The sequence below is a fragment of the Variovorax sp. Root434 genome, from assembly GCF_001426595.1.
Lineage (GTDB): Bacteria > Pseudomonadota > Gammaproteobacteria > Burkholderiales > Burkholderiaceae_C > Variovorax.
On sequence record NZ_LMEK01000002.1, the window covers coordinates 167,535 to 224,468 of the forward strand.

At 68.1% G+C, this 56,934-nt stretch carries 49 protein-coding genes and 1 riboswitch (2 of these 50 running past the window's edge); of the genes, 6 read left to right on the top strand and 43 right to left on the bottom strand.

From position 1 onward, the window contains the following. The 23 genes from ASD05_RS04455 to ASD05_RS04565 all read right to left on the bottom strand — a co-directional run. Positions 1-1,361 carry the 5' portion of a type VI secretion system Vgr family protein gene (locus tag ASD05_RS04455; protein WP_235507846.1) on the bottom strand. Its footprint begins 1,009 nt before the window's first position, so only the first 1,361 of its 2,370 coding nucleotides appear in the window; its start codon is at positions 1,359-1,361; the stop codon falls past the left edge of the window. 20 nt (positions 1,362-1,381) lie between these two features. Next, positions 1,382-4,102 (bottom strand): type VI secretion system ATPase TssH, encoded by a 2,721-nt coding sequence (tssH, locus tag ASD05_RS04460; RefSeq protein WP_056588257.1) that lies wholly within the window; start codon positions 4,100-4,102, stop codon positions 1,382-1,384. Continuing rightward, the gene (gene tssG / locus ASD05_RS04465) at positions 4,099-5,271 is read right to left on the bottom strand and encodes a type VI secretion system baseplate subunit TssG (RefSeq protein ID WP_157609939.1); all 1,173 of its coding nucleotides are present in this window, start codon (positions 5,269-5,271) and stop codon (positions 4,099-4,101) included. The genes tssH and tssG overlap by 4 nt, the downstream gene beginning before the upstream one ends. Then, positions 5,268-7,139, bottom strand: a complete 1,872-nt coding sequence (gene tssF, locus ASD05_RS04470) for a type VI secretion system baseplate subunit TssF (protein ID WP_056588261.1) — start codon at positions 7,137-7,139, stop codon at positions 5,268-5,270. Before tssF ends, tssG begins: the two co-directional genes overlap by 4 nt. A gap of 156 nt (positions 7,140-7,295) precedes the next feature. Beyond that, positions 7,296-7,823 carry a type VI secretion system baseplate subunit TssE gene (gene tssE, locus ASD05_RS04475; protein WP_056588433.1) on the bottom strand — a complete coding sequence of 176 codons (528 nt, stop codon included), beginning with the start codon at positions 7,821-7,823 and terminating at the stop codon, positions 7,296-7,298. A gap of 8 nt (positions 7,824-7,831) precedes the next feature. Then, positions 7,832-8,695, bottom strand: a complete 864-nt coding sequence (locus tag ASD05_RS04480; protein ID WP_056588265.1) for a type VI secretion system accessory protein TagJ — start codon at positions 8,693-8,695, stop codon at positions 7,832-7,834. A gap of 126 nt (positions 8,696-8,821) precedes the next feature. Beyond that, positions 8,822-9,304 carry an Hcp family type VI secretion system effector gene (locus ASD05_RS04485; RefSeq protein WP_007831853.1) on the bottom strand — a complete coding sequence of 161 codons (483 nt, stop codon included), beginning with the start codon at positions 9,302-9,304 and terminating at the stop codon, positions 8,822-8,824. Positions 9,305-9,351: 47 nt separating this feature from the next. Then, the gene (gene tssC / locus ASD05_RS04490) at positions 9,352-10,860 is read right to left on the bottom strand and encodes a type VI secretion system contractile sheath large subunit (protein WP_007831855.1); all 1,509 of its coding nucleotides are present in this window, start codon (positions 10,858-10,860) and stop codon (positions 9,352-9,354) included. A gap of 24 nt (positions 10,861-10,884) precedes the next feature. Beyond that, entirely contained in the window at positions 10,885-11,454 is a 570-nt protein-coding gene (gene tssB / locus ASD05_RS04495; protein WP_007831857.1) for a type VI secretion system contractile sheath small subunit, read from the bottom strand. Between the two features lie 84 nt (positions 11,455-11,538). Beyond that, the gene (gene tssA / locus ASD05_RS04500; RefSeq protein WP_056588269.1) at positions 11,539-12,636 is read right to left on the bottom strand and encodes a type VI secretion system protein TssA; all 1,098 of its coding nucleotides are present in this window, start codon (positions 12,634-12,636) and stop codon (positions 11,539-11,541) included. Positions 12,637-12,775: 139 nt separating this feature from the next. Further along, entirely contained in the window at positions 12,776-13,969 is a 1,194-nt protein-coding gene (locus ASD05_RS04505) for a fumarylacetoacetate hydrolase family protein (protein ID WP_056588272.1), read from the bottom strand. Between the two features lie 86 nt (positions 13,970-14,055). Continuing rightward, positions 14,056-17,796, bottom strand: a complete 3,741-nt coding sequence (locus tag ASD05_RS04510) for a molybdopterin cofactor-binding domain-containing protein (RefSeq protein ID WP_056588275.1) — start codon at positions 17,794-17,796, stop codon at positions 14,056-14,058. Between the two features lie 136 nt (positions 17,797-17,932). Then, the gene (locus ASD05_RS04515; protein ID WP_056588284.1) at positions 17,933-18,433 is read right to left on the bottom strand and encodes a (2Fe-2S)-binding protein; all 501 of its coding nucleotides are present in this window, start codon (positions 18,431-18,433) and stop codon (positions 17,933-17,935) included. Next, positions 18,411-19,571, bottom strand: a complete 1,161-nt coding sequence (locus ASD05_RS04520) for an ABC transporter substrate-binding protein (protein ID WP_414930035.1) — start codon at positions 19,569-19,571, stop codon at positions 18,411-18,413. Before ASD05_RS04520 ends, ASD05_RS04515 begins: the two co-directional genes overlap by 23 nt. Positions 19,572-19,611: 40 nt before the next feature. Then, positions 19,612-20,337 (bottom strand): bifunctional nicotinamidase/pyrazinamidase, encoded by a 726-nt coding sequence (gene pncA / locus ASD05_RS04525; RefSeq protein ID WP_056588290.1) that lies wholly within the window; start codon positions 20,335-20,337, stop codon positions 19,612-19,614. A gap of 163 nt (positions 20,338-20,500) precedes the next feature. Next, positions 20,501-21,235: an ABC transporter ATP-binding protein gene (locus ASD05_RS04530; protein ID WP_056588293.1), complete on the bottom strand. Its 735-nt coding sequence runs from the start codon at positions 21,233-21,235 to the stop codon at positions 20,501-20,503. Continuing rightward, positions 21,232-22,038 carry an ABC transporter ATP-binding protein gene (locus ASD05_RS04535; protein ID WP_056588297.1) on the bottom strand — a complete coding sequence of 269 codons (807 nt, stop codon included), beginning with the start codon at positions 22,036-22,038 and terminating at the stop codon, positions 21,232-21,234. The genes ASD05_RS04530 and ASD05_RS04535 overlap by 4 nt, the downstream gene beginning before the upstream one ends. After that, entirely contained in the window at positions 22,035-23,966 is a 1,932-nt protein-coding gene (locus ASD05_RS04540; RefSeq protein ID WP_056588300.1) for an ABC transporter permease, read from the bottom strand. Before ASD05_RS04540 ends, ASD05_RS04535 begins: the two co-directional genes overlap by 4 nt. Before the next feature lie 25 nt (positions 23,967-23,991). Then, on the bottom strand, positions 23,992-25,197 hold the full coding sequence (locus ASD05_RS04545) for an ABC transporter substrate-binding protein (protein WP_056588303.1): 1,206 nt from the start codon (positions 25,195-25,197) through the stop codon (positions 23,992-23,994). 67 nt (positions 25,198-25,264) lie between these two features. Further along, positions 25,265-25,849: an amino acid synthesis family protein gene (locus ASD05_RS04550; protein ID WP_056588306.1), complete on the bottom strand. Its 585-nt coding sequence runs from the start codon at positions 25,847-25,849 to the stop codon at positions 25,265-25,267. Positions 25,850-25,880: 31 nt separating this feature from the next. Continuing rightward, positions 25,881-26,522, bottom strand: a complete 642-nt coding sequence (locus tag ASD05_RS04555) for an amino acid synthesis family protein (protein ID WP_007831883.1) — start codon at positions 26,520-26,522, stop codon at positions 25,881-25,883. Between the two features lie 22 nt (positions 26,523-26,544). Beyond that, on the bottom strand, positions 26,545-27,450 hold the full coding sequence (locus ASD05_RS04560) for a UPF0280 family protein (RefSeq protein ID WP_056588309.1): 906 nt from the start codon (positions 27,448-27,450) through the stop codon (positions 26,545-26,547). A gap of 155 nt (positions 27,451-27,605) precedes the next feature. Next, entirely contained in the window at positions 27,606-29,222 is a 1,617-nt protein-coding gene (locus tag ASD05_RS04565; RefSeq protein ID WP_056588312.1) for a hypothetical protein, read from the bottom strand. Between the two features lie 323 nt (positions 29,223-29,545). Here ASD05_RS04565 and ASD05_RS04570 point away from each other — a divergent pair, with 323 nt between their 5' ends. From ASD05_RS04570 to ASD05_RS04580, 3 genes are read left to right on the top strand one after another with little or no spacing between them, the layout of a single operon-like run. Continuing rightward, the gene (locus ASD05_RS04570; RefSeq protein ID WP_007831891.1) at positions 29,546-30,319 is read left to right on the top strand and encodes a ferredoxin--NADP reductase; all 774 of its coding nucleotides are present in this window, start codon (positions 29,546-29,548) and stop codon (positions 30,317-30,319) included. Positions 30,320-30,336: 17 nt separating this feature from the next. Next, entirely contained in the window at positions 30,337-31,095 is a 759-nt protein-coding gene (locus ASD05_RS04575; RefSeq protein ID WP_056588315.1) for a TetR family transcriptional regulator, read from the top strand. Beyond that, positions 31,041-32,240, top strand: a complete 1,200-nt coding sequence (locus ASD05_RS04580) for an amidohydrolase family protein (RefSeq protein WP_056588318.1) — start codon at positions 31,041-31,043, stop codon at positions 32,238-32,240. The genes ASD05_RS04575 and ASD05_RS04580 overlap by 55 nt, the downstream gene beginning before the upstream one ends. A 19-nt stretch (positions 32,241-32,259) precedes the next feature. Here the strand turns inward: ASD05_RS04580 and ASD05_RS04585 are convergent, their stop codons facing one another. The 4 genes from ASD05_RS04585 to metH are packed head-to-tail and all read right to left on the bottom strand — an operon-like array spanning position 32,260 to position 38,276. Further along, positions 32,260-32,661, bottom strand: a complete 402-nt coding sequence (locus ASD05_RS04585) for a GtrA family protein (RefSeq protein ID WP_056515750.1) — start codon at positions 32,659-32,661, stop codon at positions 32,260-32,262. Then, positions 32,658-33,653 (bottom strand): glycosyltransferase family 2 protein, encoded by a 996-nt coding sequence (locus ASD05_RS04590; protein ID WP_056588321.1) that lies wholly within the window; start codon positions 33,651-33,653, stop codon positions 32,658-32,660. The genes ASD05_RS04585 and ASD05_RS04590 overlap by 4 nt, the downstream gene beginning before the upstream one ends. Continuing rightward, positions 33,650-35,452, bottom strand: a complete 1,803-nt coding sequence (locus ASD05_RS04595) for an ArnT family glycosyltransferase (RefSeq protein ID WP_056588324.1) — start codon at positions 35,450-35,452, stop codon at positions 33,650-33,652. The genes ASD05_RS04590 and ASD05_RS04595 overlap by 4 nt, the downstream gene beginning before the upstream one ends. A 52-nt stretch (positions 35,453-35,504) precedes the next feature. Next, positions 35,505-38,276, bottom strand: a complete 2,772-nt coding sequence (gene metH / locus ASD05_RS04600; protein ID WP_082571950.1) for a methionine synthase — start codon at positions 38,274-38,276, stop codon at positions 35,505-35,507. Positions 38,277-38,298: 22 nt separating this feature from the next. Next, positions 38,299-38,374, bottom strand: a riboswitch (S-adenosyl-L-homocysteine riboswitch). A gap of 142 nt (positions 38,375-38,516) precedes the next feature. Between metH and ASD05_RS04605 the strand changes: the two genes are divergently transcribed. Continuing rightward, positions 38,517-39,530: an esterase/lipase family protein gene (locus ASD05_RS04605; RefSeq protein ID WP_082571951.1), complete on the top strand. Its 1,014-nt coding sequence runs from the start codon at positions 38,517-38,519 to the stop codon at positions 39,528-39,530. 11 nt (positions 39,531-39,541) lie between these two features. Next, entirely contained in the window at positions 39,542-40,459 is a 918-nt protein-coding gene (locus tag ASD05_RS04610; RefSeq protein WP_056588327.1) for a lipase secretion chaperone, read from the top strand. Between the two features lie 8 nt (positions 40,460-40,467). Here ASD05_RS04610 and ASD05_RS04615 read toward each other — a convergent pair whose 3' ends face one another. Further along, entirely contained in the window at positions 40,468-40,905 is a 438-nt protein-coding gene (locus tag ASD05_RS04615) for a PACE efflux transporter (RefSeq protein ID WP_056588332.1), read from the bottom strand. Between the two features lie 103 nt (positions 40,906-41,008). Here ASD05_RS04615 and ASD05_RS04620 point away from each other — a divergent pair, with 103 nt between their 5' ends. Continuing rightward, on the top strand, positions 41,009-41,935 hold the full coding sequence (locus ASD05_RS04620; RefSeq protein WP_056588334.1) for a LysR family transcriptional regulator: 927 nt from the start codon (positions 41,009-41,011) through the stop codon (positions 41,933-41,935). A 12-nt stretch (positions 41,936-41,947) separates the two neighbouring features. Here ASD05_RS04620 and ASD05_RS04625 read toward each other — a convergent pair whose 3' ends face one another. From ASD05_RS04625 to ASD05_RS04695, 15 genes are all read right to left on the bottom strand, one after another. Beyond that, on the bottom strand, positions 41,948-42,655 hold the full coding sequence (locus ASD05_RS04625; protein ID WP_056588337.1) for an SH3 domain-containing protein: 708 nt from the start codon (positions 42,653-42,655) through the stop codon (positions 41,948-41,950). Between the two features lie 72 nt (positions 42,656-42,727). Beyond that, on the bottom strand, positions 42,728-43,783 hold the full coding sequence (locus tag ASD05_RS04630; RefSeq protein WP_056588340.1) for a homocysteine S-methyltransferase family protein: 1,056 nt from the start codon (positions 43,781-43,783) through the stop codon (positions 42,728-42,730). A 53-nt stretch (positions 43,784-43,836) separates the two neighbouring features. Beyond that, positions 43,837-44,997: a histidinol-phosphate transaminase gene (locus ASD05_RS04635; RefSeq protein WP_056588343.1), complete on the bottom strand. Its 1,161-nt coding sequence runs from the start codon at positions 44,995-44,997 to the stop codon at positions 43,837-43,839. Next, positions 44,994-45,815, bottom strand: a complete 822-nt coding sequence (gene hutG / locus ASD05_RS04640) for an N-formylglutamate deformylase (protein ID WP_056588346.1) — start codon at positions 45,813-45,815, stop codon at positions 44,994-44,996. Before hutG ends, ASD05_RS04635 begins: the two co-directional genes overlap by 4 nt. A gap of 6 nt (positions 45,816-45,821) precedes the next feature. Continuing rightward, positions 45,822-47,204: a formimidoylglutamate deiminase gene (locus ASD05_RS04645; protein WP_056588349.1), complete on the bottom strand. Its 1,383-nt coding sequence runs from the start codon at positions 47,202-47,204 to the stop codon at positions 45,822-45,824. Then, on the bottom strand, positions 47,201-48,451 hold the full coding sequence (gene hutI, locus ASD05_RS04650) for an imidazolonepropionase (protein WP_056588438.1): 1,251 nt from the start codon (positions 48,449-48,451) through the stop codon (positions 47,201-47,203). Before hutI ends, ASD05_RS04645 begins: the two co-directional genes overlap by 4 nt. A gap of 24 nt (positions 48,452-48,475) precedes the next feature. Then, positions 48,476-49,048, bottom strand: a complete 573-nt coding sequence (locus ASD05_RS04655) for a HutD family protein (protein ID WP_056588352.1) — start codon at positions 49,046-49,048, stop codon at positions 48,476-48,478. A 148-nt stretch (positions 49,049-49,196) separates the two neighbouring features. Then, entirely contained in the window at positions 49,197-49,865 is a 669-nt protein-coding gene (locus ASD05_RS04660; protein WP_056588355.1) for an amino acid ABC transporter permease, read from the bottom strand. Between the two features lie 7 nt (positions 49,866-49,872). Beyond that, positions 49,873-50,619: a transporter substrate-binding domain-containing protein gene (locus ASD05_RS04665; RefSeq protein ID WP_056588358.1), complete on the bottom strand. Its 747-nt coding sequence runs from the start codon at positions 50,617-50,619 to the stop codon at positions 49,873-49,875. A 45-nt stretch (positions 50,620-50,664) separates the two neighbouring features. Continuing rightward, positions 50,665-51,399, bottom strand: coding sequence for an IclR family transcriptional regulator (locus ASD05_RS04670; RefSeq protein ID WP_056588361.1), 735 nt, complete (start codon positions 51,397-51,399; stop codon positions 50,665-50,667). A gap of 130 nt (positions 51,400-51,529) precedes the next feature. Beyond that, positions 51,530-52,381: a phytanoyl-CoA dioxygenase family protein gene (locus ASD05_RS04675; protein WP_056588364.1), complete on the bottom strand. Its 852-nt coding sequence runs from the start codon at positions 52,379-52,381 to the stop codon at positions 51,530-51,532. Further along, positions 52,381-54,108, bottom strand: a complete 1,728-nt coding sequence (gene hutU, locus ASD05_RS04680) for a urocanate hydratase (RefSeq protein ID WP_056588368.1) — start codon at positions 54,106-54,108, stop codon at positions 52,381-52,383. The genes ASD05_RS04675 and hutU overlap by 1 nt, the downstream gene beginning before the upstream one ends. 28 nt (positions 54,109-54,136) lie before the next feature. Beyond that, the gene (gene hutH / locus ASD05_RS04685) at positions 54,137-55,696 is read right to left on the bottom strand and encodes a histidine ammonia-lyase (protein ID WP_056588371.1); all 1,560 of its coding nucleotides are present in this window, start codon (positions 55,694-55,696) and stop codon (positions 54,137-54,139) included. A 59-nt stretch (positions 55,697-55,755) separates the two neighbouring features. Next, positions 55,756-56,493: a histidine utilization repressor gene (hutC, locus tag ASD05_RS04690; protein WP_056588374.1), complete on the bottom strand. Its 738-nt coding sequence runs from the start codon at positions 56,491-56,493 to the stop codon at positions 55,756-55,758. Positions 56,494-56,796: 303 nt separating this feature from the next. Next, a protein-coding gene (locus ASD05_RS04695) for an ABC transporter ATP-binding protein (protein WP_056588378.1) crosses the window boundary here: on the bottom strand, positions 56,797-56,934 show its end. The gene runs 642 nt beyond the window's last position; the window shows 138 of its 780 coding nt (coding positions 643-780); its start codon lies beyond the right edge, outside the window; the stop codon is at positions 56,797-56,799.

The window sequence follows — 56,934 nt, forward strand, 5'->3', positions numbered from 1 at the left end:
ATCTGGTCCGAGTTGTAGACGCGGCCGATGATGATCGGCCGGTCAGGGTGCCCGCCGATGAAATCGACGATCACTTCCTGGCCCTTGCGCGGATGATTCACCGCGCCGTAGTTCGAGCCGGCCCAGGCGCTGGAAACGCGCACCCAGCAGGAGCTGTTCTCGTCGCTCTTGCCGTAGCGGTCCCAGCGAAACTGCACCTTCACGCGGCCGTATTGGTCGACCCAATACTCCTGGCCGGCCTTGCCCACCACGGTGGCGGTCTGCGGTCCGTTGGTGCGGGTCATCGGCGTCACGCGCGGCGGGCGGAACGGGTACGAAGTCGGCTGCACCGCAAAGCTGAAGCTGTACTGGCTGTCGGCGGCGCCGCTCTCGTAGCCGCCTTCGCGCAGCGCATACGACACGGACACGATCAGGTATTCGCGGTTGTCGTCCTGCCGCGGGCAGTTCTGCATCGTGAAGCGGTAGCCCGGCGCCATTCCGCGCACGCTGCTGTGGCCGATGTCCCGCTCGGCCTGCGACTGTGCCTCTTCGAGCCTGATGCGCGAGTAGTGCTCGCCCTGCTCGGCCTCGCTGAAGCCGCCGAGCCATTCGTAGATCTCATAGGTATCGTGGGGATTGCCGCGCGGCTGGCTGCGCATGCCCATCAGGTCGGCCTTCGACTTCTTGAAGTCGTAGTCGTCCACCACGTAGGTGCCGGGGCGGATTTCCTCGGTCACCTGCCATTGGTCGATCACTTCCTGGAAGGGATCGGGGTTGCGGTCGGCCGCAAGATAGCTGATCCTGGGATAGCCCGGCAGGGTGTCGTGCGCGCCGATGTCGTCCGCGAGCACCAGCGTGTGCTGGTTCTTCTCGTGCCTGAAGTAGTAGTAGATGCCCTCATGCTCCATCAGCCGGCTCACGAAGGCGAAGTCGGTCTCCTGGTACTGCACGCAGTACTCCCACTGGCGGTAGGTTCCGCTGAGCTTCTTCTCGACCGCGAAGTTGTAGTCGGCAAACACTTCATCGAGGATGTCGACGACCGACTTGTTCTGGAAGATCTTGCAGTCGCTGGTGCGTGTCAGGTACCAGAGCCAGGGCCGCACGGTGGCGCGGTACACCACGTAGCGCGACGTGCTGCTCTCCCTGCCGATCATGGTGAACCGCACGATCTGCCCGTTGAGAAAGCGCGGTTCTCCGGCCGTGAGTATTTCAAGCGAGAGCGGCTTGCCCAGCACCGACTTCATGTCGAGCGACACGCTCGGGCTCAACAGGTCCACCTCGAACTCGAACAGCTGCGACAGCCCCTCGGCGCCATGCATCGAACGGAACATCAGCTGGTCTTCCGCCAGGGGCGTGTGGACTTTGACGATTCGATTGGCCATGGCTTGCTCCCTTTCTTCGCTCAGCGTTCAGAAAATTCGTAGTGAAAGTCGTCGTTCGCCGCGCTAAGCCGCACCTCTGCGAGCTTGCGTGCGCTGACCGTCGCACCAATGACCTCTTCGCTCAGCCGCGGAAGAATGGTGTGGGTCAGGATCGCATCGATCATTCGGCCGCCCGACTCGATGGCCGTGCAACGGCGCGCCACCAGTTCGACGGCGCTGTCGTCGTAATGCAGGGCAATGCCGTGGTTCGCTTCGAGGCGGGCGGCAATGCGGTCGAGCTGAAGGCGGATGATGCGATGCAATGCCTCGGCGTGCAACGGGTAATAAGGCACTACAACGAGGCGGCCGAGCAGCGCCGGCGCGAACACCTTGAGCAGCGGCTCGCGCAGCGCGGTGGCCAGCGGCTCGGGGTCGGGGCGCAGGGTGGGGTCTTCGCACAGCTGCATGACCAGGTCGGTGCCGACGTTGGAGGTCATGATGATCACGGTGTTGCGGAAGTCGATGTGGCGGCCTTCGCCGTCTTCCATCCAGCCCTTGTCGAAGACCTGGAAGAAGATCTCGTGCACGTCGGTGTGCGCCTTCTCGATCTCGTCGAGCAGCACCACGCTGTAGGGCCGGCGGCGCACGGCCTCGGTGAGCACGCCGCCTTCGCCATAGCCCACGTAGCCGGGCGGAGCGCCCTTCAGCGTGGAGACGGTGTGCGACTCCTGGAACTCGCTCATGTTGATGGTGACGAGGTTCTGCTCGCCGCCGTACAGCGCCTCCGACAGCGCCAGCGCGGTCTCGGTCTTGCCTACGCCCGAGGGGCCGCACAGCAGGAACACGCCGACGGGCTTGTTGGGGTTGTCGAGCCGTGCGCGCGCGGTGCGGATGCGGCGCGAAATCGTCTCCAGCGCATCGGGCTGCGCGACCACGCGGGCCGAGAGAATCTCGCCGAGCTTGAGCACCGACTGCGCGTCGTCGCGCACCATGCGGCCGATGGGAATGCCGGTCCAGTCGGCCACCACGGTGGCGATGGCCTGCGCATCGACGGCCGCGAGGATCAGCGGCGATTCGCCCTGCAGCTGCACAAGCTTGTCCTGTGCTTCGTTGAGCTCGGCGCGGATTTCCTGCGGGCTCCGCTCCGGCTCGGCGGGTGGCGTATCGACGGGTGGCTTGCCGTCTTCTTCCGCTTCGGCCTGCACTTGCGGCACTGCCGCCGGCGACAGCTGCTTGCGCAGCGCCACGATGCGCTCGACCAGCGCGCTTTCTTCCACGCGCCGCGTTTCCAACAGGTCGAGTTCGGCCTGTGCTGCAGCCACCTGGGCCGCGATGTCTTCCACGCGCTGGTGCTCACCGACACCGATGGCCGCCTCGCGCCCCGCGATGCCCGACTCGATGCCCAGCACCTCGATGCGGCGCTGCAGGTCTTCGATGGCAGCGGGCAGCGCATGCTGGCTCAGCGCCACGCGCGCGCAGGCCGTGTCGAGCAGGCTCACGGCCTTGTCGGGCAATTGCCGCGCGGGAATGTAGCGGTGCGACAGGCTCACGGCCGCCTCGAGCGCGGCGTCGAGGATGAGCACGCCGTGGTGCTTCTCCAGCTCGGCCGAGATGCCGCGCAGCATGATCACCGCCTTGGGCTCGGTGGGCTCGTGCACCTGGATGGTCTGGAAGCGCCGCGTGAGCGCCGGGTCTTTCTCGATGTACTTCTTGTACTCCGACCAGGTGGTCGCCCCGATGGTGCGCAGCCGGCCGCGCGCGAGCGCCGGCTTGAGCAGGTTGGCCGCGTCGCCGGTGCCGGCCGTGCCACCGGCGCCGACCAGCGTGTGGACTTCGTCGACGAACAGCACGATGGGCTTGGGACTCTTCTCGACTTCGTCGATCACCTGGCGCAGGCGCTGCTCGAACTCGCCCTTCACGCCCGCGCCGGCCTGCAGCAGCGTGGGGTCGAGCACCCACAGCGACACGTCCTTGAGCGAAGGCGGCACGTCGCCCGCGGCGAGGCGCGAGGCCAGGCCTTCGACCACGGCCGTCTTGCCCACGCCGGCCTCGCCGGTGAGCAGCGGGTTGTTCTGCCGGCGGCGCATCAGGATGTCGATGATCTGGCGGATCTCGTCGTCGCGGCCATAGACCGGATCGAGTTCACCCGCGCGGGCCTTGGCGGTGAGGTCGCTCGCATACTTGGCGAGGGCGGAGCCGCCTGCCGCGGGGCCATCGCCCTGGTGGTGCGCCACCGCGGGTGCGCCGCCTGCCGCGCCTGCGCTCGGTGCGGCGTCGAAGTCGTCTTCGGGCGAGCCTTCGGTCCACGCAGCGAGCTGCGCCACCAGCACGTCGGGCACGATCTTGTCGAACTCGCGCGAGATGCCCGAGAGCACCTGTCGCAACCCCGGCGTCTTGATGATGCCTGCGAGCAGGTACGCACCGCGGATGGAGGTGGCCTCGAAGCGCAGGCTCGCATAGACCCAGGCGCGCTCGACGGCGTTGTCGACGTGTTCGGAGATGTCGCTGATCGACGTGGCGCCATGCGGCAGCCGGTCGAGCGCGCGCACCAGGTCTTGTTCGATCGCATCGAGGTTCAGCCCCGCGCGCTTGACGATGCGCAGCATGTCGCTGTCCTGCAGCTGCAGGATCTGGTGCAGCCAGTGCACGAGTTCGACGTAGGCGTTGCCGCGCAGCTTGGCGAAGGCGGTGGCGGTCTCCAATGCCTTGTAGAGCATCGGGTTGAGCTTGGAGAAAAGAGAGACGCGGCGGATGTCGGTCATAAACCCATGGAAGAAGGAGCGGAACGGGAAAACAATGCTTCGGGCTGGAACACCATGTCGCCCGCGTCGGTGTCCGACATGCGCGTGCCGAGCCAGCTGCCCCAGCCGAGGCGCTGGTTGCTGTTGAGCCGCATGCCGTGCGCGTCCTGCTTCTTCAGGACGAGCCGCAGATCCCACGCGAACTCGATGCCGACGTACTGGCGCACCCAGTCGACCACCTGCTGCAGCCGCTTGCTGCCCGGCAGGAACTCGCGGAACTCTTCCTGCGAGAGCGGCCCGAGTTCGAGGCGAAACTTGCTCTGCGCGTCGCGCACGGCCAGGCCGATGGTGGCGCCGCCGCCGAGCCGCTGGTTGCGGCCGGAAAGGCCGATCCGGCTGACCTGGTGCTCGTCGAGCATCACCCAGTCGCTCACGAATTCCTCGACATGCACGGGCACGTCGAAGTAGAGCTTGAGGATCTGGATCAGGCCCTCGGGGTTGCGCGTCTGGCGCACGAGGTGCCCCGCCATGAAGGTGCGCGCATGGTCGGCGATGCGGTCGCGCTCCTTCAGGCCGGGCTGCCCCATGTTCATGAGGCTGGACACGTAGTCGACGAAGCGATGGCCGTCGGGGCGGTCCAGGCTGTTGACCGACTGCGCGTCGGCCCAGGCCCGGTAGAACAGCAGGATCAGCCGGTGATGGAACAGGTCGGCGAACGCGCTGAGGGTGTCGTCGGCGTGATGCCGCTTGCGCTCGCGCGCGTACTCGGTCAGGTGCAGCGGCAGCGGGCCGTTGGGACCGAACAGACCGAAGCCGTAGATCGAAATGCGCGGCGGCCCGTCGCTGTCGACATCGACGCCCGACACGTTCGACGGCGCGAACGCCATCGAGGGCTCCTGCCCCAGGCGCAGCGGCTCGTCGAGCGGACGCGATGCGCGGCCCAGCAGCGGATGGTCGCCCTGTGCATCGAGGCGGCGCAGCAGCATGAACAGGTCGTGCTCGAAGGGCTGCTCCAACAGCTTGGCCCAGAGCACCGGGTCGACCTCGGGAACGCCGCGCCGTGGCGCCGTGCCGGGCACGGGTGGCGCGACGTCGTGTTGCCGAATCTCGTCCGTATCGAGCACCACCTCGCCTTCACTGGCGGCCGGCGCGTCCTGCTGCATTCCTTCAGTGAAGCCGGTTTCGCTCATACGGCAGGCCGACGTCCCACGCGCGGAGTCCAGCGCGCGATCTCGCCGCGCTGCAGGCTGGACAGCGCGAACTCGGTGAAGGCATTGAGCGACACGTGCCGGCTGAAGAACTGCTCCAGCACGGCGCCGAAGAGATAAGGGCTCGCGCCGGAGAACGCGACCTCGTCGATCTTGAGTGCCACCTCCACGCCGCGCCCGAACACGATCGGGCCCGGCTCCGGCAGGCGGCGGAACACCGGCGCCAGCGCCATCGAGCGCACGCCCTGGATCTGGCGGCGCACGGAGGGGTCGGCGAGGTTGCCGTACAGGTCGAGCATCTCGCGCAGCGCGGCCGCGCCCTGCGTCGCATCGACGTCGGTGAGGCTCAGGTAGTTGAGGCCCAGGTGGCTGATGAGGCGCCAGGTCAGCGCGCCCTCGGCCAATGCAGGGTACGGGCGCGAGGGCCCGCGCAGGATGCGGATGGAGCGCACTGGCGCCGATACGCGCAGTGTGAAGTCCGATTCGAGCCCGGTCGGCAGCAGCAGCGGGAGGTCGCGGTTGGTGCACAGCGCGTCGAGCGTGATGTGGCGCAGGGTGTGCGGAAAGGGCGCGTCGTGCTGGTCGACCAGCGACACGTAGACCTCGCTGCCGGTGTAGCTGGTGCGCGTGCCCTGCGCGCGTGCGCGGTCGGACACCAGGCGCGGTTCGCGGCGCAGCGAGAAATAGGCGCCGAAGTCGCCGTCGTCGGCCGCGAACGAGCCGAGGAAGGGGCGGAACTCGCGCTCGTCGGAGCCGTTGGCCATGTGGCCGGTGACACGTTCGACGGTGAATATCTCGAAGTCGCGCGGGCGCGTGCGGTCGATCACCGCATGGTGCTCGTGCTGCCCCGGCCCCACCGGAATGCGGTCGCTGCGGCGCGGCACGAGGTTGATGATGGGCGTGCAGAACAGCGAGAAGTGCTTGGCGTCGACCAGCCGTTCGAGATCGGCGTCGGCGCGATCGAGCAGGATCACGATCTCCATCGTGGTGCCGCCCATGGCCGCGGCCGCCGCGCGCAGCTTGTTCACGCTGAAGAACAGGTAGCGGTCGGGAAACGCGAAGTACTCGTGCAGCAGCCGGTAGCCCTGGAACGAGCGCGCGTCGTAAGGCAGCAGCGCCTGGTCGGGGTCGAACCCCTCGTGCCGGATGGCCTCGTCGCCGAGCGGCACGATGCGCGCGGTGCTGCCCGACCCGCTGCGGCACACCACGCCGACACTGTGGTGCGCCACGAGTTCGAGCACGCGCAGCGCATGAAGCTCCGCGCCCGAGAGAAAGAACTCGAGCCGATCGAGCGGCATGTCGGCAAAGCGCGCGCCGCCCACGGCTTCGAGCTTGATGGTGATGGCGCTCTTCGCCTGCCGCGCAACCATCGGCATGGCATGCGCGATCTCCGCGGGCACGGGGCCGATGCCGGCCTCGGCGATCTTGATGGGCCACAGCGTGACGGCATGTCCGGTGCGGAACTCGCAGGCCGTCTGTTCGCCCTTGATCATGCGTCCGCGCAGGATGGTGTGGCGCGGCAGCTCGTAGCCGGCCTTCAGCGAACCTTCGTTGAGGTTGCCGTCGATCTGCACCACGGCCATCGCGGGCAGCGGCGCGAGGAAGTTGGGGTACACCACTTCGAGCAGCCGCTGTGAGAAGCGCGGAAATTCCGCGTCCATCTTGAGCTGGATGCGCGCCGTGAGAAAGCTGAAGCCCTCGAGCAGGCGCTCCACGTACGGGTCGCTGACCTCGATGCCGCGCATGCCGAGGCGGCCGGCGATCTTCGGGTAGCGCTGCGCGAACTCGGCCCCGAGCTCGTGCATGTAGGTGAGTTCGCGGTTGTAGTAGTCGAGAAGCCGTGCATCCATGTCAGCGGCTCCTGTCTTGTCCCCTCTCCCTGCGGGAGAGGGTCAGGGTGAGGGGTGCGGCCTGGCAAGTGCTGCCGGTTGTTCCAGCGCCGTCGGCCCTCACCCCAACCCTCTCCCGGAGGGAGAGGGAGTCATACAGGGGAAACCAGTCGCGCATCAAAGCCCCCCCGTTGGCCGCAGCACCATGTGCCCGCTTTCAAGGTCGAGCTCCGAGCGCAGGATGAACTCGATCGGGTACGGCACCGACCACAGCGTGCCGCGGATCTCCAGCGCGAGCAGGTTGTGGTGTTCGAGGTCGGTGGCATCGGTCACGCAGCGCACGTCGATGCTGTCCTTCATGATGCGCGGCTCGAAGTCGATGATGGCCGAGCGGATGGCCGCCTCGACGTCGGCGAAGTCGACCTCCGACATGCGCCCGCCGGCCCAGCCGCGCACGCCGAAGTTCAGCACCGAGCGGCGCGCGCGGGGCATGGTGTTGATGTTGTGGTCCGCGCCGAAGTTGGTGGTGTTGAGCAGCCACTGCAGGTCGCGCAGCACCGAGTCGCGCAGCAGCCTGCCGCTCATGAGGAAGGCGCCCGCGCGCTCCTGCCGGGCCTGCGGCGTCTTGTCGGTGAGGCGGTCGAGCAGCACCGGCTGCAGGCGGTCGCGTGCAACGCTTTCCTGCTGGTCGCCGTCGGTGTCCATCATGGCGCTCATGCGTCGATGGCCTCCCGTGCGAACTCGATGAGCCGCAGGTCGAGCAGCGAATGGTCGCCGGCTTCGCTGATCAGCGTGCGCTGCCCCAGGCCCGCGTACTGATCTTCGCCGGCCAGCGGCAGCCAGTCGGTGCGGCGGCCCAGCGTGGCCTCGTCGTCGAGCCCTTCGAGCGAGCCCGGGTAGCGCACCGGCACCAGGCCGTTGAGCGCGCGGCCGTCGTGCAGTTCGAGCTCGGCCGGGGCCCACAGCAGGTCGACCAGGTGCTGAGGGCGCGAGAACTTGATGCGGCGCACTTCGGGCAGCGGCAGCCATGCATAGCCCGAAGGCGTGAGCAGCTCCAGCACGGGGCCGATGCGCACGTCGCCGTCGCACAGCCATGCGAAGTCGCTGCGCTCCACCGGTTCGCCGTCGAACGCCTGCGCGGCGCGCGAATCGGAACGGTCGACGCTGGTGAGCGCGCCGTGCAATGCGGGCGCGGCCTGCCGCGCGGTCTCGCGCAGGGCAGCGGCTTCTTCGGCGCGGTCGGCCGGCAATGCGGCGGCGGCGATCAGCTGTTCGACCCAGTCCGCGTTGCCGCAGACGATGGCCGGTGCGCGCCCGCCGGACCAGAAGTCGCTGCGATGGCGCTCACCCGCGAGCGCCATCGAGCAGGTGACGCTGGCAGGCGTGAAAGTGGGATCGAGCTTGGTGGCGAGCTTGAGCTGGTCTTCGGCCCGTTGCCATTCACCGCGCAGGGCGAGAAAGTGGCACAAGGCAAGACGCAGGCTGGCGTTCTGGGGACTGGCGCGGATCTGCCGCTGTACCCATTCGGTGTGCTCGGCCACGGAGCGTTCGCCCAGCACTGCAAACCCATCGCCCATGAAGCTTCCTCGCTGACTGACTGGCACACGGCGCCAAAGGCCAGTGTGCAAAAGACGGCCGCGAAGGCCGTCGGGAAAACGTCGCGGCCGGCCCGTCGGGCCGGCCGCGCATCGGGAAAAGGGAGATCAGGATTCCCTGTTTTCCTTGATGTTCCAGCCCAGGACCGTCTCGGCGCCCTTGCCGCCCTTGTCGGTCTGTTCCCAGTACTGCTGCTTCACCTTGGCGGCCTGGAAGGCGTATTGCACGAACACGGCGTCGGAGCCCTGTTCGGCCGTGTACTGCACCGAGGTGACCAGCACTTCCTCGAGCGTGACGCGTGTGTATTCGATCTGCGAGCCCCCCGCCTTGCACACCGAAACCTCGACCTTGCTCAGGTGCTTGCCGCTGGCGCAGTTCTTCAGGACGGACGGTGCCGCCTTGTCGATGCGCGCGAGCACCTGCAGGTCATTGAAGCTGGCCTTGCCAACGCCACCGCCACCGCCGCTGACCATGTTTCCAGGCTGCGTCGCTCCCCAGGCAAACGACTTGATGTCCGTCCACTCCTTGTGGTTCGAGTCCTTCGATTCGCCGTTTGCGCCTTCGACGCGCATGAACATGTCTACTGCCATGATTAACCCCCAAAGTTATATGTGCCCGATTCCGGGACACCGTTGAATTAGCTGCTGTCCTTCTTGTTGGATGGCAGCTTCGAAACCAGCCGCAACGACACTGTCAGCCCTTCGAGCTGATAGTGCGGCCGGAGAAAAAACTTGGCGGCGTAGTAGCCCGGGTTGTCCTCGATGGCTTCCACCTGGACTTCCGCCGCCGCCAGCGGCTTCATTGCCTTCGTGTCCTGCGACGAGGTGCCGGGACTGCCGTCGACGTAGTTCATGATCCAGTCGTTGAGCCAGCGCTCCATGTCCTCGCGCTCGCGGAACGAACCGATCTTGTCGCGCACGATGCACTTCAGGTAGTGCGCGAAACGGCAGCAGGCGAACAGGTACGGCAGGCGTGCCGCGAGGTTCGCGTTGGCCGTGGCATCGGCGTCGTAGTACTCGGCCGGCAGCTGCAGCGACTGCGCGCCGATGAAGGCTGCGAAGTCGGAGTTCTTGCGGTGCACCAGCGGCATGAAGCCGTTCTTGGCGAGCTCGGCCTCGCGCCGGTCGCTGATGGCGATCTCGGTCGGGCACTTCATGTCCACGCCGCCATCATCGGTCGGGAAGGTGTGGGTGGGCAGGTTCTCCACCGCGCCGCCCGACTCCACGCCGCGAATGGACGTGCACCAGCCGTACTGCTTGAACGAGCGGTTGATGTTCACACCCATCGCATAGGCCGAGTTGGCCCAGGTGTAGCGGTTGTGCGCGGCCGAGTCGGTCTCTTCCTCGAACTCGAACTCGTCGACTGGGTTGGTGCGCGCGCCGTACGGCAGGCGCGCCAGGAAGCGCGGCATGGCCAGGCCGATGTAGCGCGCGTCTTCCGAATCGCGCAGCGAGCGCCATGCGGTGTGCTCGGTGTTCTGGAAGATCTTGGTCAGGTCGCGCGGGTTCGACAGCTCCTGCCACGAGTCCATCTGCATCACCGTGGGCGAGGCGCCCGCGATGAACGGGCAATGCGCGGCGGCCGCGATCTTGGCCATTTCGCTGAGCATCTCGACGTCGGGCGGGCTGTGGTCGAAGTGGAAGTCGCCGATCAGCGCGCCGAAGGGCTCGCCGCCGAACTGGCCGTACTCGGCCTCGTAGATCTTCTTGAACAGCGGGCTCTGGTCCCAGCCGATGCCCTTGTGGCGCTTGAGCGAGCGCGCCACTTCGCGCTTGGACGCGCACATCACGCGGATCTTGAGCTGCTCGTCGGTCTCGGTGTTGTTCACGAGATAGTGCAGGCCGCGCCATGCGCCTTCGAGCTGCTGGAACTCCTCGTGGTGCAGGATCTGGTTGATCTGCTCGGAGAGCTTGCGATCGATCTCGGTGATGATGGCCTGCACCGTGCGGTAGGCATCGTTGGAGACGGTGACGGTGCTTTCCAGCGCCTGAACGGCCAGCGTCTTGACGGCGTTCTCCACCGCCTCGCGGGCCTGGTCGGTCTTGGGCTTGAACTCGCGCTGCAGCAGGTCGGCGAACTCGTTCGGCTCGAGCGCTTCGACGGTGGCGGGTGCGCGCGCGGCGCTCTGATTGGATGCGGTGCTCATGATGGCGGTCCTTGCTGCTCGCGCTTACTCTGAAGATGTGCCGGGGGCGCCGGCCTTTTCGTTCGCGGCTTCGACCGCCTTCGCCACGGCCGGGTTCGGTGCCGATGCCAGCGACTTGAGGAGCCCGGGGTTCTGCAGCGCCTGTGCAATCAGCTGCTCCGCGCCGTTCTTGCCGTCCATGTACGAGAGCAGGTTCGACAGCTCGGTGCGCGCTTCGAGCAGCTGCTGCAGCGCGCCGACCTGGCGGGCGATGCGCGCGGGCGAGAAGTCGTCCATGCTGTCGAAGGTGATGTCGACGTTCATCTGGCCGTCGCCGGTGAGCGTGTTGGGCACCTGGAAGGCAACGCGCGGCTTGATGGACTTCATGCGTTCGTCGAAGTTGTCGATGTCCACCGCCATGAACTCGCGCTCGCCGAGGTCGGGCATCGGGTCGATCTGCTTGCCTGCGAGATCGGCGATGACGCCCATCACGAAGGGCAGCTGGATCTTGCGTTCGCTGCCGTAGATCTCGACGTCGTATTCGATCTGCACACGCGGCGCGCGGTTGCGCGCGATGAACTTCTGACCACTGTTTCTGACACGGTTGTCTGCCATAAGCTTCCTCTTGAATCTGTAATGCGTGTGGGTGCGATCCCGGTGGCCTGCCGGCCCGCGGAGCTCCCGATGGCTTTCGCCTTGCTATTCCGTGCTGCCCCCAGCGTTCAGCGGACGTCCTGCAAGGCTCTCTATCTTTTGCAATCCCTCGGGCACGAGCTCTTCGATGATCTGGAAGAAGTTCAGGTCCATCAGCCGCTGCGCTCTTCGTATCAGCATGGGCGCCGGATGACTGGGCTCCATGCGCTCCAGGTACTGGCAGGCCTTCTCCAACACCACCTGCACATCATCACGAGTCGATATTTCAATATCTTTAACCAGCACCGCGCGCGGGCCTGTGCCGCCATTGACGGTGGCCGCGGCGGCCCCGTTCGCCATCGGCGCCGCAGCACCCGCCCCTTGCGCATCGGCGCCGTCGCGCGCTTCGCCGGCCACGGCTGCCGCGTCCTGCGCCTGTTCGGGCAACAGCTGGACCACGGTGCGCAGCGAGCGCTCGAGCCGCGAAAAGTCCGGCGCCCAGCTCTGTCCGAGCGCGCGCTCGCAGGTCTCGCGAATGCGCTGCAGCAGGTCGAGCGCCGCGCGCAACGCCACCACCGGGGGCGCTGCTTTCTCTTGCGCGCGCCGCGCCGCGTCCCGCAGCCGGCCAATGCCGCCCGGGTAATCGATCTGATGGTCGGTCTTGCTCGAATCGAGCAAGGCTTCGACCTGTCGCAGGCTCATCGATGCGCCGCCGTCTTCGAGCAGCCGGGCATCGCGCACGCTGCGCCCGAGTCCCTCGGCTTCGGCCAGCGCGGCCAGTGCATTCATGCGCGGCAGCGGGTCTTCGAAGTCGCCATCGACGACGCGCGGATGCACGTCGTTCCAGAATTTCTGCAGCACGGCATCGACGAGTTGCAGCCCATCGACGTAACCCGGCAATCCACGGTTTTCGGTCCAGGCCAGCGTGAGGGGCACCAGCACGCGCAGGTCGCGCGTGCGTGTGCACAGCTGCTTCGCGATGCGCTCCACGCGTGCCCAATCAGGTGGCTCCGCGGGGATGATCGTCGAACCGAATTGCTGCTCGCGCTTACCTGTTGTTGCTTGGTGCAACGCCATGAAATCGGGGTCGTATTCCAGGTCTTCCCCGCATGAAAGCGGGCCTTCCACAGGCAGCTGCAATAGATCGATCTCGCTCGTCGACAACCTCTTCTCCCTTGTTCACCGTTTTTCAACAGCAGCGATCTTGAGGGGAACAAGAGGCGCGGTCAACAGCAACAGACTGCAACGCGAACCATATGAATCACAAAGGAGTACAACTCCTTTTAAAATTCAAACAGAACGTCTACATGTTCACACTCAGCAGTCCGCGTTCACCCAAGTTGCGCATCAACGCGCTGATGCCAAAAGTCCACATCGGCGCCTGATCGGCGTGCACCACGCGATTGACGAGGGCGCCGAGTTCGGGCGCGGCAATGCGCACGCGGTCGCCAACGACATGGGTGAATCCTTGCCCAGGCCCGTGACGGTCCTGTGTCGGCGCGAACATCGTGCCCAGAAACAACATGAAGCCATCCGGGTAGGCGTGATGCTTGCCCACGGTCTGCGCCACAAGATCGAGCGGATCGCGGCTGATCTTCGACAGCGAACTCGAACCCTCGAGCGTGAAACCCTCGGGGCCGGTCACTTCCAGCGCGACGGTGATGCGGCGCACGTCCTCGATGCCGAAGTGCGCATCGAACAAGCGGATGAAGGGGCCGATCGCGCACGAGGCGTTGTTGTCCTTGGCCTTGCCCAGCAGCAGTGCGCTGCGGCCTTCGAAGTCGCGCAGGTTGACGTCGTTGCCGAGCGCGGCGCCGAGCGTCTCGCCACGGCTGTTGACGGCGAGCACGACCTCCGGCTCGGGATTGTTCCACACCGAGCCCGAATGGATGCCGACATCGGCGCCCGTGCCCACGGCAGCGAGCACCGGGGCCTTGGTGAAGATCTCGGCGTCGGGGCCGATGCCGACCTCGAGGTACTGCGACCACACGCCTTGCGCGATCAGCACGTCCTTGACCTTCATGGCCTCGGGCGATCCCGGCACGATGTCGGCGAGGTTGTCGCCGAGCACGCCGCCGATGGCCGCGCGCGTGGCCTCGGCCTTCGAGGCGTCGCCGCGCGCCTGCTCCTCGATCACGCGTTCGAGCAGGCTCGCGACGAAGGTGACGCCGCTGGCCTTGATGGCCTGCAGGTCGCAGGGCGCGAGCAGCCAGGGCTTGCCGGCGTCGCGTGCGCTCTCGTCGCTGTTGGCGATGGCCTCGTCGAGCGAGGCGATGCGCGGTGCGCTGCGCAACGCGCGGCGAACGGCTTCGGCGGGCGCCTCCTTGCCTTCGAGCAGGTCGCTCATGGTCGGTGCGAGCCTCGACAGGTCGTACAGGTCGCCTTCGTGCACGGCCACCAGCACGGGGCCCACGCCGGGTTGCCAGAGACGGCCGACGAGGGTGGCGCGTTCGGCGTCGCGGGGCAGGCTGGAAAAAGTTGAAAGATCGAGCGGCATGGCGTGGTGTCTCCGTGAGTTGTGTGCGCTACGTTGCATCGTAGCGGCGCAGCGGAGAGACGACGCGGTCGGCGGCTCCTTTTGTGTCAGTGCCGCGCGGCACGCACGCGCGCCACTTCGGCGGGCAGGTTGGCCCACGCGGGCTCCTGCGGTGCGAAGCGCGCGCGCATGTAGCCGGCGAGTTCGGCGATCTGCCGGTCGTCGAGCGCCTCGCGGAACGCAGGCATGAAGCCGATGTCGCGGCTCGCGGGTTCGCGCACGCCGTCGAGGATGGTGCGCAGCAGGTTGTCGGGCCGCGCGCTCGTGAGGCTGCTGTTGAGGGCCAGCGGCGTGTTCACGCCGAGCAGCGTGGGGCCGTTGCCGTCGTGGTGGCATGACGCGCAGGCGCTGTCGAACATGCGCTGCGCGGGGCCGAGAAGCTGGCCTTGGGTGCGCGCCGCGTTGTCGATGGCCTGTTGCGCGAGCGCTTGCGGCTCGGCCACCGGAGCGGGATTGAACGAGCCGAGGTACACGGCCATCGCGCGCACATCGTCATCGGGCACCTGCGCGAGTTCGCGCACCACCTCGGCCATCGGTCCGCCCGCGATGCCGTGGCGCGGCGAATGACCGTTTCGCAGGTAGTGGTACAGCGCGTCGGTGTCCCACGGCACGGCGGCCTTCGACAACTGCGTGAGTGCGGGCGCCTCCCAGCCGTCGACCACCGCGCCCGAGAGGAACGCGCTGCCGCCCTGCTCCGCGCCCAGCGCGTTGCGCGGCGTGTGGCAGGCACCGCAATGACCCAGGCCGTTGACGAGATAGGCGCCGCGGTTCCACTCCGCGCTCTGCGTGGCCACGGGCTGCACCGGCGTGGGGTCGTGGAAGAGCGCGTTCCAGCCGGCCATCAACGGGCGCATGCTGAACGGGAACCTGAGTTCGGACTTCGGCGTTTCCGCACGCACCGCGGGCATCGACATGAAGTACGCATAGAGCGCCTGCAGGTCGTCGTCGCTGGTCTTGGCGAACGCGGTGTAGGGGAACGCGGGGTACAGGTGGTGGCCGTCGCGCGAGACGCCTTCGCGCATCGCGCGCTGGAAGGCACTGAACGACCAGCGACCGAGGCCCGTGTCCGCATCGGGCGTGAGGTTGGTGGTGTAGAGCGTGCCAAAGGGCGTCTCCATCGCGCGGCCGCCTGCATTCGGTGCGCCGCCGGGCGCGGTGTGGCACACGGCGCAGTCGCCGGCGGCGGCGAGCACGCGGCCACGGTCGATGGTGGACTGGCTGTAGACGGGCGCGGTGAGCGATACGGGCGCGATGGCGGAGCGCCAGCCGAGCAGGCCGGCGATGACGCCGAGGCCGCCGATGAAGAGTGCGGCGCCGGTGGCCCACAGGCCCTTGCTCTTGGGCCAGGGCGCATCGGTCTTGCTCCTTCCCCCTCTGGGGGAAGGTTGGGATGGGGGCACGGCAGCGTCACCATTCGTACGCCGCTCGCCCCCACCCCCGCCCTCCCCCAAAGGGGGAGGGAGAAATTCTCGATTCAACTCCGCCAACACCGTCTCGGGCGTGAACGGCGGCGATCTGAACCTCACCCCCGTCGCATCGAAGATCGCATTCGCGATCGCCGCCGTCCCCGGCACCGACGACGATTCGCCCGCGCCCAGCGAAGGCTCGCCGGGCCGGGGCATGTGCATCACCTCGATCACCGGCACTTCGCGGAAATTGATGATCGGATAGCTGCCCCACTCGCGGCTCGCAACCACACCGGAAGGCAACACACCAGGCAGTTGTGCGCCGCCAGACCCACCCTGCGGCGCGAACTGCACTTGCTCCTTCAGCGCCCGGCTCGTGGTCTGGATCACGTTGCCGTGCACCTGGTGCTCGACACCCGCCGGGTTGACCAGCAGGCCCGCGTCGTGCCCCACCACCACGCGGCGCACATGCACCTCGCCGGTCTTGCGGTTGACCTCGACATCGGCCACCCACGCGGCCCACGCCGCGCCGAAGCCCGGCCACTTGCTGTGGATGTAGCGCGCATACGCGAAGCCCTGCCCGAAGAGGATGTCGCCGCCCTCCCCGAGCCCGCCGTCGGCGTTTTCCTGCGGTCCGGTGCGCATGCGCCAGCCGGCCTTCTGCGCGGTCGCCTGCACGAGCTCGACCGCGCGCGGATCGTCCAGGTGCCGCAGCCGGAATTGCACCGGATCGACACCCGCCGCCGTGGCGAGCTCGTCGATGTACGACTCGTGCGCGAACGAACTCGGCAGCGCCGACACGCCGCGCAGCCACGAGGCGCGCACGATCGGCGCCATGTCGTTGACCTTCACGCGCAGGTTGTCGTAGCCGTAGGGCGGGCGCGCGGTGCGGTCGCCCATCTCGTAGGCCTGCGCCACCGGCTCGATGGTGCGCGTGAGCAGCAGCGCGAGCGTGGGCGCGCCGTTGGACGGGTACGAGGTTTCGAAGTCGTAGGCGGCCACGCGGCCATCAGCCATGAGTCCACCGTCGATCTCCATGAGCTGCGCGGCGCCCTTGGGCTCCCAGGCGTGCTCCTGCTCGCGCGTGAGCTGCACGCGCACCGGCACACCGACGGCGCGCGCGAGCAAGGCGGCATCGGCGGCCACGTCGTCGGCGCCGTTGCGGCCGTAGCAGCCTGCGGCTTCCATGCGGATGACGTCGACCTGCACGTCTTCCACGTCCATGAGCTTCGCCAGATCGGCGCGCAGCACATGCGGATTCTGCGAGCCGGCCCAGCAGCGAAGGGCGATGCCGCCGCCATCGACCGGCTGCCACTCGGCCAGCGCGCACGAGGGCCCGATGGACGCGTGCATCTGGTACGGCCACACGTACGTGCGGTGCATCGGCTGCGCGGCCGCGGCGATGGCGCCGTCCACATCGCCTTCATCGACCAGCAGGCGCTGCGTCGAGGGGTTGTCACGCAGCGCCTGTGCAAGGTCGCCGAGGTCGGGCATGCCGGGCCACGGCTTCCACGCGACGCGCAGTTCGCGCAGCGCCTGCTCGGCGTGCTCCTCGCGTTCGGCCACGATGCCGATGAAATCGCGAATGACGACCACGGCGCGGATGCCGGGAATGTGCGCGATGGACGACTCGTCCACCGACTCGAGCGTGTTGCCGATGAACTCGCCATGGTCCGCGCCCGCATACGGCGGGCGTACCACGCGGCCATGCAGCATGCCGGGCACGCGCATGTCGTGCACGAAGACGAGGTCGCCCGCGAGCTTGGCCGGAATGTCGACGCGCGCCTGGCGCGTGCCGACGACGCGGTAGTCCGCCGGGTCCTTGGGCTGCGCCTGGGGATCGAGCCGCAGCACGGTGCGCTGGCCGGCCACGAGTTCGGCGTAGCCGACGTGGCGATCCGGCGCCTCGGCGACACGCACCACGCCGTTGTGCACCTGCAGCGCATCGGCGGCCACACCGAGCCGCTCGGCCGCGCGTGCGAGCAGCCACGCGCGCGCCTGTGCGGCGGCCAGGCGCAGCGGCTGCGCATGGATCTGGATCGACGCGCTCGCGATGGTCGCGCCCTGGTTGGGCGCGCGCGCGGTGTCGCCGAGCATCACGCGCACGCAGGGCATGCCGAGGTCGAGTTCCTCGGCCACGATCTGTCCGAGCGCGGTCTGGATGCCGGTGCCTAGATCGACATGGCCGTTGAGCGCCGAGGCGCTGCCGTCGTCCCACACGGCGAGCAGGATCTCGTCGCCCTCGATGGGGTTGCCTGCGATGAAGGCTGGCTGGCCATTGGCGGTCGGCGGCGCGGGTGGGGTCTCGCGCACCACCAGCAGAACGCCGTCGGCAGCGAGGAATTCGGCGCGCGTGCGCGGAAGGTCGGCGCGGCGCGTCATGGCTGTTGCCCCCTCTCCCTCCGGGAGAGGGTTGGGGTGAGGGCCGGCGACGCTTGCAAAGGCTGTGCTTGTGCGAAGGCCCCCGCCCTCACCCTGGCCCTCTCCCGCACGCGGGAGAGGGGACAACGCGGGCCGCTCATGGATGTGCCTTCGCACGCATGCGGAAAGCCGCGCGCTGCACCGCATCGAGTATTTCGATGTGCGTGCCGCAACGGCACAGATTGCCCGACAGCTCGCTGCGGATGCGCGCCTCGCTCGCGTCCGGATCGTGCGCGAGCAAGGCGGCCGCCTGCATCACCATGCCGTTGAGGCAGTAGCCGCACTGCGCGGCCTGCGCGTCTTCGAACGCGGCCTGCACCGGATGCCAATCGCCGCGCGCGCCCAACCCCTCGAGCGTGGTGACCGCACGCCCCGCCACGCCGTGCGCGGGAATCACGCACGAGCGCGCCGCCACGCCGTCGACATGCACCGTGCACGCGCCGCACTGCCCCAGCCCGCAGCCGTACTTGGGGCCGTTCAGCCCCAGGTCGTTGCGCAGCAGGTGCAGCAGCGTCGCCTCGCGCGGCACGCCCTCGATCGATTGCGCCTGGCCGTTGACCAGCAGGTGCAGCGGCTCAGCGCCGCAACTGTCCGTCACGGGTGTACATCTCCAGGTCCACGAAGGTCGAGCCGTTGTGGTTCTTCGCGCTGTACTCGATGGGGAAGTCGCCGAAGCGCGTGCTGCCGATGCTCTCCAGCCCGGCGATGAAGCTGTCGCGCGTGAGCGTCTTGCCCGCGCGGCGCAGGCCCTCGGTCATCACGCGCGCGACGATGTAGCCCTCCAGCGCGGTGTAGCTGTCGATCTTCTCGCCGAACTCCGCGCGGTCGCGCTGGTAGTCGGCCACGATGGGCACGCGCTGCGCCGTCGGCGGCGGCACGATGCTGGCCGTGACCAGCCCCGCGAGCTTGCCGTCGAGCCGCTTGGCCGAGCCGGCCGCGTCGGTGATGCCGACCGACAGCGTGTACAGCGGCGAGCCCACGCCGTTCGCGCGGTAGTCGCGCATGAACACCTCGACCATGCGGCCGGCCATGATCATCACGACCGCGCCGGGCTTGGCCTCGGCGAGGCTGGTGGCGACCTGCTTCGCGTCTTCCGCGGTGATCGCGAGCGGCAGCGTTTTCACGACCTGCACCTTGTAGTCGGCCGCCAGTTCCTGGCAGGTGGCGAGGTTCGACTTGCCGAAGGGGCTGTCCTGGTACACCACGGCGATCGACGAGATGCCGATGGTCGAGAGGTGGCTGATGATCTTGCGCAGCTCCAGGTCGTAGCCCGCGCGCACGTGGAACAGGTAGCGGTTGACCTTGGCGCGGAACGAGCTGGTGCCCACCAGCGGCGCGAACATCGGCACGCCGGCCTTCTCAGCGAGCGGCATCGCGGCTGCGAGGTTGCCGGTGGCCACGTAGCCGGTGAGCGCGAAGACCTTGTCCTCGTCGATCAGCTTTGCGGTGTTGGCGGCCGTCTTCGCGGGGTCGTAGGCATCGTCGTAGGTGACGAGTTCGATCTTGCGGCCGTTGATGCCGCCCGACTTGTTGACACGGTCGAAGTACAGCTTGATGCCCGCGCGATAGTCGATGCCGAAGTCTTTCGCCGGCCCGCTGAGCACGGCCGACTGGCCGATGCGGATGGTGGTGTCGGAGACGCCGTTTTCAGCGCGTGCCGATCGAAGAAGTCCGGGGCCGAGCGCCAGCGCTGCGCCGCCCGCCACCATGGCGCGCCTTGATATCGAAAGCTTCATGCGTCTTTTTCTCAGGTTGTCGTCGTTAGGGAACGTTCTTTCAGGTGGCCTGTACGTCGGCTGACTGGATGCGCTTGACGCCCTTGGCCGCCATCTGCTTCCAGGCCGCGGCGAGCGAGCCGTTGAGGTCGATGCCGCGCGTGGCGTCCTCGATCACATAGGCCTCGAAGCCGGCCTTGCGCGCGTCCATCGCGGTCCATGCCACGCAGAAGTCGGTGGCCAGCCCGGTGACGAACACGGTCTTGATGCCGCGCGCCTTCAGGTAGCCGGCCAGGCCGGTGGCCGTCTTGTGGTCGGCTTCCTCGAAGGCCGAGTAGCTGTCCATGTCCTTGTGGAAGCCCTTGCGGATGACGAGCTGCGCGGTGGGCACCTTCAGGTCCTTGCCGAGCGCGGCGTCGTCCGTGCCCTGCACGCAGTGGTCGGGCCACAGCACCTGCGTGCCGTAGCTGAGCTTGGTGGTCTCGAAGGGCTTCTTGCCGCTGTAGGTGCTTGCGAACGACGCATGGCCCGCCGTGTGCCAGTCCTGCGTGACGACGATGTTCTCGAACGCCGGTGCGAGTGCGTTGATGACCGGAATCACCTCGTTGCCGCCCTTGACCGCGAGCGTGCCGCCGTCGAGAAAGCAGTTCTGCACGTCGACCACGATCAACGCGGCCTTGGCGCCCGGCTTGATCTTGCCGGCCGCGAAAGCGTTGAAGCCGAAACTGCCGAGGCCGCTGGCCAGCCCGAGGGCGGCGGCGGATTTCACGAGGGTTCTGCGATGCATGGCGTGGACTCCTGGTAGGGACTGGAAGAAGAACTTGAATCAGGACAAGAGAAACTTTCCAGGAACACCACGGAACCGGCTTTGCCGGGCCGTCGGTGTTGCCCCCTGGAAGGGGGTTGGCGAAGCGACACGAAGTGCGCGAAGACTGGGGGTGAGCTTCATGCTAGACGCTCAGGTAAGCACGGCGCACTTCGTCGTTGGCCGCGAGTTCGGCCATCGTCGCGTGATAGCGGATCTGCCCCTTCTCGAGCACATAGGCGCGGTCGGACACCAGCTCGGCGAAGTGCATGTTCTGCTCCGACAGCAGGATGCTCACGCCCTGCGCCTTCAATTCGAGAATCATGTTGGCCATCTGCTCGACGATCACCGGGGCCACGCCTTCGGACGGTTCGTCGAGCAGCACCAGGTAGGGGTTGCCCATGAGCGTGCGCGCGACCGTGAGCATCTGCTGCTCGCCGCCGCTCATGCGCCCGCCCGGACGGTTGGGCATCTCGCCGAGGTTGGGGAACAGCTTGAACAGCCGCTCGGGCGTCCACAGCGGCGCGTCGGTGCCGTCGGCCCAGCGGCGCGCAGGCTGCTTGCCGACCTCGAGGTTCTCCATCACCGTGAGGTCGGTGAACACGCGGCGGTCTTCGGGCACGAAGCCCAGGCCCAGTCGCGCGGCGTGGTGCGGCTCGCTCTTCGAGATGTCGTGGCCCAGGAAGCGCACCGCGCCGCGTCGTTTGGCGAGCATGCCGATCAGCGCCTTGAGCGTGGTCGACTTGCCCGCGCCGTTGCGGCCCATGAGCGCGACGACTTCGCCGCGCCGCACGTCGAGGTCGACGTCATAGAGGATCTGCGCCGCGCCGTACCAGGCGCACAGGGCCTTGGCTTGCAGCAGGGGTTCATGCGTGCTCATACGGCTTCTCCAATGGCTGCTGCTTTTTCAGCGATCTTCTCGAAGGTCTTGCCGCTGCCGAAGTACACCTCCTGCACCTTGGGATGGTCGCGGATCTCGAGCGGCTTGCCCTGCGCGATAAGGCGCCCGCGCGCCAGCACGATCATGCGGTCGGCATACGCGAACACCACGTCCATGCTGTGCTCGGTGAAGAGCACGGCCATGCCGCGCTGGATGACGAGATCCTTGGTCAGCGCCATCAGCGAGTTGCGCTCCTTGGGCGCCATGCCGGCGGTGGGCTCGTCCATCAGCAGCAGCTTGGGCGAGTTGGCCATCGCGATGGCGAGCTCGACGCGCTTCACGTCGCCGTAGGCCAGCACGCTGCAGGGCCGGTCGGCCTGCGACTTCATGCCGACCTGATCGAGCAGCGCCAGCGCTTCGTCGCGCTTGTGGTCGGCCGCGCGGCGCCACATCGAGAACAGCTTGCCGTCGTGCGACAGCAGCGCCATCTGCACGTTCTCGGCCACGGTGAGCGAGGCGAAGGTCTCGGCGATCTGGAAGGTGCGGCCCACGCCGCGGCGCCAGATGTCGCGCGGCTTGCGGCCCACGAGCTCGTGCCCGTCGAACAGGATCGAACCCTGGTCGGCCTTCAGCTGGCCGTTCACCATGTTGAAGGTGGTGGATTTGCCGGCGCCGTTCGGTCCGATCAGCGCGAGCAGCTCGCCGGCGTGCAGCTCGAAGCTGATGCCATCGACGGCCTTCACGCCGCCGAAGGACTTGCCGAGGTTCTCGACCTTGAGCAGGGGTGCATTGGAGGTGGTCATGCCTTGGCCTCCTTCGCCTCGGCCACTGTCGGTGAATCGGGCTTGGCCCGGCGCAGCACGCGGTCGGTCAGCTGCTTTGCGAAGCCCGCGATGCCCTGCGGGAACAGCAGCACGAGGAGCAGGATGATCGCGCCCAGCGTTGCGCGCCAGTAGTCGGTGTTGCGCGCCACGGTGTCGTGCAGCCAGCTGAAGGTGACGGCGCCCACCACCGGCCCCGCCAGCGTCTGGATGCCGCCCAGCAGCACCATCACCAGCCCGTCGACCGACTTGTCGACGCTGAGGCTTTCGGGCGAGATGCTGCCCTTCGAGAACGCATACAAAGACCCGGCCAAACCAGCAGCGGCACCCGCGATGACGAAAGCCGTCCACTGCATGCGCTTGACGTCGATGCCGATGGCATCTGCGCGCAGCAGCGAGTCGCGGCCCGCGCGCAGCGCGTAGCCGAAGGGCGAGAACAGCACGCGGCGGAGCATCAGGATGCCGGCGGCCGCGAGCACCAGCGTGAGCCAGTAGTAGGTGCGCTTGTCCGACAGCCACTCCGAGGGCCACACGCCCGTGAGGCCGTTGCTGCCGCCGGTGAACGAGTCCCACTGGTAGACGATGGCCCAGGTGATCTGCGCGAAGGCCAGCGTGAGCATCGCGAGGTACACACCCGACAGCCGCACCGCGAACCAGCCGTAGACGAAGGCGCCGATGGCCGCGACCAACGGCGCCACGACCAGCGCCGCTTCCATCGGCAAGCCGCTCGCGCGCACCAGCAGCGCGGCGCCGTAGGCCCCGAGGCCGAAGTAGGCGGCATGCCCGAACGAATGCATGCCGGCCGGGCCCATGATGAAGTGCAGGCTGGCAGCGAACAGCGCGGCGATCAGCAGGTCGATCAGCAGCACCGTGGTGTAGGGCGAATCGGCGGTGAGCAGCGGCATCGCCATCAGCACCACGCCCAGCGCGGCGACCAGCCACAGGTAGCCCTTGCTCGCGCGGCGCAGCGGCTCCTCGGCCATGCCCACGTAGCGGCTCGGCGCCTGCGGCCGGCCGAACAGGCCCCACGGGCGCCACACCAGCACCACGGCCATCACGACGAAGTCGACCACCAGCGTGAGCTTGGAGAAGGACACGCTGTAGCCGAAGATTTCCACCACGCCGATCCAGATGCAGACCGCCTTGATCTCCGAGATCAGCAGCGCCGCCGCATAGGCACCCGGAATGGAGCCCATGCCGCCCACCACCACGACCACGAAGGCCGCGCCGATGGTGTTGAGGTCCAGCGCGAGCGTGGCCGGCTCGCGCGGCAGCTGCAGCGCGCCACCCAGGCCCGCGAGCATCGCGCCGAGCCCGAACACCGCGGTGAACAGCCAGGCCTGGTTCACGCCCAGCGCGCTGACCATCTCGCGGTCCTGCGTGGCGGCGCGCACCAGCGTGCCCCAGCGGGTGCGCGTGAGCAGCAGCCACATGAGGCCGAGCACGACCGGGCCGACGACGATCAGGAACAGGTCATACGTGGGGAACTGCCGGCCCAGGATCTCGACCGAGCCCGACAGGCCCGGCGCGCGCGGTCCGAGCAGTTCGTCGGGGCCCCAGACATAGAGCACCGCGTCCTTGATGACCAGCACGAGCGCGAAGGTCGCCAGCAGCTGGAACAGCTCGGGCGATTTGTAGATGCGGCGCAGCAGCACCATCTCGATCAGCGCGCCGAGGATGCCGACCGCGACGGCGGACAGCACCACGGCCGGCCAGAAGGCCATGCCGCCGCCGAGCTTTTCGACCAGCGTGTAGGCCAGGTAGATGCCGACCATAAAGAAGGAGCCATGCGCGAAGTTGACGATGCGCGTGACGCCGAAGATCAGCGAAAGGCCGGCCCCCACGAGGAACAGCGACGACGCCGACGACAGCCCGGTGAGGAACTGCAGCAGCAGGGACGAGAGGCTCATGGGTGCAAGCGTTCCGAAAAGAGGGTCAGTCGGCAGTGCGCGATTTCTTCACGTCGGCGGCGCTCGGCTGGAACTTGGCGCCGTCGAAATACGTGTAGTCGACCATCACGCCCTTGCCGTTCTCGTTCTTCGTCTTGCCGACGAAGGCGCCCATGGTGGACTGGTGGTCCTCGGCGCGGTAGCTGATCTTGCCGAACGGCGTGTCGACCTGCAGGCCCTTGAACGCGGCGGTGAGCTTCGGCGTCTCGGTGCTCTTGGCCTTCTCGATGCCGGCCGCGACCGACTTGATCATGCTGTAGCCGACCACCGAGCCCAGGCGCGGATAGTCCTTGTACTTGCCGTGGTAGGCGAGGAAGAAGGCCTTGTGCTCGGGCGTCTGGATGCCGTACCAGGGGTAGCCGGTCACGATCCAGCCATTGGGCGTTTCGTCCTTCAGCGGGTCGAGGTACTCGGGCTCGCCGGTCAGCACGCTGACGACCGCGCGGTCCTTGAACAGGCCGCGCGTGTTGCCTTCGCGCACGAACTTCGACAGGTCGGCGCCGAACAGCACGTTGAAGATCGCGTCGGGCTTGGCATCGGCCAGCGCCTGCGCGACCGCGCCCGCATCGACCTTGCCGAGCGGCGGCGCCTGCTCGGCGACGAACTCGACGTCGGGCTGCGCGGCCTTCAGCAGCGTCTTGAACGCGGCCACGGCCGACTGGCCGTATTCGTAGTTGGGGTACACGACGGCCCAGCGCTTCTTCTTGAGCTTGACGGCCTCGGGCACGAGCATCGCGGCCTGCATGTAGGTGCCGGGGCGCAGGCGGTAGGTGTATTCGTTGCCGCCCTGCCAGGTCATCTTGTCGGTCAGCGGCTCGCCGGCCAGGAAGAAGATCTTCTTCTGCTTGGCGAAGTCGGCCACGGCCAGGCCGGTGTTCGACAGGAAGGTGCCGGTGAGCACGTCGATCTTCTCGCGCGCCACCAGCTCCTCGGCCACGCGCACGGCGTCGCCGGGGTTGGCGTTGTCGTCGCGCGTGATGAGTTCGACCTTGCGGCCGTTGACGCCGCCCTTGGCGTTGATTTCTTCGACGGCCAGTTCCATCCCCTTCTTGTAGGGCTCGAGGAAGGCGGGCTGGGCCTTGTAGCTGTTGACCTCGCCGATCTTGATCACGCCCTGCGCATGCGCGGGAACGAGAGCAGTGGTCAGCGCGGCGAGGGCCGCGGCGCTGAAGACGTGACGCAATGGGTTCATGAGGAAAACTCCTTGGGATCGAAAGAGAAGAAAACGGCGTGAGTGGGTGCGGGCGGGCGGGACGGCGTTAACGCAGACCGTCTTCGCCCTTGATTTCGCTGACCTGCAGGCCGCCAATGCGCGGCAGCGGACGGCCGCTGTCGGTGACCGCGACCGCCACCACGATCTCGTTGGCGCGCGGCGCGTCGCTCACACGGGCTTCGATGGCGTCGAAGTGGCTGCGCACGAAGGCCGCGTCCTTATGGCCGAGCGGCACGTCGATGGCGGTGCCCAGCGTGCCCTGCTTCTTGGCCGAAGGCACGAGCGCCGCGCCCTTCTCGACCGCCGCGCGCAGCGGCGCGCCGAGCTTGGGATGCAGGATGGCCGCGGCGTGTTCGAGCTCGCCGCGCTCGCCGACGATGGCGGCCTTGCCGTAGCTCTGCGCCTGGCCAGGCTCGATGCCGAGCGCCTTCACGGCCTTCTGGCCCAGCAGCGCGCCGAGCTCTTCGCCAATGGCGATGAGTTCGTCGAGGTTCTCGCTGTAGCGCCCCGCGTAGGGGTTCTCGATCACGGCGATGGCGACGGCGCGGCGCGTGGGCGGCGTGACGTCCTGGCCCATCTCCTTGCGGGTTTCGTCGACCTGGATGACGAGCTTGCGGATGTTGGCGGTCATGTCTTGTGTTCCTTCGTGTCTCTTGTTCAGGTCAGCGCAGGCCGTCCCATTTGCTGATGTCTTTGGCAAGCAGGCCGCCGACGCGGGCGTGCACGCGGTAGCCGGTGCTCATCGCGAGGATGAAGACGATCTCGTCGGCCGCAGGCGCGCCGGGCACGCGCACTTCGATGGCGTCGAACTGGCCGCGCACGTAGCTCGCGTTGATGTTGGTCAGCGGCACGTCGAGGGCGGCACCGGGCGGCCCGACCTTCTTGGTCGAGGGCACGATGGACAGCGCATTGCCTGGCTGGCCGGTTTTCTCTTCGGCCTTGCCCGCGGTGTAGGCAGCGCGGCTGCCCTTCCAGCCGAGCAGTTCGCGCATCGCGTAGCCGCCGGGCACATGCCACAGCGCGCCGTGCTCCAGCTCGCCATCGGCACCGACGATGGCGCCCTTGCCGTAGGTGGCGATCTGCTCCAGTGGCACGTCCATGGCGGCGTGCAGCCTGTGCGCCATGTCGACGCCCACGGGGTCGAGCAGCGCCATCATCGGCAGGATGTCGGGCTCGTAGCGGCCGGCGAATGGATTGGTCAGCACCGCGCCGATGGCGCCACGCACCAACGGGGTGTCGGCGCGCGGTCCGAACTCGTGGTGGATGTGCTCGACATGGGTGAAGACGCGGCGTATATCGATCATGAAAAAAGGACCTTGCTTTTCGTTAAGCAAATACTGAACCAACTGCTTTCGGCAGCACTGTCTGCAGCGACTTCGAGCATAAGGGCTCGACAAGTCGAAACTGCCCCTGGCAAACGAGTAGAACGGCCCAGACGAGCCCCCCTTTCTGCAGGACCTTGGCGCAGATCGCGCCCGTATCGAGTGCGCTTTTGACCTGCGACGGTGCGAGCGTCGGCACGTCGACCGTGACGAGCATGTCGCCGAGGTCGCTGTCGTCCTTGCATTCGTTCGCGGGGCGGCGCGCGATGGCGTCGTCGTCGACATCGACGGCGTTGGCGATCACTGTCGCGGCGGCGTCGGCCTGTGCTGCGGTGGCGGCCAGGACCGTCACGCTGTCGGCGATGCCCAGCGAAAAGCTGCGACCGCGCCAGCCGCTGGTGGCGACGCCGCGCACGGGCTGATCCGCGCGCAGTTCGAACTGGCCGTCGGTGGTGAGGGTGCCGCCGTGGTCGCGCCAGTCGAAGCGCGCGAGGTCGGCGAACACGCCCACGCGCGCCGACTGGCCGGGCGCGAGGTGCAGTGCGATGTCGCCGCCGTTGTTGATCCACGCGCGCTCGATGCCGGGACGGTCGTAGAACGCGATCAGCTCCTGCGCGACCGAGCCCGCGACTGCCGCCATGGGCGTGATGAACATCGGCGAGAACGCGGCGCAGGCGTCCCACATGCGCCTGGCGACCACGCCTCGCGGACGCATGTCGTCGCTCACGGGCAGGCGCAGCAGCGGCAGCTCGCGCACGAGCTCGTCGAGCACATGGACGAAGCGCGCCCACGCCGCGTCGTGCGCGGCCGCGACGGCATAGGGGTCGCCGTGCGCCTCGGCCACGATGTCGATCGGGCCGTGGTTGAAGTGCCAGCGGCCGCTGTCGAGGGCACTGCGTTGGGCGCTCATGGCTGCGCGCTCCCGTCTTTCTCCCKCCCCYTCYGGGGGAGGGCCGGGGTGGGGGCACGCGGCGTGTCCATTGGGCGCTCTGCCCGCCCCCATCCCAGCCTTCCCCCAGAGGGGGAAGGAGCAACACGCAAGCCGCACATCGACGCGAGCATGGATCAACCCAGCATGGGTGCGTGGCCGAGCGGCCACGGGTTGGCATCGTCCACCGCGAGCCATTGGCGCGCGAGCGGTGCGCCGTCTTCCTGCCACGCACCGCGCGCAAGCGCCTGCTCGAGCGAAAAGATGTGCTCCATGTGACCGCCGAGCGCGGCGTAGTCATCGCGCCGCATGCTGAATTCGATGGGCGCGACGATGGCCGGCGTGGGCACGGTGCCGAAGCTGTTGTCGGGCATACGCATGACGTCGGCCATCACGGTGATGCCGCCGCCAGGCCACACATAGGCCGGCGCGCCGCCGCAGGTGACGTTGACCAGCGCGCGCTTGATCGCACGCGTGAGCAGCACCGGGTTTTCGGTGACGCCCGCGCGCAAGCTGCCGCCAGCGCCACCGAGGAACAGCACGGTGCACAGCGAAGGCTCGCAGTTTTCGCCGATGCGATCGACGATGCGTCTCACCTCGGGCGGCATCGGCTGTTCGACGGGCTTCAGCGCGTCGTCGAGCACGTACCACTGCGCGTGCTCGCCGGTGGTCGAGGTCATCAGCAAGCGCAGGCCGGGCCGCGCGACGCCCTCTTCCCAACCCTCGATGATCGCGAGCGGATCGGCGATGTCGGTGCCGCCCCAGCCGTTGCCCGGGTTCGCCACCTGGAAGTAGCGCCCCGGCGTCGACTTGCGCCCCAGCATCTGGATGCCCGAGGGCGCCATGTCGAGGCAGCGCCCGGCCTGGTGCTCGGTGAGCACGCCGGTGATGTGGTCATCGACCACCACCACCTCGTCGGCCACGCCCGCGAACTGGCGCGCGAAGATGCCCACAGCCGCCGAGCCGCAGCCCACGCGCATGCGCTGCTCTTCCACGCCGTTGACGATGGGCGCCTTGCCGGCCTGGATCACGAGGGTGGAGCCGCCGTCGATGGTGCACTCCACGGCCTTCTTGTTGCCCAGCAGCTGCATCAGCTCGGCCGTCATGCGGCCCTCCTTCTTGCTGCCGCCGGTGAGGTGGTGCACGCCGCCCAGCGACAGCATCTGCGAGCCGTATTCGGCCGTGGTGACGTGGCCCACGACCTCGCCGCGGTAGCGCACGTTGGCCTGCTCGGAGCCGAGGAAGCGGTCGGTATCGATCTTCACCTTGAAGCTGCAGTAGCTGAAGATGCCTTCGGTGACGACGGTGACCATGTCGACGCCCTGGGCTTTCGAGGCCACGATGAAGGGGGCCGGCTTGTAGTCGGGGTAGGTGGTGGACGAACCCACGCCAGTGACGAAGACTTCGTCGGCGTGCAGCAGGTCGCCTTTCCAGTCGGGGGCCTGCGCCGTGGCGGGCTCGGCGCCCGGGCGATCGAAAGGCACCAGCGCCGGCGCTTCGCTCTCGATCGTTCGGCGCAGCAGCACCACCGGATCGACGCGCACCAGCACGCCGTCGCGGTTGGCGTAGCGGTCGCAGGCGCCGGTGCGGCCGTCGGAGATCTGGCACAACACCGGGCAGGCGTTGCACTCGACCTTGGCCGTGCTCATGCGCTCGTTGCGCGGCGGCGCCTTGCCGAAGGCGCCGCTGCCGGCTTCGGCCACCACGGGCATGTCCATGCCGGGGAGGCCATCTGTCTTGGTGTGTTCTGTCATCGGGGCGATCTCGTGGGCGTTTCGGTGATGGCGAGGGGCAAATCCTGGCTGCCGGGGTTTGCAACAAACGTGCCGTCAGCCCGCTTGTGCACCGACTTCCGTTTGTGTAGCATTCCCTACACTTTCATGTTGCGTTCACTACATTCGCAGTCAATGTAGCAAACGGGCCCGATGCTTGCAATGGTGTTTTCTCGCGCTGTCCGCCGGGGTTTTTCCGACCAACGACAATGGAGGGTTCGCAGCCGGCCGGCGGCGGCATGCCCCAAGGGCGTGCATCCCGGCCCAGCCACCTTCCACTGTTCCAACCAACTCTTGAGTTCCGTATGAGTGCATTCAGCGAAGAACGCGTCCTGAGCGTCCACCACTGGACAGACCGCCTGTTCACCTTCACCACCACGCGCGACCCGGCGCTGCGCTTCTCGAACGGTCATTTCACGATGATCGGCCTGAAGGTCAACAACAAGCCCCTGCTGCGCGCCTACAGCATCGTGAGCCCGAACTACGAGGAACATCTCGAGTTCCTGAGCATCAAGGTGGAAGAAGGCCCGCTCACCTCGAAGCTGCAGCACATCCAGGTGGGCGACACCGTCATCGTGGGCCGCAAGCCCACCGGCACGCTGCTGATCGACTACACGCTGCCGGCCAAGCGCCTGTACCTGTTCGGCACCGGCACCGGCCTGGCACCGTTCATGAGCATCATCCGCGACCCGGACACCTACGAGAAGTTCGAGCAGGTCATCCTGGTGCACGGCGTGCGCCAGGTCGACGAGCTGGCTTACCACGACCTCGTGATCGACCACCTGCCCAAGCACGAGTTCCTGGGCGAGATGGTTGCCAAGCAGCTGCTCTACTACCCGACGGTCACGCGCGAGGAGTTCCGCAACCAGGGCCGCATCACCGACCTGATCGAGAGCAACAAGCTCACCGACGACCTCGGCCTGCCCCCGCTCAACGTCGAGGAAGACCGCGTCATGCTGTGTGGCAGCCCCGGCCTGCTGGTCGACCTGAAGCACATCCTGGAAAAGCGCGGCTTCAAGGAAGGCAACACGAGCACGCCGGGCGACTTCGTCGTAGAGCGCGCGTTCGCCGAAAAATAAGCAGGGCGCCGCGCGCAATGGCCGACAACCGCACCGCCGCCAAGCCCCAGCGCCGCACCGGCGTGCGCGAGGCCGCGGCGCAGGCCACGCGCGACAGCATCCTGAAATCGGCGACCAAGGTGTTCGCCCGATACGGCTACGACGGCGGCAGCGTGGAGAAGATCTCCAAGGCCGCGAAGTCGTATGACCGGATGATCTACTACTACTTCGGCAGCAAGGAAGGCCTGTTCATCGCGGTGCTCGAGGGCATCTACCAGCGCATGGACGACGCCGAGGCCGCCATTGCGCTCGACGCCTCGCGGCCGGTGGAGGCGCTCACCGAAGTGATCCGCTTCGTGCTCGGCTACTACCGCAAGAACCCCGAGTTCGTCACGCTGCTGAACACCGAGAACCTGCACAAGGGGCGGCACATTTCGAAGTCGCTGCGCGCGCGCGAGTATTCGTCGCGGGCGGTGGCGATCATTGCGGAGATCCTCGTCAGCGGCGCGGCACAGGGCCTGTTCCGCAAGGACCTCGTGGCGCGCGACATCTACCTGCTGATCGCGTCCACCGGCTATTTCTACACATCCAACCGGCACACGCTCACCGCCTTCCTCGGCGAGCCGATGGAGTCGCCGGAGGCCGTCGCGCACTGGGAAGACTTCGTGATCGAGACGCTGCTGCGCACGGTGCGCGCGGACGAGCCGCAAGACAACACACCACCCCACGAGGACACATCGAAATGGCAGAAATCGCAGCCGGCGGCAAGTCGGGCAAGGTCGTCATCAAGAACATAGGGCTGCTGCTCTCGGGCGACATCGACAAGCCCATCCTCGACGCCGACACCATCGTGGTGAACGACGGCCTGATCGTGGCGGTCGGCAAGGAGAAAGACTGCGACCTCGAAGGCGCACAGAACGTGATCGACGCACGCAAGACCTGCGTGGCACCCGGCCTGATCGACAGCCACGTGCATCCGGTGTTCGGCGACTGGACGCCGCGCCAGGGCCAGATCGGCTGGATCGACTCGACCATGCACGGCGGCGTGACCACGATGATTTCCGCCGGCGAAGTGCATCTGCCCGGCCGCCCCAAGGACATCGTCGGACTGAAGGCGCTGGCCATCACCGCGCAACGCGCCTTCGACAACTTCCGCCCCGGCGGCGTGAAGGTGCTCGCCGGTGCGCCCGTCATCGAGAAGGGCATGGTCGAGAGCGACTTCAAGGAACTCGCCGAGGCCGGCGTGGGCCTGCTCGGCGAAGTGGGACTGGGCTCGGTCAAGGCCGGCTACGAGGCCAAGGAGATGGTGGCCTGGGCGCGCAAGTACGGCATCCAGAGCACGATCCACACGGGTGGCCCGTCGATCCCGGGCTCGGGCCTGATCGACAAGGACGTGGTGCTCGAGGCCGACGCCGACATCATCGGCCACATCAACGGCGGCCACACCTCGCTGCCCGAGGCGCACGTGTGCGAGCTGTGCGAGAAGAGTTCGCGCGCCATCGAAATCGTGCACAACGGCAACGAGAAGGTCGCCATCGCGGCAGCCAAAGCGGCGCTGGAGCTGAAGTGCCCGCACCGCGTGATCCTCGGCACCGACGGGCCCGCGGGCTCGGGCGTGCAGCCGCTGGGCATCCTGCGCATGGTGGCGATGCTGTCGTCCATTGCGAACATCCCGGCCGAGCTGGTGTTCTGCTTCGCCACGGGCAACACGGCGAAGATCCGCAAGCTCAACTGCGGGCTGGTCGAGGTGGGCCGCGACGCCGACTTCGTCTTCATGGACCGCGCGCAGCATTCGCCCGCGCCGGGTCTGCTCGAAAGCGTGCAGCTCGGCGACATTCCGGGCGTGGGCATGGTGATGATCGACGGCATCGTGCGCTGCGGCCGCAGCCGCAACACGCCGCCTGCGACCGAGATTCCGGTCGTCGTTTCCGGCGCGCACTGAGCGCGCCGTGCCGGCGGCTTCAGCCGCCGCGGTGCGAGCGAAAGACCAGGTAGCGCGCCGACAGGAAGTTGGCGCTCATGCCGGCGAGGCTGCCCAGCGCCACGCCCAGGGCCGCCGCCCAGCGCCCTTCGACCCAGTGCAGCGTCAGCACGTAGGCGCCATAGTTCAGCACCGCGCCGGCGGCCATGGTTGCCAGGTAGCCCAGGTATTCGCGCCAGAGGGAACGGCCGGCCGCTGCGCTGGCCGCGAAGGTGTAGCGGCGGTTGAAGGCCCAGGTGGTGGTCGCCGCCGCGAGGAACGACACCACGCGCGCCGCATACCAGCCCAGCAGCGGCGCCAGCAGGTACAGCACGACCACGTCGACCACGAGCCCGATCACGCCGACGGCGGCGAACGAGAGGAACTCGCGTCCGATCTTCATCGCGAGGCGCGTGAAGCGCGGGTCGCCTGCTCGCGCACGCCCGGAATCGCGAGATAGCGCAGCCGCTTGGCCTCCCGCCGCCCCAGCGTGATGGCCTGCATGACGACGCCGCACACGAAGGACAGCATGGCCGCCAGCATCGCGCCCGTGGCCAGCACCGCCGTGGGGAGCCGGGGCACCAGGCCGGTGTGCATGTAGGTCATGAACAGCGGCACCACCAGCGCGATCGACATCAGCACGAGCAGCCCCCCGATGATCGAGAAGAACTGCAGCGGCCGCTCGCTCACGAACAGCTTGCAGATGGTCTTCAGGATGCGCCAGCCGTCGCGGTAGGTCGAGAGCTTGCTGACCGAGCCTTCGGGGCGCGTGCTGTAGGCGGTGCCTTCCTCTGCATAGGGCATGCGCAGTTCGAGCGCGTGCACGGTGAGCTCGGTCTCGGTCTCGAAGCCGCGCGACAGCGCCGGGAACGACTTGGCATAGCGCCGCGAGAACACGCGGTAGCCCGAGAGCATGTCGCTGAGGCCACCACCGAACAGCTGCGCCACGGCACCCGTGAGCATGCGATTGCCGAGGCGGTGGCCGGTGCGGTAGGTGTGCGCGTCCTGGCCGTCGTCCACGCGGCTGCCGACCACCATGTCGAGGTTGTCGTTCACCAGCCGGTCGATGAGCCGGCGCGCGGCGCCGGCGTCGTAGGTGGCGTCGCCGTCGACCATCACGTACACGTCGGCCTCGACGTCGGCGAACATGCGCCGCACCACGTTGCCCTTGCCGCGCAGGGCCACGTGCGTGACGATGGCGCCGGCCGCGCGCGCCACGGCGGCCGTGTCGTCGCTGGAGTTGTTGTCGAAGACGTGGATCTCGGCCTCGGGCAGCGCGGCGCGAAAGCCCTCGACTACCTGGGCGATGGCCAGCGCCTCGTTGTAGCAGGGGATGACCGCGGCAATGCGCAGGCCGGCGTTGCCTGGAATGGCGGGGGAAACGGTGTAGCTCATGGTGCGGCGGGAAGGATACGGTAGACCCGGCTGCCGTCTTTCTCGTACTCCACGGCGAAGTACTTGTCGAAATCGATGCGCGCGCTGAACACGGGCACCACGGAGTCCGGCAGGACCACGGCGGTGAAGCCCATGTCGCCGAGCTTGCGCGCGAGATCGCCGCCCGACAGGCGCCCGAAGTCGGTGTAGCGCCACGGCCCGAGCGTGTCGCCCCAGATGGGGTTGGGGCCGTAGTAGATCGCCTCGTTCAGCGCGATCTGGTAGACGCGGCCTGTGGCGTTGCGGCGCAGGTAGTCCATCACGGCATAGCCCGGCACGTGCCGGCGCAGCACGGCCTCGCGGGCCTCGGGCGTGATCGAAACCATCGCGACCTTGGCGGCGGTCTGGCGCACCGAGACGGCGGCCAGCACGGCCAGCAGCAGCACGGCCACCCAGTCGCCCATGCGAGCCGGCGTGCGCCGCGTGACGGGAGCGGGCGGTGCGTCCTGCGCCGTGTTCCTGGCGCCGAACATGCGGCGAACGCCCGAGACGATCCAGCCGAACAGCACCTGCCAGCCGATCGCCGCGACCGCGGCCAGCAGCGGGAACGAGGCCGTCAGGTAGCGCGGATAGCGCGAGGTCACGACCCAGACGGCCACCGAATACAGGCAGAACCAGCCAGCGGCGCGCACCGCCGCGGAGCGCTTCCACCACACGCTGAACGGAGCAAAGAACACGGACCAGATCAGCGCGTTGGGCAGCTCGGCATGCACGCGCACGTCGGCCACCTGCTGTACGTAGTCGGCCGGCGTCCACTCGGTGAAGCCGAACACGCGCGCGCCGATGGGGTTGAACGGGTCGCCCGTCATGATGGCGTTGCGCGCATACCAGTACACGCACGGGACCAGGAAGCAGGCGAACACCAGCGCCCAGGCCCGGGGTCGGCGCTCGTGCCGGATGACGAACACCGCCACCAGCGGCAGGAAGATCAGCGCCTGGTACTTCGAGCCCGCGGCCACGCCGAGGCAGAACGCGGCCACGCCGAGCCAGCGCATGCCGCCGTGCACGGGCTCCGATTCGCGCCACCACCACAGCGCCACGCAGGCCGACAGCACGAACAGCGCCACGCCCATGTCGATCAGCGCGTTGGAGTAATCGCCGAGCCCCAGCCAGATGGCCGCGCCGATGCAGGCGGTGAGCCGGTTGGCGTGCAGGATGCCCAGGCGATAGACCATCACCACCGACAGCGCACCCGCCAGCGCATTGAGGAAATGCGGCAGCACGTCGTCGCCGAGCTGCAGCGCGGCGGCGTAGAGCAGGTTGTAGTTGTACGGGAACCAGGGGTAGCGCAGCCAGTCGTGGATGCCCAGCGAGCCCTGCTGTGCGACCTGGCGCGCGTACGGCAGGTGGTACATCAGTTCGTCGAAGGCGATCGGCGGCGCGAGCGGCGCCACCAGCGCGGGCAGCGCGACCAGGGCCAGCGCAATCAGCGCGATGCGCTCGACGTAGGTCCACGGCGCGGCGGGTTCGTTCGCGCGCAAGGCGCGCCGCTCGCGCAGCCACGACGGAAGCTGGAGCGCAGCGGCCACCACGCCTGCCACAACGAGCGCCACGGTCGCGCCGGCCTTGAAAGCACCGAAGATGGCCAGCGCCTGGAAGGCGCAGATGTACAGGCCGACCCCGAGCGCGACGGCCATGGCCGCTTCGAGAACCGCATCTCGGCGCGGCGGCGGGGCCAGGCGGCCCAGCAGCGCGCGGCCGAAGCCCCAGCAGCCGATCACGAAGATCGACAAGGCCGCGTAATGCGCGGCTGCAAACATCAGCTTCTGAATAACAACTCCCGGTGCCGGGCGGCCGCGCCGGCCGGCAGGTTCAAAGATTGGGCGCCAGCAGACGCTCGAGATAGGACTCGCTCTCCTTGCGCCGCGCGGCCTGGTCCTGCAACTGGTCGTGACCGATCTTGCCGACGTTGAAGTACGTCGAATCGGGGTGACTCAGGTAGAAACCACTGACACTGGCGGCGGGCATCATAGCGAGGCTTTCCGTCAGGGTCATGCCAATGTCCGCGCAACCCAGAAGGTCGAACATCGGGCCCTTTACGCTGTGGTCCGGGCAGGCCGGGTAGCCGGGCGCGGGGCGGATGCCGCGGTATTTCTCCGCGATCATGTCGTCGTTGCTCAGGCTCTCGTCGCTGGCGTAGCCCCAGAGGTCGGTGCGCACGCGGTGGTGCAGCGATTCGGCGAAGGCCTCGGCCAATCGGTCGGCCAAAGCCTTGAGCATGATGGCGGAGTAGTCGTCGAGGTCGTCGACGAAGTACTTCTCTTTTTTCTCGACACCCAGGCCGGCGGTGACGGCGAACATGCCGACATAGTCCTTCACGCCGCTGTCCTTCGGCGCCACGAAGTCGGCGAGGCAGCGGCTCGGGCGCATCACGCCGTCGATCACCTGCTTCTCGGTCTGCTGGCGCATGCCGTACCAGGTGAGCGCGACTTCGCTGCGCGTCTCGTCGGTGTAGAGCTCGATGTCGTCGTCGTTCACCGTGTTGGCGGGCCAGAAGCCGACCACGCCGCTGGCGCTGAGCCAGCGGCCTTCGATCAGGCGCTTGAGCATGCGCTGGCCGTCGGCGTACACGCGCACGGCCTCGGTGCCGACGATCTCGTCCTTCAGGATGGCCGGGAACGGGCCGGCCAGGTCCCAGGTCTGGAAGAACGGGCCCCAGTCGATGTACTTGGCGAGCTCGGTCAGGTCGAAGTTCTTGAACACGCGCCGGCCAACGAACTTGGGCACCGGCGGCAGGTAGTTCGCGAAATCGACGGGCGTCTTGTTGGCGCGCGCCTTCGCGAGCGGCCACATCGGCACCTGCTTCTTGTTGGCGTGCTGCTGGCGCACCTTGTCGTAGTCGGCGTTGATCTCGTCGATGTACGCGGTGGCCTGGTCGCTCAAGAGCGACTGCGCCACGCTCACGCTGCGCGAGGCGTCGGGCACGTAGACCACGGGGCCTTCGTAGTGCGGCGCGATCTTCACGGCCGTGTGCACGCGGCTGGTGGTGGCACCGCCGATGAGCAGCGGGATCTTCCTGATGCGGAAGTGGTCGTCCTTCTGCATCTCGCCGGCCACGTACTGCATCTCTTCGAGGCTCGGCGTGATCAGCCCCGACAGGCCCACGATGTCCGCGCCCTCGACTTTCGCCTTCGCAAGAATTTCGTGGCACGGGACCATCACGCCCATGTTCACCACTTCGAAGTTGTTGCACTGGAGCACGACGGTGACGATGTTCTTGCCGATGTCGTGTACGTCGCCCTTCACGGTGGCGATGATGATCTTGCCCTTGGTGCGCACGTCGCGGCCCGCGGCCTCGTCCTGGCGCTTTTCTTCCTCGATGTAGGGAATGAGGTGGGCCACGGCCGACTTCATGACGCGGGCGGACTTCACCACCTGCGGCAGGAACATCTTGCCCTGGCCAAACAGGTCGCCCACGATGTTCATGCCGTCCATCAGCGGCCCTTCGATCACGTGCAGCGGGCGGCCGCCCTTGGCCAGAATGGCCTGATAGGCCTCCTCGGTGTCTTCGACGATGAAGTCGGTGATGCCGTGCACCATCGCGTGCGACAGGCGCTGGTTGACCGGCACCGGGTTCTCTGGCGTGCCGCGCCATTCGAGCTTTTTGCTGTCGTCTTTCGCACCGCTCTTGGCGGTCTCGGCCACCTCGACGAGGCGCTCGCCAGCGTCGGAGCGGCGGTTCAGCACCACGTCCTCGACGCGCTCGCGCAGCTCGGGTTCGAGGTCGTCGTACACGCCCACCATGCCGGCGTTGACGATGCCCATGTCCATGCCCGCCTGGATCGCGTGGTACAGGAACACGGTGTGGATCGCCTCGCGCACCGGGTCGTTGCCGCGGAAGCTGAAGCTCACGTTGCTCACGCCACCCGAGACCTTGGCGCCGGGCAGGTTCTGCTTGATCCAGCGCACGGCGTTGATGAAGTCGACCGCGTAGTTGTCGTGCTCCTCGATGCCGGTGGCAATCGCGAAGATGTTGGGGTCGAAGATGATGTCCTCGGGCGGGAAGCCCACCTCGTCCACCAGGATGCGGTAGGCGCGCTCGCAGATCTCGATCTTGCGTTCGTAGGTGTCGGCCTGGCCCTTCTCGTCGAAGGCCATGACCACGGCGGCGGCGCCGTAGCGCTTCACGAGCTTGGCCTCGTGCTTGAACTTGTCGACCCCCTCCTTCATGGAGATGGAGTTGACGATGCCCTTGCCCTGGATGCAGCGCAGGCCGGCCTCGATGACCTCCCACTTCGAGCTGTCGACCATCACCGGCACGCGCGCAATGTCGGGCTCGCTGGCGATGAGGTTGAGGAAGCGCACCATCGCCGCCTTGCTGTCGAGCATGGCCTCGTCCATGTTGATGTCGATCACCTGCGCGCCGTTCTCGACCTGCTGGCGCGCCACGGCCAGGGCTTCTTCGAACTGGCCGTTCAGGATCATCCGCGCGAAGGCCTTGGAGCCGGTGACGTTGGTGCGCTCGCCGATGTTGACGAACAGCGTGCCTTCGCCGATGGCGACCGGTTCGAGGCCGGACAGCTTCATGGGCGGGGGAACAACGGGGGCGGAATCGAGGGTAGCTGGAGCGGGAATCTGGGACATGGCCTCACCTGCGGAAGAGTCGGACAGGCGAGCGTCGTTGTCGCCCCAAGCCTGACGGCCGGCCTGCGAGGCCCACCGCTGCAACGCTCCTTGGGAAGTCGTGCATTTTAGGTCGATTCGAAATCCGCCGGGGGAAAACCCCAGTTTCCATTCCCGCCTCCATCCACAGAATGCGGCCACCGTTTCTGAACGAACGTTCGTTTTTTTAACCAGCGCAAAAGCGACGAAAGGGAAAGCCGGATGATCAAGAAGTGGAACGCGGCCCTGTGCTGCGGACTCGCGGCCGCAGCGGCCTGGACGGCGCCTGCGGCCCGCGCGGCCGACAGTGGCGCCTCGACCCTGGTGACGGCCCGCGTGCAGTCTGCCGAGGCGAAGACGAAATACCCCATCGTGCTGGTCCACGGCCTGCTCGGCTTCGACAACCTGCTGGGCGTCGACTACTTCTACGGCATTCCCGACACGCTGGCCGGCGCGGGCGCCCGGGTCTACGTGGCCCAGGTGTCGGGCACCAACACCTCGGAAATCCGCGGCGAGCAGCTGCTGCAGGAGCTCAAGACCATCCGCGCGATGGAAAACGACCCGGCGCTCAAGTTCAACCTGATCGGCCATTCGCAGGGCGCGCCCACGGTGCGCTACGTGGCGGCGGTGGCTCCCGACATGGTCGCCTCGGTCACCTCGGTGGGCGGCGCCAACGGCGGCTCCAAGGTGGCCGACCTGCTGGCGAAACTGCCCGAGGGCGGCATTGCCCAGACCGCGGTGGTGACGGCCGTGGGCCTGCTGACGAACGTGATCGGCGTCCTCTCGGGCAAGGACCCGGGCCAGCTGCCCGAGGTGCCGCTGAACGCCCTGGCCTCGCTGACCACCGCGGGCGGTGCGGCCTTCGACGCCAAGTTCCCGCAGGGCCGGCCCGCGCCGGGCGCATCGTGCGACGTGAAGAGCGGCGCGGCCGTGGTCGGCGGCGTGCGCTACTACTCGTGGTCGGGCGTGTCCACGGGCTTCAACCTGTTCGACCCGAGCGATGCCCCGCTGTCGGCGCTGGGCACGCTCGCCTTCTCCGGTGAGGCCAACGACGGGCTGCTCGCGACCTGCACCACCCGCCTGGGCACGCACCTGGGCGACTACCGGCAGAACCACCTCGACGAGGTCAACCAGGTGCTCGGCAACACCTACGGCAGCCAGTTCCCGTACTACGAGAAGAAGGTGCCGGCGATCTTCAAGGAACAGGCCGCGCGGCTGAAGAGCGCGGGGCTCTGAGGGCCTTGGCCGTGCACGCACGCTGGACGCTGTGGGCCGCGGGCGGCGCGGCGCTGCTCGCGGTAGCGGTTGCCTTTTTCGCGGCCGGCCCCGGCGCGGCCGACCTTCCGGCCGCCGGATCGGACACGATGGCGACGGCCACGGGCCCGGGCCCCGAGCCCGGGCCGTTCGCAGCCTCGGCGGCGCCGGATGCCCTGCTCGACAGTTCCCTGATTTCCATCTTCGACCAGGTGCTCCTCGAAGCGCAGGCCGACAGCAAGGCCACGCTGATGGCCCGTGCGCCCGCCCTGCTCGCCCGGTACCTGCGCGAAGACTGGCGGGTGCGCGCCCTTGGCCTGCTGGAGCGGTACGTCGACCTGGAAGAGGCCCTGCGCGCAATGCCGCCACCCGCCCCCGGCGACCCTACTCAGCTGCGCCTCAGCCTGGAGGCGCGCGAGGCGCTGCGCCGCCGGTATTTCAGGCCCGAGGAAATCGAAGGCCTGTTCGGCGACCAGATCCGGCAGGACCGCTTCATGGTGGAAAAGCTGGAAGCACTTGCCAACACCGCGCTGACACCCGAGCAGCGCACCGCCGCGCTCGCGCGCAGCGAGCAGGCCTGGCTCTCGCCGGAACAGCGCGAGGTGCGCCGCGACGCAGTGGCGCATGCCGACGTGATGCGCCAGACCGAGGCGCTGGAGGCGCGCGGCGCGAGCCCCCAGGAGCGCTTTGCCGTGCGCAGCGAGGCCTATGGCCCTGAAGTGGCGCGCAGCCTCGCGGCGCTCGACCAGGAAAACCGGGACTGGAATGCCCGCCTCGACCGCTACGCCGGCGCCTCCGAAGTCGATCGAGCCCAGTTGCGCGAGACACTGTTCAACGACACCGAGCGACTTCGCCTGAGCGGCGCCCTGGCGATGCGCGCTGCCAGCGCACAAAGGCCAACGAGTAAGTAAGCGCAGGCTTACGCAGGCTGCGCTTCACCCATCGCCGAGGTCGGCAGGCCGAACACGCGATCGAAGGCCCAGTTGAAGACGAAGGTGTAGACCAGGAAGAACACCACCAGCCCCAGGTCCATCACCAGCGCCTGCCACAGCGACACGCCCAGGCCCCAGGCGAACATCGGCACCAGGAAGGCGATCAGCCCGCCCTCGAAGCCGATGGCGTGGGCGACGCGGCGGCGCACGCTACGCCCGCGCACGGCCTGGCGCGATTCCCAGCGTTCGAAGAGCGCGTTGAAGACCAGGTTCCAGATCACCGCGATGACCGAGGCGGCCACCGCCAGCACGCCCGAATGGCCCAGGCCGGCGTCCGTCATCAAGGCCAGCCCGGCGCTGGCGGCGACGATGGCGATGCCTTCGTAAAGGGTGATGTAGACGATGCGACGCTGAATACCCTGCATGACGCTTCTCTCCTGGTTTGTTGGCTGCGATGCCTGGACTTTATGTGTCACTTGCTGATATAAAAAGTTAACTTGTTTCAGTTTTATTGATAGATCGGGCGCCATGGCCTTCTCCAGCGACAACATCGAAGTCTTCCTGGCCGTGATCGACCACGGCTCCTTCTCTGCCGCGGCGCGGGCGCTGCGCAAGGTGCCGTCGGCGGTCAGCATGGCCATCGCCAACCTCGAGGCCGAACTCGCCCTGCCACTGTTCGACCGCAGCGGCCGCGAGCCCCAGCCCACGGCCGCGGCACGTTCGCTGGAGCCTCAGGCACGGCTGCTGGCAGCACAGCTCGGGCAGCTCCAGGTGCAGGCGCTGGCGCTGACCCAGGGGCTGGAAGACCGGCTCACGCTGGCCATCGCGCCCGAACTGTTGGCCGCGCCGTGGAGCGGCCCGCTGGCCGAACTGGCACGCGAACACCCGCTGCTGCAGGTGGAGGTGCTGGCGGCCCCGCAAGCCGATGCATTGGCGCTGCTGCACAGCGGCCGCGCGCAGCTGGCGCTGGTGTTCGAGCGCCCGAGCCTCGACGGCCGTGAAGGCTTCCAGGAAGTCGGCAGCGACCTGATGGTGGCCGTGATGGCGCCCGACCACCCCGTGCTGCTCGCGGCGCCGGGCGGCCGGCTGCGCGAGGAGCACCTGACGAACACCCGGCAGATCGTCGTGGCCGGCCGCGACCTCGCCAACAGCGATCCGCGCTTCGTGTTCGCGCGCCACGTCTGGCGCACCGACAACGCGCTGGCCGCGCTGAGCCTGATCACCGCCGGGCTGGGCTGGGGCTGGCTGCCACGCAATTTCGCACGGCCGCACGTGGCGGCCGGGGCGCTGGTCGAGATTCCGTTCGAGAACCTCAGCAACGGGCTGGACCTGTGGGTGGACGTCGTGTGGTCACGTGAGCGCCCACTTGGGCTGGGAGCCCAGCGCTTCGTGGCATTGATAGGGAAAGACCGGGTAGCCCCCGGCGAGTGCAGCCCCAAGACCGGCGGAATCTAGCGACCGGCCTCTTCAGCGGTCGTGGCCGCGGCCGCCGCCATGACCACGCTCGTGCCCGTCGCCATGGCCACCCCCGCCGTGACCGCCGCCGCCCCCGTGCGGTCGTCCGCCGCCGCCACCGGGATGCGAATGCGGCATGCCAGGCACCGGCGCCGGGCGGAAGCTCGGCTGCGGCCGCGGCGGCCTGATGCCGGGGTCCGGCGGCGGACGGAATCCAGGGCCCGTTGGCCGGAAGCCGGGGCCAGGCTGCCAGGGACGCGGCTGCCACGCCGGCCTGACTGGCGGCGGCGGACGCCAGCCCGCCACGGGCGGCGGTGGGCGGCCGCCCCACCAGCGCCGCTCGCCGTACCACGGCCGGTCGCGGTAGTAGCTGGCCCAGTAGGTGCCGATCGCGAAGCTGATGATCGGCACGCCGATCACCGCGCCGTAGGCCGCCAGCGGCACGCGCTGCTCCTGGTAGGCGTAGTCGAGGCTGCGCGCCCACACCCAGCCGCGCCCGCCGTCGGGCAGCACCACGTCGCACCAGCCGTAGCCGCTGGTGCAGCCGATCACGTCGAGCGGCTGGCCGGGCCCGAGCCGCGCCACCAGCGGATAGTCGCCCGAGGGGCCGGCGCGCAGGTTGACCGTGCCGCGCGTGAAGGCCTGCTGCGCCGCGGCCGCAAGCGGCAGGATCAAGGCAAGCGCGCCGATGCCGATCCAGCGTGGGGCGAGTGTGTTCATGGCGGGCTCCTGTTCTTTTGCCAGCCAGCCTAGGCCGGGGCAGGAGCGCCTGTCAATCGGCCGGAGGCGCGATCAGGCAGCCTCGCGGTAGAAGCCCGCGTTGTGGCTGCCCAGTGCGCGGCCCGCGACCGGCGCAACCGCCTTGCCGATGGCCGCGATGTGGTCCGGCGTGGTGCCGCAGCAGCCGCCCACGATGTTCACCAGCCCTTCGGCCGCGAACTCGTGCAGCAGCCGCGAGGTGACGTCGGGCGTCTCGTCGAAGCCGGTTTCGCTCATCGGATTGGGCAGGCCCGCGTTCGGATAGCAGCTGATGAAGGTGTCGCCCGCCACCTTCGAGAGTTCCTGGATGTACGGCCGCATCAGCGCCGCGCCCAGCGCGCAGTTCAGGCCGATGGCCAGCGGCTGCGCGTGGCGCACGCTGTGCCAGAAGGCGGTGACGGTCTGCCCGCTGAGGATGCGGCCGGAGGCATCGGTCACCGTGCCGCTGATGATCAGCGGCAGGCGCTGGCCGCTGTTGTCGAAATACTCGTCGACCGCGAACAGCGCGGCCTTGGCGTTGAGCGTGTCGAAGATGGTCTCGACCAGGATCACGTCGGCGCCGCCCTCGACCAGCGCTTCGGTCTGCTCGTAGTAGGCCGCGCGCAGTGCTTCGAAATCGACGTTGCGCGCGCCCGGGTCGTTCACGTCGGGGCTGATGCTCGCCGTCTTGGGCGTCGGGCCGAGGGCGCCGGCCACGAAGCGCGGCTTGTCCGGCGTGCTGAACTTGTCGCAGGCCGCGCGCGCCAGCTTGGCAGACTCGAGGTTCATCTCGCGCGCGAGGTGGGCCATCTTGTAGTCCTCCTGCGCGATGGTGGTCGCACCGAAGGTGTTGGTCTCGATCAGGTCGGCGCCGGCCGCGAGGTAGCCCTCGTGGATGTCGCGGATCACGTCGGGGCGCGTGAGCGAGAGCAGCTCGTTGTTGCCCTTCACGTCGCGCTCGAAGTCCTTGAAGCGCTCCCCGCGGTACTGCGCCTCGGTGAGCTTGAAGCGCTGGATCATCGTGCCCATGGCACCGTCGAGGATGGCGATGCGCTTGGCGAGGATGCCGGGCAGTGCCTGGCCGCGGGTGTAGGTGAGGGGCTTCGTCATTCCCGCGATTGTAAAAACCCCGGCCTGGCCCGGCTCCCGGGCGGGTCTTGGCGCTAGTCCGAGCCGCCCGCAATCTCAGTCAGCGCCTGCACGAAGCGCGCGTTCTCCTCGTCGGTGCCCACCGACACGCGGATGAAGGTCTCGAAGCCCGGCTCCTTCCAGGGCTTGACGATGATCCCGCGCGCCAGCAGCGCCTCGTTGACCGGCCCGTTCGGCCGTGCGAGGTCGAGGAACAGGAAGTTGGCCGCCGAGGGCGCGATGCGCAGACCAGGCAGGACCGACTGCGCGAGCGTGCGAAGCTGCGCCGCCAGCACCTCGCGCTGCCGCACGGTGCGCTCCACCGCCCGTGCCATGTGGGGCTCGTCGCCCCAGGCCGCCAGCGCCGCGGCCTGCGCCGCGAGGTTCACGTTGAAGGGCGTGCGCACCCGGTCGAGCAGCTGCACCAGCGCCTCGTCGGAAGCGATGCCGTAGCCCACCCGCAGGCCCGCGAGCGCCCAGGCCTTGGAGAAGGTGCGCAGCACGATCCACGGACGGCCTGCGGCTGCATCGACACCCTCCCACGCGCGCAGCATCGAAAGCACATCGGGATAGCCGGGCGCCAGCCGCGCGTACTCGTGGTACGCCTCGTCCACCACCAGCAACGTGCCCGTCGGCACCGCCGCGAGCAGGCGCGCGAAGTCGCCGGTATCGAACATGCAGCCGACCGGGTTCGAGGGATTGGCCAGCATCACCATCTTGGGTCCGCGCGCGAGCGCCGCGCACCAGGCATCGAGGTCGAAGCCGAGCTCCGGCGTGAGCGCCAGCAGCTCGACCTGCGCGCCCATCATGCGCGGGTAGATCTCATGCAGCCCGAAGACAGGGCGCTGCGTGAGCACGCGGTCGCCCGGCGACAGCAGCGCCTGGCACAGCATCTGGAGGATGTCCTCGGAGCCGTTGCCGATCACCACCTGCGCGGGCTGCGCACCCGTTCGCCCGGCGATCGCGGCGCGCAGCGCGGTGCAGTTGGCGTCGGGGTAGGTGCCTGCGCGCGCCGCCAGGTCGACCAGCGCCCGCGCCACCGCGGGGCTGGGGCCGTACGGGTTCTCGTTGCTCGCCAGCCGCGCGATCTCGCTGACGCCGTAGCGCGCGCGCACTGCGTCCGAGGACAGCCCCGCGTTGTAGGGCGGCAGCGGCGGCACCTCGGGGCGCGCGAACGCGTGGATGGCGGCGCTCACCGGCCGCCGCCTTCGACGAAGGCCAGCACCGCTTCCAGCATGCGGCGTACGTGCGGTTGCACGCCCGCCGCCACCTCGGGCAGGTAGTCGAACGGCAACTGCTCCTGCATGTAGCTCGATTGCGTCATCTCCAGCTGCACCGCGTGCACACCGCCGGCCGGATTCCCGTACTGGCGCGTGATGTGGCCGCCCGTGAAGCGGCCGTTGAGCACGCCGGTGTAGCCGGTGGCCGATTTCGCGATGCCGAGCAACGTTTCGGCCAGCGCCGGGTCGCAGCTCGCGCCGTTGGCGGTGCCGAGGTTCAGGTCGGGCAGCTTGCCCTCGAAGAAGCGCGGCAGCACCGAGCGGATCGAGTGCGCGTCCCACAGCGCGACCGTGCCGTGCGCGGCCTTCAGGCGGTCGAGCTCGGCCCGCAGCTGCCGGTGGTACGGCACCCAGATCGCATCGCGGCGCGCGGCGACTTCGTCGTCGTCCGGCACGTCGGCGGGGTTGGCGTAGACCGGCGTGTCGTCGAAGGTGTCGACCGGGCACAGGCCGGTGACGCTCTGGCCCGGGTACAGGCTGGCGCCGTCCGGCGGGCGGTTCAGGTCGACCACGTAGCGCGAGTGCGTGGCCGCGAGCACCGAGGCGCCCAGCTCATCGGCGAAGTCGTAGAGCCGTTCAAGGTGCCAGTCGGTGTCGGGCACGTGGCGCGCTTCGTCGGTGAAGCGGGCGGCCAGCGCGGGCGGCACGTGGGTGCCGACGTGCGGCATCGAGATCAGCAGCGGGCGCGTGCCCTGGCGGAAGCGGAAGGCGGGTTCGGTGGTGGTGAAGGCCATGGAAATTCAGTCCTTGAGGAGTTGGGTGCGCGCAGCCACGAAGGCGGCCGCGGCGTCGTCATGCAGCGTGTGGCGTCCGGCCACCACACGCGCGCGGCCCGCGGCCCAGACGCTGTCGATGGCGGAGGTGCGGTGGCTCGCGAAAACGTGGGCCGAGAGCATGTCGGGCGCCGACAGGCCCTGCAGCGCGAGGTGCGCGGCATCGAGCACGACGAAGTCGGCCTGCTGCCCCACGGCCAGCCCGCCGACGGCTCGGCCCGAGGCTTGCGCCCCGCCCTGCACCGCCTCGAGCGTGAACGCGGTCGCCACATGCGGCTGCACCGCGCTCGCGCCGACGTTGCGCTGCCGCCGCGACAGGCGCTGGCCGTATTCGAGCATCAGCAGTTCTTCGGCCGCGTTGACGCTGGCGTGGCTGTCGGAGCCCACGCCCCACGCGCCGCCATGGCTGCGCCATTGGGGAAAGTCGAAGATGCCGTCGCCCAGATTGGCCTCGGTCGTCGGGCAGAGGCCCGCGACCGCGCCGCTCTTGGCGGCGTACTCGTACTCCGCGGCGTTCATGTGCGTTGCATGAACGAGGCACCAGCGCGCATCGACCGGCGCGTGGTCGAGCAGCCACTCGACCGGGCGCAACCCGCTCCACTCCACGCAGTCGTCCACTTCCTTCGTCTGCTCGGCGATGTGGATGTGGATGGGGGCGGTGCGGTCGATGGCTTCGAGCCCCGCGATCGCATCGCGCAGCGCCTCGGGCGGCACGGCGCGCAGCGAGTGCGGCGCCATGCCGAGCCGAGCCCCCTGTTCATCGCACGCCGGCTTCAATGCGTCAAGCAGGCGCAGCATCGAGTCGGTCGACCTGATGAAGCGGCGCTGCCCTTCCGTGGGCGGCACGTCGCCGAAGCCGCCGGTCTGGTAGAGCACGGGCAGCAACGTGAAGCCGATGCCGGCCTTGCGCGCAGCACGCAGCAGCGCAAGGCTCAGGGTCGCGTCGTCGGCATAGGGGCGGCCGTCGGCGTCGTGGTGCACGTACTGGAACTCGCACACGCTCGTGTAGCCGGCTTCGAGCATCTCGGCATAGAGCCAGGTCGCGATGGCTTCCATGTGCTGCGGGCCGAGGCGCGCGGCAAAGCGGTACATCAGCGTGCGCCAGCTCCAGAAGCTGTCGTGCTGCTCGGCGCGGTGCTCTGTCAGGCCCGCGAAGGCACGCTGGAAGGCGTGCGAATGCAGGTTGGGCATGCCGGGAATCAGCGGGCCTTTGACAATTTGCGCGTCGGCGGGGCGTTGCGCGCCGGCCTGCACCTGCGTGAGCCGGCCTGCGTCGTTCCACGTCAGCAGGACGTTCTTCGCCCAGCCTTCGGGCAGCAGCGCATCGGTTGCGAAAAGCGTGTGTGTCATGCCTGGACTCCTGCCGCGATGCGGCCTTGTCGCACCACGGTGCGCACGGGTTGCTGGCCGAACCAGTACGCCAGCTCGGCCGCCGCGCGCACGTTCCACAGCACGAAGTTGGCGGGCATGCCGGGCGCGATGGCGCCGTGCGTCTGCTGCAGCCCCAGCGCGCGCGCCGCATGCACGGTGACGCCGGCCAGCGCCTCGGGCACGGTGAGGCGGAACAGCGTGCATGCCATGTTCACCATCAGCAGCAGGCTCAGCGCAGGCGAGGTGCCGGGGTTGTGATCGGTGGACACGGCCATCGGCACGCCGGCGGCGCGCAGCGCGTCGATCGGCGGCAGATGCGTGTCGCGCAGCGTGTAGTAGGCGCCGGGCAGCAGCACGGCCACGGTGCCCGACCGGCGCATCGCCTCGATGCCCTCGGCCGACAGGTGTTCGATGTGATCGCACGACAGCGCACCGTAGCGCGCGGCCAATGCCGCGCCGCCCATGTCCGACAGCTGCTCGGCATGCAGCTTCACCGGCAGGCCCAGCGCCTTCGCGGCTTGGAAGACCTGTTCGGTTTCCGCGAGCGAGAAGGCGATGCGCTCGCAGAACACATCGACCGCATCGACCAGCCCCTCGGCCGCAAGCGCAGGCAGCATCTCGCGACACACGAGGTCGATGTAGTCGCCGCTGCGATTCGCGTATTCGGGCGGCAACGCATGCGCGCCGAGGAAGGTGGTGCGCACGGTCACGCCGTAGGCTTCGCCCAGTCGCCGTGCCACGCGCAACTGCTTGCGCTCATGCTCGAGCGAAAGCCCGTAGCCCGACTTGATCTCGATGGCGCACACGCCATCGGCCAACAGCTGTTCGAGCCGAGCTGCGGCCTGTGCGAAGAGCGTGTCCTCGCCGGCCTCGCGCGTGGCGCGCACCGACGACACGATGCCGCCGCCGGCCTTGGCCACTTCTTCGTACGTGGCGCCTGCGAGCCGCATCGCGAATTCGTTGGCGCGCTGGCCGCCGTAGACGAGGTGCGTGTGGCAATCGACAAGGCCGGGCGTGACGAGCGCACCGCCCCCGTCGTGGATGGGCAGTGCCGCAAATTCGGCCGGCAGCGCGTCGCGCGCGCCAACCCAGCGGATCGCGCCCTGGGCGACCACGATGGCGGCCTCGACGCCGTCTCCCAGCGCCACGCCGGGTGCGGCATCTGGCGCAAGGCGCAGGCCGGTCCAGAGGCCGTCGGCCGAGGGATATTCGCTGGCAGGTTTCATCGTCGTCATCTTTCTTTCTGCGGGTTACGCCGGCAGGATTCGAACCGCCACCAGCCGCGCGTCTTCGCTCTCGGGTATCGCGCGCCATGCATGGGCTGCGTCTGTCCAGCACAGGCCCTCGCCTTCGCGGCAGGCCTCTTCGTTCAAGCGCCAGGCGCCGCGCAAGGCGAGCAGCACGCCGTGCGGCGCCGCATCGACGGCCGACGCGCGGTCCAGCACCTGCACATCGGCACGCCACTGCCCGCGCCGCGTCATCACGTTGAAGTCGTTCGATGCGCCGCCGAGCAGCGTGCAGTCGATCGCGTCGTCGCCGCTGAAGGCGAAGGGCCGATGCGGCGCGTCGAGCCAGTGGCTGATGCGCCCGTCGTGCGTGAACAGGCGAACGCCATCGCCCTCCAGCAGCATGATGCTGCGGTCGATGCCCTCGAACACCGAGAACGGTCCGGCCGCGGCGATGGTCGCGATGCTCACGCGCCAGCCGAAGCCGTCGAGCGCCGCGCCCTGCGGCCAGCTGGCGATCTCCTGCGTGGTGCCGCCGCCGTTTTTCCAGGGGGTGACCGGGAGTGTGCTGCGGGAGAAATGCTGTACGCCGCTCATGCCCGCCCCTCTTGCTCCTTCCCCCGCTGGGGGAAGGTTGGGATGGGGGCAGCGCCCAACGAGCGCTGTTCGGAGGTCGAGGCCGTCGTGCCCCCACCCCTGCCCTCCCCCAGAGGGGGAGGGAGAAATGCAAATACGGAACCTGCGCTCATCGCATCAATCCACCTTGCCGCAGCTTCTGCTCGAAGTGCCGCAGCACCAGCGTCATCGTGCCGGTCAGCATGAAGTACACGACGGCGATCGCGAGGTACACCTCCAGCGAGCGGTACGACACGCTGATGATCTTCTGTCCCTCGTGCATCACGTCGTGAATCGTCAGCAGCGACACCAGCGCCGAGTTCTTGATGAGCGCGATGAACTCGTTGCCCAGTGGCGGGATCATGCGCACCACCGCCTGCGGCAGCACGATCTCGCGCATCGCCGTGCCGGGCGTCATGCCCAGCGACTGCGCCGCCATGGTCTGGCCCTTGTCGATCGACTGGATCGCGCCGCGCACGATCTCCGACACGTACGCACCCGAATACACACCGAGCCCCAGCACGCCGCACAGGAAGGCCGGCAGCAGGATGCCGAAGTGCGGCAGGCCGAAGAACAGAATGAACAGCTGCACCAGCAGCGGCGTGCCGCGAATGGCCGCCACGTAGGCGGTGCACGCGCCGTAGAGCCAGCGCCGCTTCGGGTTCAGCCGGCCGATGCCGACCAGCAGGCCCAGCACGCAACCGAGCGCCAGCGCGCAGGCGGTGATCTCCACCGTGACGAGCGCGCCGCGCAGCAGGTCGGGCCAGCCCTGCCAGACGGGCGAGAAATCGAAATCCATGGCGCGCTTACTTGGCGCTGGCGTTGAACCACTTGTTCACGATCTTTGCGTAAGTGCCGTCGGCCTTGAGCTTTTCGATCGCGCCGTTCACGGCCTTGGTGAGCTCAGGCGTGTCCTTGCGGATGGCCATGCCGTATTCCTCGGTGGTGATCTGCTCGGGCAGCACCTTGAGGCCGCCGCGCGTGCGCACGTATTGGTAGGCGGCGGGCTTGCCGGTGACTGCTGCGTCGGCGCGGCCGATGTCGACGAGGTTGAACATCTCCTGGTTCTTCTCGACTTCCATCAGCTGCACCTGCGGGAATTTCTCCTTCGTGAAGGCCACCGACTTGGTGCCCACCTGCACGCTGACCTTCTTGCCGTTGATGTCGGCCGGCGTCTTGATGGCCGTGTTGCCGTCCTTCACCATCACGACGAGGCCGCCCGCGTAGTACGGCGCGGTGAAATCGACAACCTTCTTGCGCTCGTCGGTGATGTAGATGCCCGACACGGCCATGTCGAAGCGCTTCGAGATCAGGCCCGGCACGAGGCCCTTGAAGTCGATGTCGATCCACTCGATCTTGCGGCCCAGTGTCTGGCCGATCGCCTCGACCAGCTCCACGTCGAAGCCGGTGCGCTTGCCGTTCTCCACGAACTCCATCGGCGGGAAGGTGGCGTCGGTGGCCACGCGCAGCGGCTCGCCCTGCGCCTGAGCAGCGCCGGCGAAACCGAAGAGAGCGGCGGCAGCAATGGTGAAAAGAGTGCGACGGGTGTTCATGGTGAAAGGCTTCCGTGGGTTTGAAAAGGGAGAAAGACGCAGCAACTACTGCAGGGCGCGAGAGATGCGGGCCGCCGTGACGACGGTCATGTGGAGCAATGCAGCTTCCATGCCCTCGACGCGCGTGAGCGGCGCCATGAGCGTGATCGCGCCGCGCAGGTGCCGACCGGTGGCCAGCACCGGCGCGCTCGCACCCCAGACGCCGGCATCGACCTCGCCGTGCGTCACGGCATGGCCGGCCTCGCGAATGGCGTCGAGCTCGGCGGCGCGTTCGGCGCGGCGTTCGGGGCTCTCGCCGAGCCCGTCGAGCAGGGCGTCGCGCTGGTCGAGCGGCATGTGGGCCAGCAGGCACTTGGCGCTGGCGCCGTCGCGCGCGGGCACGCTGCGGCCGCGGTCGAAGGAGCAGCGCAGCGACTGCTCGCTGTCGATCATCTCCAGGCACACGACACGCTCGTTCACGGCCGTGACCAGCGCCACGCTCTCGTGCGTCTGCTGGGCCAGCGCGCGCATGTCGGCGCGCGCGGCCATCACGAGGTCGGAATTGCCGTCGAAGCCGGTGGCAAGTTGCACGCTCACCGGGCCCGGGGAGTAGCGGCCATCGGATTCCATCACGAAGCCCCAGCGGCGCAGCGTGGCGATCTGCCGGTACAGCGTGCTCTGCGACAGGCCGGTGGCCTGCACCAGCTCGGCCGCCGTCATCGCCGCCTTGCTTTGCGCCAGCACCGACAGCACGAACAGGGCGCGGTCGTTGTGGGCGGGGGCGTCGATCGGGGGCGTCATCGGAAGCAATCGCTGGAGGTCGAAAGTGGATGCGGCGTGCAGTATCTTGCTCGCCGTTCTCACTTCCAAGCGTGGATTCCCACGGAGTGGGAATGGCCGCGTTTTTTCTTTCTACCTTCGTCTTACCTTCTCAGCCCACCAGCAGCGGAAAGAGCGGATCGTCCATCGGCGCGCCGGCCGGCAGCCGCTCGGCGAGGCCGGGGAAATCGGGCGAGGTCTTCCAGCTGCGCGGCGCGTGGCGGATGTCGTCGCCCAAAAAACGCACCGAGAACACGCGGCGCCGGTTGGGCCCCTCGACGCCAGCGGCCGCATGCAGCGTGAGCATGTGGAAGCAGACGAAGTCGCCGGGCTCGATGTTCCAGCCGACGATGGGGAAGCGCTCGCGCGCGCCTTCGATGTCGGGCAGGTCCTCGAGGCTGCCTTCGGGGAACCACTTGGCGTGGTTGTCCATGAAGGTGCGCGGCATCAGCCACGGCCCCTTGTGTGAGCCGGCCACGAACTCGAGCGTGGCGGCGCGCGACACCGGATCGACCGGTATCCACATGCTGACGTTCTGCTCACCCTCGATGTTGTAGTAGGGCTGGTCCTGGTGCCACGGCGTGCGCTGGCGCGTGCCGGGCTCCTTCACGAGCAGGTGGTCGTGGTACAGGCGCACGGTGTTCGAGCCCATGAGTCGCTGCGCCAGTTGCGCAAGCGGCGCCTCGAAGATGAAGCGGCGGAATTCGTCGATCTCCTGCCAGTTGCAGAAATCCTCGAAGAAGCGGCCCGGGTCGTCGGGCCGGCTCGCCACCTTGGCGCGCGGACTGGGCGCGGCGAGGTTGGCCTCGATGCCATCGCGCAGCAGCGCCAGCTCGTCGGCCGTGAGCAACTGGCGGATGCACACCGCACCGTCGCGCTGGAACTGCGCGACGAGTGCGTCGTCCACGCGCTCCTGCACGCGGCGCTGCAGCTCCTGGGCGTCGGGGAGAAAGACGCCCGCCATCACTTCACCATCGGCAGCTTCAGCCCCTGCTTCTTCGCCGTAGCGATGGCGATGTCGTAGCCCGCGTCGGCATGGCGCATCACGCCGGTGGCCGGGTCGTTGAACAGCACGCGCTCGATGCGCTTGGCGGCCGCGTCGGTGCCGTCGCACACGATCACCACGCCCGAGTGCTGCGAGTAGCCCATGCCCACGCCGCCACCATGGTGCAGGCTGACCCAGGTGGCGCCGCCCGCGGTGTTGAGCAGCGCGTTGAGCAGCGGCCAGTCGCTCACCGCATCGGTGCCGTCCTTCATGGCCTCGGTCTCGCGGTTCGGGCTGGCGACCGAGCCGGTGTCCAGGTGGTCGCGGCCGATGACGATGGGCGCCTTGAGTTCGCCGTTCTTCACCATCTCGTTGAAGGCCAGGCCCGCAATGTGGCGCTCGCCCAGGCCCAGCCAGCAGATGCGCGCCGGCAGGCCCTGGAAGGCGATGCGCTCGCGCGCCATGTCGAGCCAGCGGTGGGTGTGCTTGTTCTCGGGGAACAGCTCCTTGATCTTCGCGTCGGTCTTGTAGATGTCCTCCGGTTCGCCCGAGAGTGCGACCCAGCGGAACGGGCCCTTGCCTTCGCAGAACAGCGGGCGGATGTAGGCCGGCACGAAGCCCGGGAAGTCGAAGGCGTTTTTCACGCCTTCGTCGAACGCCACCTGGCGGATGTTGTTGCCGTAGTCGACCGTGGGGATGCCCATGGCCTGGAAGTCGAGCATGGCCTGCACGTGCACGGCGCACGATTTCGCGGCCGCCTTCTTGAGCGCGTCGTGCTGCGAAACCTCCTTCATCGCTGTCTGCCATTGCGGCACGGTCCAGCCCGAGGGCAGGTAGCCGTTGATCAGGTCGTGCGCCGAAGTCTGGTCGGTCACCAGATCAGGCTTGAGGCCGCCGGCCTTCGCGCGCTTCACCAGCTCGGGCAGGATGTCGGCCGCATTGCCGAGCAGCGCGATCGACACCGCTTCCTTCGCATCGCAGTGCTGCTTGATGAGTTCGAACGCATGGTCGATGTCGCGCGCCTGCTTGTCGACGTAGCGCGTGCGCAGGCGGAAGTCGATGCTCGACTGCTGGCACTCGATGTTGAGCGACACCGCGCCCGCCAGCGTGGCTGCGAGCGGCTGCGCGCCGCCCATGCCGCCGAGGCCGGCCGTGAGGATCCACTTGCCCGCGAGGCTATTGTTGTAGTGCTGGCGGCCGGCTTCGACGAAGGTCTCGAAAGTGCCCTGCACGATGCCCTGGCTGCCGATGTAGATCCAGCTGCCGGCCGTCATCTGGCCGTACATGAAGAGGCCCTGGCGGTCGAGCTCGTTGAAGTGCTCCCAGTTGGCCCACTTCGGCACGAGGTTGGAGTTGGCGAGCAGCACGCGCGGTGCGTTCTCGTGCGTCTTGAACACGCCGACGGGCTTGCCCGACTGGATGAGCAGGGTCTCGTCGTCGTTCAGTTCCTTCAGCGACGTGAGGATCTGGTCGTAGCATGCCCAGTTGCGCGCGGCGCGGCCGATGCCGCCGTACACCACGAGGTCTTGCGGACGCTCGGCGACCTCGGCGTCGAGGTTGTTCTGCAGCATGCGGAACGGGGCTTCGGTGAGCCAGCTCTTGCAGTTGAGCTCGCTGCCGCGCGGGGCGCGGATCACGCGGGTCGGGTCATGGCGCGGGTCGGTACCGGTGGACTTGTTCAGATCGATCTTGTCGGGTGCGTTCATGGCGTGGTTCTCCTTGTCGGGTGGTGTTTTACGAGTGACTGGGCAGGATGTCGAGCAGCGCGGCCGGCAGCTCGGCCTTCAGCGCCCACTGGCGCATGGCTTCGATGTCGGGGGCGAGGTAGCGGTCGGTTTCGAGGAACGCGACCTTCTGGCGGATGGCGGCGAATTCGGCCTCCACCAGCGGCGAACTCTTGAGCTTGCGCTTGAGCTCGATGCCTTGCGCGGCGGCCATGGCCTCGATGCCGACGACCACCGCGGTGTTGTTGACCATGTCGCCCAGGCGGCGGCCCGCGAAGGTGGCCATCGACACGTGGTCTTCCTGGTTGGCCGAGGTCGGCAGGCTGTCGACGCTGGCGGGGTGCGCGAGCGATTTGTTCTCCGAGGCCAATGCTGCAGCCGTGACCTGCGCGATCATGAAACCGGAATTGAGGCCACCGTCGCGCACCAGGAACGGCGGCAGGCCCGACAGGCCGGTGTCGAGCAGCAGTGCGATGCGGCGCTCGGCGATGGCGCCGACTTCGCTGATGGCCAGCGCAATGATGTCGGCCGCGAAGGCGACGGGCTCGGCGTGGAAGTTGCCGCCCGAGATGACTTCGCCGGTGTCGCAGAACACGAGCGGGTTGTCCGACGCGGCATTGGCTTCGATCACCAGCACACGCGCGGCGTGTGCGAGGTTGTCAAGGCAGGCGCCCATCACCTGCGGGATGCAGCGTACCGAGTACGGGTCTTGCACGCGGCCGCAGTCGGCGTGCGAAGGCACGATCTCGCTGCCTTCGAGCAAGGTGCGCACCGCGCCCGCGACGGCGATCTGGCCCGGTTGGCCGCGCGCGGCGTGAATGCGTGCGTCGAAGGGCTTGATCGAACCCTGGATGGCCTCGAGCGACAGCGCGCCCGACATCAGCGAAGAGGCGAACACGTCTTCCGCACCGAACAGGCCGAACAGCGCGAGCGCGGTCGACACCTGCGTGCCGTTGAGCAGCGCCAGGCCTTCCTTGGGGCCGAGCACGAAGGGCGCGAGGCCGATGCTCTTCATCGCCTGTGCACCGCTGACCACGGTGCCGTCGGCCAGCGTGGCCTCGCCTTCGCCGATCAGCACGCAGGCCAGGTGCGCGAGCGGCGCGAGGTCGCCTGACGCGCCGACCGAGCCCTTGCACGGAATGCGCGGCATCACGCCCCCATTGAACAGCGCCAGCAGCGCATCGGCCAGCGCCGGGCGCACGCCCGAATGGCCACGCGCCAGGCTCACGGCCTTGGTCGCGAGCACCATGCGCACCACCGGCGCGGCCAATGGCTCGCCCGTGCCCACGCTGTGCGACAGCACGAGGTTGCGCTGCAGTTCCGCCAGGTGGTCGTTGCCGATGCGCGTGCTCGCGAGCTTGCCGAAGCCGGTGTTGATGCCGTAGACGACCTGGTCGTTCTCGACGATGTGGCGCACGGCGGCTTCGGCGCGAAGCATGCCGTCGCGCACCGACGGGTCGAGCGACAGCTGCACGCCGCCGGCCTGGATGCGTCGCAGCATCGCCAGATCGACCTGGCCGGGCGTGAGGGTCAGGGTGGCATCTGGAGTAGCGGTGTGTTTGCTTGTCATGTGAACCTGTCTATACAAGTAGTTGCGAGTGAAAACTGAGGCCTCTGAGGACGAAAAAATCAACCGAAGCTAGGGTTGCCGTCTGCCTTGAAACGGCTGCCCAGGCTGTAGCGCGAGGCCGGGTGCAGGCAGCGCACCCAGGTCACGGGTGTGTTGCGTGACCAGGTGCGGCGCGTGAGCAGGAGGCAGGGGGCTGTGGGTTCCATGGCGAGCCTGTCGGCCTGTTCCTGGTTGGGCAGCACGGCATCGACCACGTGTTCGATCTGGTCGAAGGGCACGTTGCGCACCAGGTACTCGCTGGGCGGCATGACGCTGAAGTCCTGCTCGAGGTAGTCGGGCACGACCTGCGGATTGACGTAGCGCTCTTCGAGCTGCACGGGCGTGCCGTTCTCGAGGTGCAGGCACACGCTGTGGAACACCGAGGTGCCGGCGCGCATGTCGAGCCACGCGGCCACGTCGGGCGAGGCGGCGATGCGCTCGACCGCGATCATTTCGCAGCGGTAGTCGTGTCCGCGCTGGCGGATTTCGCTGGCGATGTTGGCGATCTGCAGCAGCGTGGACTGCGGCTTGTTCTCGGCGACGAAGCTGCCGACGCCGGCCACGCGCACGATGCGGCCCTGCTCCACCAGCTCGCGCAGCGCGCGGTTCACCGTCATGCGCGCCATGCCGAACTGCGCGACCAGCTCATGCTCCGAGGGCAGGCGGTGGCCGGGCGGCCACGTGCCGTCCTGGATCTTGCGGGAGATGTGATCCTTGACTTGCGCGTAGAGCGCGAGGGTGGGGAGGTCGCGTTTCATGCTTGCTGGGGTGCGTGCACAGGCCACCGGGTACTCCCCTCCGCGAATGTCCCCCGCCTTCGGCTCCTCCTTTATTTCGCTGCGGGGAGCACCCGATGCCCTGTGCACAACGAGCGCGGCCGTTGTTCCGCTCGATCAACCAGAGCTCTGAGCGATCACGTCGATGCGGGGGCCTTTTTCGCGAAATAAAGGAGGAGCCCGAAGGGCGGGGGACATTCGCGAAAAAGGTCACCGCGTCGGCGTGGGCGCGCCCCGAACAACGGCACACGCCAAGCACAACGGAATGAAGGCAAGGCGCCATCCTCAATGCTCCGCAGCCGCCATCGACTCCGCACGAATCTCTTCCGTCAGCCGCGCCTTGATGTCCATGAACTCCGGCGAGGTCTTGATGGTGTAGCTGCGCGGATGCGGAAAATCGACCGCGATCTCGGTCTTGATACG

Coding starts and splice junctions, on each gene's coding strand:
- ASD05_RS04485 (WP_007831853.1), bottom strand. CDS start 9,304: ATGGCAGTAGACATGTTCATGCGCGTCGAAGGCGCAAACGGCGAATCG.
- ASD05_RS04615 (WP_056588332.1), bottom strand. CDS start 40,905: ATGCAGGGTATTCAGCGTCGCATCGTCTACATCACCCTTTACGAAGGC.
- ASD05_RS04590 (WP_056588321.1), bottom strand. CDS start 33,653: ATGAGCTACACCGTTTCCCCCGCCATTCCAGGCAACGCCGGCCTGCGC.
- ASD05_RS04550 (WP_056588306.1), bottom strand. CDS start 25,849: ATGACCGCCAACATCCGCAAGCTCGTCATCCAGGTCGACGAAACCCGC.
- tssE (WP_056588433.1), bottom strand. CDS start 7,823: ATGGACACCGACGGCGACCAGCAGGAAAGCGTTGCACGCGACCGCCTG.
- ASD05_RS04675 (WP_056588364.1), bottom strand. CDS start 52,381: ATGGCGGGCGTCTTTCTCCCCGACGCCCAGGAGCTGCAGCGCCGCGTG.
- ASD05_RS04555 (WP_007831883.1), bottom strand. CDS start 26,522: ATGATCGATATACGCCGCGTCTTCACCCATGTCGAGCACATCCACCAC.
- hutG (WP_056588346.1), bottom strand. CDS start 45,815: ATGGCCTTCACCACCACCGAACCCGCCTTCCGCTTCCGCCAGGGCACG.
- ASD05_RS04510 (WP_056588275.1), bottom strand. CDS start 17,796: ATGACGCGCCGCGCCGACCTTCCGCGCACGCGCGCCGAATTCCTCGCT.
- ASD05_RS04535 (WP_056588297.1), bottom strand. CDS start 22,038: ATGACCACCTCCAATGCACCCCTGCTCAAGGTCGAGAACCTCGGCAAG.
- ASD05_RS04670 (WP_056588361.1), bottom strand. CDS start 51,399: ATGACGCCCCCGATCGACGCCCCCGCCCACAACGACCGCGCCCTGTTC.
- pncA (WP_056588290.1), bottom strand. CDS start 20,337: ATGCATCGCAGAACCCTCGTGAAATCCGCCGCCGCCCTCGGGCTGGCC.
- ASD05_RS04530 (WP_056588293.1), bottom strand. CDS start 21,235: ATGAGCACGCATGAACCCCTGCTGCAAGCCAAGGCCCTGTGCGCCTGG.
- tssG (WP_157609939.1), bottom strand. CDS start 5,271: ATGAGCGAAACCGGCTTCACTGAAGGAATGCAGCAGGACGCGCCGGCC.
- ASD05_RS04505 (WP_056588272.1), bottom strand. CDS start 13,969: ATGCCGCTCGATCTTTCAACTTTTTCCAGCCTGCCCCGCGACGCCGAA.
- ASD05_RS04655 (WP_056588352.1), bottom strand. CDS start 49,048: ATGAGCGGCGTACAGCATTTCTCCCGCAGCACACTCCCGGTCACCCCC.
- ASD05_RS04565 (WP_056588312.1), bottom strand. CDS start 29,222: ATGACAGAACACACCAAGACAGATGGCCTCCCCGGCATGGACATGCCC.
- ASD05_RS04595 (WP_056588324.1), bottom strand. CDS start 35,452: ATGTTTGCAGCCGCGCATTACGCGGCCTTGTCGATCTTCGTGATCGGC.
- ASD05_RS04575 (WP_056588315.1), top strand. CDS start 30,337: ATGGCCGACAACCGCACCGCCGCCAAGCCCCAGCGCCGCACCGGCGTG.
- ASD05_RS04620 (WP_056588334.1), top strand. CDS start 41,009: ATGGCCTTCTCCAGCGACAACATCGAAGTCTTCCTGGCCGTGATCGAC.
- ASD05_RS04560 (WP_056588309.1), bottom strand. CDS start 27,450: ATGAGCGCCCAACGCAGTGCCCTCGACAGCGGCCGCTGGCACTTCAAC.
- ASD05_RS04520 (WP_414930035.1), bottom strand. CDS start 19,571: ATGAAGCTTTCGATATCAAGGCGCGCCATGGTGGCGGGCGGCGCAGCG.
- ASD05_RS04645 (WP_056588349.1), bottom strand. CDS start 47,204: ATGACACACACGCTTTTCGCAACCGATGCGCTGCTGCCCGAAGGCTGG.
- tssH (WP_056588257.1), bottom strand. CDS start 4,102: ATGACCGACATCCGCCGCGTCTCTCTTTTCTCCAAGCTCAACCCGATG.
- ASD05_RS04580 (WP_056588318.1), top strand. CDS start 31,041: ATGGCAGAAATCGCAGCCGGCGGCAAGTCGGGCAAGGTCGTCATCAAG.
- ASD05_RS04570 (WP_007831891.1), top strand. CDS start 29,546: ATGAGTGCATTCAGCGAAGAACGCGTCCTGAGCGTCCACCACTGGACA.
- ASD05_RS04585 (WP_056515750.1), bottom strand. CDS start 32,661: ATGAAGATCGGACGCGAGTTCCTCTCGTTCGCCGCCGTCGGCGTGATC.
- hutC (WP_056588374.1), bottom strand. CDS start 56,493: ATGAAACGCGACCTCCCCACCCTCGCGCTCTACGCGCAAGTCAAGGAT.
- ASD05_RS04660 (WP_056588355.1), bottom strand. CDS start 49,865: ATGGATTTCGATTTCTCGCCCGTCTGGCAGGGCTGGCCCGACCTGCTG.
- ASD05_RS04665 (WP_056588358.1), bottom strand. CDS start 50,619: ATGAACACCCGTCGCACTCTTTTCACCATTGCTGCCGCCGCTCTCTTC.
- tssC (WP_007831855.1), bottom strand. CDS start 10,860: ATGAGCACCGCATCCAATCAGAGCGCCGCGCGCGCACCCGCCACCGTC.
- ASD05_RS04630 (WP_056588340.1), bottom strand. CDS start 43,783: ATGACGAAGCCCCTCACCTACACCCGCGGCCAGGCACTGCCCGGCATC.
- hutU (WP_056588368.1), bottom strand. CDS start 54,108: ATGAACGCACCCGACAAGATCGATCTGAACAAGTCCACCGGTACCGAC.
- tssB (WP_007831857.1), bottom strand. CDS start 11,454: ATGGCAGACAACCGTGTCAGAAACAGTGGTCAGAAGTTCATCGCGCGC.
- hutI (WP_056588438.1), bottom strand. CDS start 48,451: ATGAAACCTGCCAGCGAATATCCCTCGGCCGACGGCCTCTGGACCGGC.
- ASD05_RS04545 (WP_056588303.1), bottom strand. CDS start 25,197: ATGAACCCATTGCGTCACGTCTTCAGCGCCGCGGCCCTCGCCGCGCTG.
- ASD05_RS04605 (WP_082571951.1), top strand. CDS start 38,517: ATGATCAAGAAGTGGAACGCGGCCCTGTGCTGCGGACTCGCGGCCGCA.
- ASD05_RS04625 (WP_056588337.1), bottom strand. CDS start 42,655: ATGAACACACTCGCCCCACGCTGGATCGGCATCGGCGCGCTTGCCTTG.
- ASD05_RS04480 (WP_056588265.1), bottom strand. CDS start 8,695: ATGGGCGATGGGTTTGCAGTGCTGGGCGAACGCTCCGTGGCCGAGCAC.
- tssF (WP_056588261.1), bottom strand. CDS start 7,139: ATGGATGCACGGCTTCTCGACTACTACAACCGCGAACTCACCTACATG.
- hutH (WP_056588371.1), bottom strand. CDS start 55,696: ATGACAAGCAAACACACCGCTACTCCAGATGCCACCCTGACCCTCACG.
- ASD05_RS04540 (WP_056588300.1), bottom strand. CDS start 23,966: ATGAGCCTCTCGTCCCTGCTGCTGCAGTTCCTCACCGGGCTGTCGTCG.
- metH (WP_082571950.1), bottom strand. CDS start 38,276: ATGTCCCAGATTCCCGCTCCAGCTACCCTCGATTCCGCCCCCGTTGTT.